Origin of the sequence: Citrobacter pasteurii (assembly GCF_019047765.1) — a bacterium.
GTDB classification, from domain to species: domain Bacteria; phylum Pseudomonadota; class Gammaproteobacteria; order Enterobacterales; family Enterobacteriaceae; genus Citrobacter; species Citrobacter pasteurii.
In genome coordinates this window covers 4,193,655-4,251,325 of the sequence record NZ_CP077262.1, presented here as the reverse complement: position 1 = coordinate 4,251,325, position 57,671 = coordinate 4,193,655, and the positions used below count along the sequence as shown (strand labels likewise).

50 protein-coding genes, 3 tRNA genes, 3 rRNA genes and 1 pseudogene (2 of these 57 cut by a window edge) are annotated in these 57,671 nt (G+C 51.9%); 38 read left to right on the top strand and 19 right to left on the bottom strand.

The annotated features are described in order from the left end of the window. The 4 genes from I6L54_RS20615 to map all read right to left on the bottom strand — a co-directional run. Positions 1–279, bottom strand: partial view of a DUF3461 family protein gene (locus I6L54_RS20615; protein ID WP_005132126.1) — the 5' portion only. 108 nt of this gene lie to the left of the window's left edge; 279 of the gene's 387 nt are visible here — the first part of the coding sequence; the start codon lies at positions 277–279; its stop codon lies off the left edge, out of view. Positions 280–388: 109 nt separating this feature from the next. Continuing rightward, positions 389–1,213, bottom strand: coding sequence for a 2,3,4,5-tetrahydropyridine-2,6-dicarboxylate N-succinyltransferase (dapD, locus tag I6L54_RS20610; protein ID WP_005132123.1), 825 nt, complete (start codon positions 1,211–1,213; stop codon positions 389–391). Positions 1,214–1,244: 31 nt separating this feature from the next. Continuing rightward, on the bottom strand, positions 1,245–3,917 hold the full coding sequence (glnD, locus tag I6L54_RS20605; RefSeq protein WP_005132121.1) for a bifunctional uridylyltransferase/uridylyl-removing protein GlnD: 2,673 nt from the start codon (positions 3,915–3,917) through the stop codon (positions 1,245–1,247). 113 nt (positions 3,918–4,030) lie between these two features. Continuing rightward, on the bottom strand, positions 4,031–4,825 hold the full coding sequence (map, locus tag I6L54_RS20600; RefSeq protein ID WP_005132119.1) for a type I methionyl aminopeptidase: 795 nt from the start codon (positions 4,823–4,825) through the stop codon (positions 4,031–4,033). Between the two features lie 448 nt (positions 4,826–5,273). Between map and rpsB the strand changes: the two genes are divergently transcribed. The 20 genes from rpsB (at position 5,274) to tilS (ending at position 28,730) form a co-directional block, all read left to right on the top strand. Then, positions 5,274–5,999 carry a 30S ribosomal protein S2 gene (rpsB, locus tag I6L54_RS20595; RefSeq protein WP_005132117.1) on the top strand — a complete coding sequence of 242 codons (726 nt, stop codon included), beginning with the start codon at positions 5,274–5,276 and terminating at the stop codon, positions 5,997–5,999. A gap of 132 nt (positions 6,000–6,131) precedes the next feature. Then, complete coding sequence (gene tsf / locus I6L54_RS20590) at positions 6,132–6,983, top strand: translation elongation factor Ts (protein WP_005132116.1); 852 nt, start codon at positions 6,132–6,134, stop codon at positions 6,981–6,983. Positions 6,984–7,128: 145 nt separating this feature from the next. Then, entirely contained in the window at positions 7,129–7,854 is a 726-nt protein-coding gene (pyrH, locus tag I6L54_RS20585; protein ID WP_005132114.1) for a UMP kinase, read from the top strand. A gap of 139 nt (positions 7,855–7,993) precedes the next feature. After that, positions 7,994–8,551, top strand: a complete 558-nt coding sequence (gene frr, locus I6L54_RS20580) for a ribosome recycling factor (RefSeq protein ID WP_005132113.1) — start codon at positions 7,994–7,996, stop codon at positions 8,549–8,551. A 96-nt stretch (positions 8,552–8,647) separates the two neighbouring features. After that, complete coding sequence (gene ispC, locus I6L54_RS20575) at positions 8,648–9,844, top strand: 1-deoxy-D-xylulose-5-phosphate reductoisomerase (protein ID WP_005132112.1); 1,197 nt, start codon at positions 8,648–8,650, stop codon at positions 9,842–9,844. A gap of 188 nt (positions 9,845–10,032) precedes the next feature. After that, positions 10,033–10,791: a (2E,6E)-farnesyl-diphosphate-specific ditrans,polycis-undecaprenyl-diphosphate synthase gene (gene ispU / locus I6L54_RS20570; protein WP_040230029.1), complete on the top strand. Its 759-nt coding sequence runs from the start codon at positions 10,033–10,035 to the stop codon at positions 10,789–10,791. A 12-nt stretch (positions 10,792–10,803) separates the two neighbouring features. Next, positions 10,804–11,661: a phosphatidate cytidylyltransferase gene (gene cdsA / locus I6L54_RS20565; protein ID WP_040230031.1), complete on the top strand. Its 858-nt coding sequence runs from the start codon at positions 10,804–10,806 to the stop codon at positions 11,659–11,661. A gap of 11 nt (positions 11,662–11,672) precedes the next feature. Beyond that, complete coding sequence (gene rseP, locus I6L54_RS20560; protein ID WP_005132106.1) at positions 11,673–13,025, top strand: sigma E protease regulator RseP; 1,353 nt, start codon at positions 11,673–11,675, stop codon at positions 13,023–13,025. Between the two features lie 29 nt (positions 13,026–13,054). After that, a complete protein-coding gene (gene bamA, locus I6L54_RS20555; RefSeq protein WP_005132105.1) occupies positions 13,055–15,475 on the top strand; it encodes an outer membrane protein assembly factor BamA in 2,421 nt (806 codons plus the stop codon). Positions 15,476–15,597: 122 nt separating this feature from the next. After that, positions 15,598–16,083, top strand: coding sequence for a molecular chaperone Skp (gene skp, locus I6L54_RS20550; RefSeq protein WP_005132103.1), 486 nt, complete (start codon positions 15,598–15,600; stop codon positions 16,081–16,083). 3 nt (positions 16,084–16,086) lie between these two features. Then, the gene (lpxD, locus tag I6L54_RS20545) at positions 16,087–17,112 is read left to right on the top strand and encodes a UDP-3-O-(3-hydroxymyristoyl)glucosamine N-acyltransferase (RefSeq protein WP_040230032.1); all 1,026 of its coding nucleotides are present in this window, start codon (positions 16,087–16,089) and stop codon (positions 17,110–17,112) included. 104 nt (positions 17,113–17,216) lie between these two features. Next, positions 17,217–17,672, top strand: a complete 456-nt coding sequence (gene fabZ / locus I6L54_RS20540) for a 3-hydroxyacyl-ACP dehydratase FabZ (RefSeq protein ID WP_003018528.1) — start codon at positions 17,217–17,219, stop codon at positions 17,670–17,672. Positions 17,673–17,675: 3 nt separating this feature from the next. Next, complete coding sequence (gene lpxA / locus I6L54_RS20535; protein WP_005132096.1) at positions 17,676–18,464, top strand: acyl-ACP--UDP-N-acetylglucosamine O-acyltransferase; 789 nt, start codon at positions 17,676–17,678, stop codon at positions 18,462–18,464. Then, the gene (gene lpxB / locus I6L54_RS20530) at positions 18,464–19,612 is read left to right on the top strand and encodes a lipid-A-disaccharide synthase (protein WP_005132094.1); all 1,149 of its coding nucleotides are present in this window, start codon (positions 18,464–18,466) and stop codon (positions 19,610–19,612) included. The genes lpxA and lpxB overlap by 1 nt, the downstream gene beginning before the upstream one ends. Beyond that, on the top strand, positions 19,609–20,205 hold the full coding sequence (gene rnhB / locus I6L54_RS20525; RefSeq protein WP_005132093.1) for a ribonuclease HII: 597 nt from the start codon (positions 19,609–19,611) through the stop codon (positions 20,203–20,205). Before lpxB ends, rnhB begins: the two co-directional genes overlap by 4 nt. A gap of 24 nt (positions 20,206–20,229) precedes the next feature. After that, positions 20,230–23,712 (top strand): DNA polymerase III subunit alpha, encoded by a 3,483-nt coding sequence (dnaE, locus tag I6L54_RS20520; RefSeq protein WP_005132092.1) that lies wholly within the window; start codon positions 20,230–20,232, stop codon positions 23,710–23,712. Between the two features lie 12 nt (positions 23,713–23,724). Further along, positions 23,725–24,684 carry an acetyl-CoA carboxylase carboxyl transferase subunit alpha gene (gene accA, locus I6L54_RS20515; protein WP_003018513.1) on the top strand — a complete coding sequence of 320 codons (960 nt, stop codon included), beginning with the start codon at positions 23,725–23,727 and terminating at the stop codon, positions 24,682–24,684. A 99-nt stretch (positions 24,685–24,783) separates the two neighbouring features. Next, positions 24,784–26,922 carry a lysine decarboxylase LdcC gene (ldcC, locus tag I6L54_RS20510; RefSeq protein ID WP_005132090.1) on the top strand — a complete coding sequence of 713 codons (2,139 nt, stop codon included), beginning with the start codon at positions 24,784–24,786 and terminating at the stop codon, positions 26,920–26,922. A gap of 64 nt (positions 26,923–26,986) precedes the next feature. Beyond that, entirely contained in the window at positions 26,987–27,376 is a 390-nt protein-coding gene (locus I6L54_RS20505; RefSeq protein ID WP_040230033.1) for a VOC family protein, read from the top strand. Between the two features lie 61 nt (positions 27,377–27,437). Continuing rightward, positions 27,438–28,730, top strand: coding sequence for a tRNA lysidine(34) synthetase TilS (tilS, locus tag I6L54_RS20500; protein WP_040230034.1), 1,293 nt, complete (start codon positions 27,438–27,440; stop codon positions 28,728–28,730). 64 nt (positions 28,731–28,794) lie between these two features. On the opposite strand, the gene rof is transcribed toward tilS, so the two are convergent. After that, positions 28,795–29,055, bottom strand: coding sequence for a Rho-binding antiterminator (rof, locus tag I6L54_RS20495; protein ID WP_040230035.1), 261 nt, complete (start codon positions 29,053–29,055; stop codon positions 28,795–28,797). Next, positions 29,042–29,242: a YaeP family protein gene (locus tag I6L54_RS20490; protein WP_005132083.1), complete on the bottom strand. Its 201-nt coding sequence runs from the start codon at positions 29,240–29,242 to the stop codon at positions 29,042–29,044. Before I6L54_RS20490 ends, rof begins: the two co-directional genes overlap by 14 nt. A gap of 199 nt (positions 29,243–29,441) precedes the next feature. Between I6L54_RS20490 and I6L54_RS20485 the strand changes: the two genes are divergently transcribed. The 3 genes from I6L54_RS20485 to nlpE are packed head-to-tail and all read left to right on the top strand — an operon-like array spanning position 29,442 to position 31,135. Next, positions 29,442–29,987, top strand: coding sequence for a YaeQ family protein (locus I6L54_RS20485; RefSeq protein ID WP_040230036.1), 546 nt, complete (start codon positions 29,442–29,444; stop codon positions 29,985–29,987). Continuing rightward, positions 29,984–30,406 carry an alternative ribosome rescue aminoacyl-tRNA hydrolase ArfB gene (arfB, locus tag I6L54_RS20480; RefSeq protein ID WP_040230037.1) on the top strand — a complete coding sequence of 141 codons (423 nt, stop codon included), beginning with the start codon at positions 29,984–29,986 and terminating at the stop codon, positions 30,404–30,406. Before I6L54_RS20485 ends, arfB begins: the two co-directional genes overlap by 4 nt. Before the next feature lie 30 nt (positions 30,407–30,436). Then, complete coding sequence (gene nlpE, locus I6L54_RS20475) at positions 30,437–31,135, top strand: envelope stress response activation lipoprotein NlpE (RefSeq protein ID WP_137378478.1); 699 nt, start codon at positions 30,437–30,439, stop codon at positions 31,133–31,135. 43 nt (positions 31,136–31,178) lie between these two features. Here nlpE and proS read toward each other — a convergent pair whose 3' ends face one another. The 6 genes from proS to metN form a co-directional block, all read right to left on the bottom strand. After that, positions 31,179–32,897 (bottom strand): proline--tRNA ligase, encoded by a 1,719-nt coding sequence (gene proS, locus I6L54_RS20470; RefSeq protein ID WP_040230039.1) that lies wholly within the window; start codon positions 32,895–32,897, stop codon positions 31,179–31,181. A gap of 110 nt (positions 32,898–33,007) precedes the next feature. Beyond that, positions 33,008–33,715, bottom strand: a complete 708-nt coding sequence (gene tsaA / locus I6L54_RS20465; RefSeq protein ID WP_005132077.1) for a tRNA (N6-threonylcarbamoyladenosine(37)-N6)-methyltransferase TrmO — start codon at positions 33,713–33,715, stop codon at positions 33,008–33,010. Next, the gene (gene rcsF / locus I6L54_RS20460) at positions 33,712–34,116 is read right to left on the bottom strand and encodes an envelope stress sensor lipoprotein RcsF (RefSeq protein WP_040230040.1); all 405 of its coding nucleotides are present in this window, start codon (positions 34,114–34,116) and stop codon (positions 33,712–33,714) included. Before rcsF ends, tsaA begins: the two co-directional genes overlap by 4 nt. A gap of 116 nt (positions 34,117–34,232) precedes the next feature. After that, the gene (gene metQ, locus I6L54_RS20455; protein WP_003829145.1) at positions 34,233–35,048 is read right to left on the bottom strand and encodes a methionine ABC transporter substrate-binding lipoprotein MetQ; all 816 of its coding nucleotides are present in this window, start codon (positions 35,046–35,048) and stop codon (positions 34,233–34,235) included. A 44-nt stretch (positions 35,049–35,092) separates the two neighbouring features. Further along, complete coding sequence (locus I6L54_RS20450; RefSeq protein ID WP_005132073.1) at positions 35,093–35,746, bottom strand: methionine ABC transporter permease MetI; 654 nt, start codon at positions 35,744–35,746, stop codon at positions 35,093–35,095. Next, positions 35,739–36,770 (bottom strand): methionine ABC transporter ATP-binding protein MetN, encoded by a 1,032-nt coding sequence (gene metN / locus I6L54_RS20445; RefSeq protein WP_005132072.1) that lies wholly within the window; start codon positions 36,768–36,770, stop codon positions 35,739–35,741. The genes I6L54_RS20450 and metN overlap by 8 nt, the downstream gene beginning before the upstream one ends. Before the next feature lie 189 nt (positions 36,771–36,959). Here metN and gmhB point away from each other — a divergent pair, with 189 nt between their 5' ends. The 7 genes from gmhB (at position 36,960) to dkgB (ending at position 44,124) form a co-directional block, all read left to right on the top strand. Next, the gene (gene gmhB, locus I6L54_RS20440) at positions 36,960–37,526 is read left to right on the top strand and encodes a D-glycero-beta-D-manno-heptose 1,7-bisphosphate 7-phosphatase (RefSeq protein WP_005132069.1); all 567 of its coding nucleotides are present in this window, start codon (positions 36,960–36,962) and stop codon (positions 37,524–37,526) included. Positions 37,527–37,891: 365 nt separating this feature from the next. Then, positions 37,892–39,433: ribosomal RNA gene (locus tag I6L54_RS20435) — 16S ribosomal RNA — on the top strand. A gap of 85 nt (positions 39,434–39,518) precedes the next feature. Then, a tRNA-Glu gene (locus I6L54_RS20430) sits at positions 39,519–39,594 on the top strand. Positions 39,595–39,805: 211 nt separating this feature from the next. Then, positions 39,806–42,712: ribosomal RNA gene (locus I6L54_RS20425) — 23S ribosomal RNA — on the top strand. Positions 42,713–42,908: 196 nt separating this feature from the next. Then, positions 42,909–43,024: ribosomal RNA gene (gene rrf, locus I6L54_RS20420) — 5S ribosomal RNA — on the top strand. The 16S, 23S and 5S rRNA genes sit together here with 2 tRNA genes alongside, the layout of an rRNA operon. Positions 43,025–43,079: 55 nt before the next feature. Then, positions 43,080–43,156, top strand: a tRNA-Asp gene (locus I6L54_RS20415). 164 nt (positions 43,157–43,320) lie between these two features. Further along, entirely contained in the window at positions 43,321–44,124 is an 804-nt protein-coding gene (dkgB, locus tag I6L54_RS20410; protein ID WP_005133621.1) for a 2,5-didehydrogluconate reductase DkgB, read from the top strand. 20 nt (positions 44,125–44,144) lie between these two features. On the opposite strand, the gene yafC is transcribed toward dkgB, so the two are convergent. Further along, complete coding sequence (gene yafC / locus I6L54_RS20405; protein WP_005133620.1) at positions 44,145–45,059, bottom strand: DNA-binding transcriptional regulator YafC; 915 nt, start codon at positions 45,057–45,059, stop codon at positions 44,145–44,147. Between the two features lie 104 nt (positions 45,060–45,163). On the opposite strand from yafC, the gene I6L54_RS20400 reads away from it, so the two are divergent. From I6L54_RS20400 to I6L54_RS20390, 3 genes are all read left to right on the top strand, one after another. Beyond that, on the top strand, positions 45,164–46,339 hold the full coding sequence (locus I6L54_RS20400; protein ID WP_005133619.1) for an MFS transporter: 1,176 nt from the start codon (positions 45,164–45,166) through the stop codon (positions 46,337–46,339). Between the two features lie 131 nt (positions 46,340–46,470). Then, positions 46,471–47,271: an endonuclease/exonuclease/phosphatase family protein gene (locus I6L54_RS20395; protein ID WP_005133618.1), complete on the top strand. Its 801-nt coding sequence runs from the start codon at positions 46,471–46,473 to the stop codon at positions 47,269–47,271. Positions 47,272–47,347: 76 nt separating this feature from the next. After that, positions 47,348–48,118 (top strand): class I SAM-dependent methyltransferase, encoded by a 771-nt coding sequence (locus I6L54_RS20390; protein WP_040232878.1) that lies wholly within the window; start codon positions 47,348–47,350, stop codon positions 48,116–48,118. Between the two features lie 49 nt (positions 48,119–48,167). On the opposite strand, the gene mltD is transcribed toward I6L54_RS20390, so the two are convergent. Both mltD and gloB read right to left on the bottom strand, forming a co-directional pair. After that, positions 48,168–49,526, bottom strand: coding sequence for a murein transglycosylase D (mltD, locus tag I6L54_RS20385; protein WP_040232876.1), 1,359 nt, complete (start codon positions 49,524–49,526; stop codon positions 48,168–48,170). 71 nt (positions 49,527–49,597) lie between these two features. Then, positions 49,598–50,353 carry a hydroxyacylglutathione hydrolase gene (gene gloB, locus I6L54_RS20380; protein ID WP_040232875.1) on the bottom strand — a complete coding sequence of 252 codons (756 nt, stop codon included), beginning with the start codon at positions 50,351–50,353 and terminating at the stop codon, positions 49,598–49,600. A gap of 33 nt (positions 50,354–50,386) precedes the next feature. On the opposite strand from gloB, the gene I6L54_RS20375 reads away from it, so the two are divergent. After that, positions 50,387–51,109, top strand: coding sequence for a class I SAM-dependent methyltransferase (locus tag I6L54_RS20375; RefSeq protein WP_040232874.1), 723 nt, complete (start codon positions 50,387–50,389; stop codon positions 51,107–51,109). Here the strand turns inward: I6L54_RS20375 and rnhA are convergent. Continuing rightward, positions 51,106–51,684: pseudogene (gene rnhA, locus I6L54_RS20370) on the bottom strand (ribonuclease HI). The gene I6L54_RS20375 and the pseudogene rnhA sit on opposite strands and share 4 nt — an antisense overlap. Here rnhA and dnaQ point away from each other — a divergent pair. Both dnaQ and I6L54_RS20360 read left to right on the top strand, forming a co-directional pair. Then, positions 51,629–52,366, top strand: a complete 738-nt coding sequence (gene dnaQ / locus I6L54_RS20365; RefSeq protein WP_040232869.1) for a DNA polymerase III subunit epsilon — start codon at positions 51,629–51,631, stop codon at positions 52,364–52,366. The pseudogene rnhA and the gene dnaQ overlap by 56 nt on opposite strands. A 134-nt stretch (positions 52,367–52,500) precedes the next feature. After that, positions 52,501–52,577 (top strand) — tRNA-Asp (locus I6L54_RS20360). 99 nt (positions 52,578–52,676) lie between these two features. Here the strand turns inward: I6L54_RS20360 and I6L54_RS20355 are convergent. From I6L54_RS20355 to fadE, 3 genes are all read right to left on the bottom strand, one after another. Then, positions 52,677–53,087, bottom strand: a complete 411-nt coding sequence (locus tag I6L54_RS20355) for a Spy/CpxP family protein refolding chaperone (RefSeq protein WP_040232868.1) — start codon at positions 53,085–53,087, stop codon at positions 52,677–52,679. A gap of 180 nt (positions 53,088–53,267) precedes the next feature. After that, a complete protein-coding gene (locus I6L54_RS20350) occupies positions 53,268–54,035 on the bottom strand; it encodes an amidohydrolase (protein WP_040232866.1) in 768 nt (255 codons plus the stop codon). Between the two features lie 110 nt (positions 54,036–54,145). After that, positions 54,146–56,590: an acyl-CoA dehydrogenase FadE gene (fadE, locus tag I6L54_RS20345; protein WP_040232864.1), complete on the bottom strand. Its 2,445-nt coding sequence runs from the start codon at positions 56,588–56,590 to the stop codon at positions 54,146–54,148. Between the two features lie 239 nt (positions 56,591–56,829). On the opposite strand from fadE, the gene lpcA reads away from it, so the two are divergent. Continuing rightward, positions 56,830–57,411, top strand: coding sequence for a D-sedoheptulose 7-phosphate isomerase (gene lpcA, locus I6L54_RS20340; RefSeq protein ID WP_003031390.1), 582 nt, complete (start codon positions 56,830–56,832; stop codon positions 57,409–57,411). A 111-nt stretch (positions 57,412–57,522) separates the two neighbouring features. Next, positions 57,523–57,671: the beginning of a class II glutamine amidotransferase gene (locus tag I6L54_RS20335; protein ID WP_005133605.1), read on the top strand. 619 nt of this gene lie beyond the right edge of the window; the window shows 149 of its 768 coding nt (coding positions 1–149); its start codon is at positions 57,523–57,525; its stop codon lies off the right edge, out of view.

The window sequence follows — 57,671 nt, the reverse complement described above, 5'->3', positions numbered from 1 at the left end:
TTCACTGCGATCGCGCTGGCAGATCTGATCCAGCTCGTCGATCACATAGCGCAGGTTTGGACTGATCTCCTGCACTTCTTTGTAGCCCTGACCGATGCCATCGGCGACTACTGTTTTACGCTGGCGGGGATATTTGAACTTCACGCTCTTGGCAAAAAACTCGCCTTTATCCTTCTGGAAATAGATTTTCAGGATATCGTTGTTGGCTTCTTGCCGCAGACTGTAACGATCGATCTCTTCAGGATTAGTAATGCCCAGACTTTTCAGATTGTCATACATAGCGGTACCCTTAAGCTCACCATAACCATTGAATAATTAACGAAAAGCCTTGTTTATGCCACTCGCAGATGTAAAAAAAGCGGGCTAAGCCCGCTTTTTCAAATTGCTGTTAGTCGATGGTACGTAACAGTTCGTTGATACCCACTTTGCCACGCGTTTTGGCATCGACTTTCTTCACAATCACCGCGCAGTACAGGCTGTATTTGCCATCTTTCGATGGCAGGTTGCCGGAGACAACCACAGAGCCCGCCGGAACGCGGCCATAATGCACTTCGCCGGTTTCGCGATCGTAAATACGGGTGCTCTGACCGATATACACGCCCATCGAGATAACAGAGCCTTCCTCGACAATCACGCCTTCCACAACTTCAGAACGTGCGCCGATGAAGCAGTTATCTTCGATGATGGTCGGGTTTGCCTGTAATGGCTCCAGTACGCCACCGATGCCGACGCCGCCGGACAGGTGAACATTCTTACCGATTTGCGCACAAGAACCTACGGTCGCCCAGGTATCAACCATCGTACCTTCATCGACATACGCACCAATGTTAACGTAAGACGGCATCAGCACGGTGTTACGCGCGATAAATGCGCCCTGACGCACGGCCGCAGGCGGAACCACGCGGAAGCCTTCTTTCTGGAAGCGTGCTTCATCGTAGTCGGCGAATTTCATCGGCACTTTATCGAAGTAGCGGCTTTCCGCACCCTCGATAACCTGATTATCGTTAATACGGAAAGAGAGCAGGACCGCTTTTTTCAGCCACTGATGGGTGATCCACTGGCCGTCAATCTTTTCTGCGACACGCAGTGCACCGGAATCCAGTAAAGAAATAACCTGATTAACCGCTTCACGGGTTACGGTATCCACATTTGCCGGAGTAATGTCGGCACGACGCTCAAAAGCGGACTCAATAACGTTCTGTAACTGCTGCATTGTTAAACTCTTTCCATAATAAATAAAAACATTACCCTTTATCGTTTGGATTGAGGGCCTCTGTCAACCGTTGATGTACTTCCTGCTGCAGCTCATTATTAAGAGCACGCCGGTCGGCGGTGGCGATTATGAATAAATCTTCTACTCGCTCGCCAATAGTTGTAATTCGGGCGCCATGCAGCGAAATTCCCAGATCGGCAAAAATCTGCCCGACCCGCGCCAGCAGTCCAGGCTGGTCGAGGGCGATAAGCTCAAGGAATGATTTTCGGTCGGTATGGGTCGGCAGGAAAGTGACCTCGGTATCGACGGTAAAGTGGCGCAATTTTGCCGGTTGGCGACGTGGTTGCGGCGGCTGCCAGCTCCGCTGCGTGATCGCCTGTTCCAGTCCAAAACGGATCGCTTCGTGTCGGTCTGACGACAGCGGACTGCCGTCCGGCTCCAGAACGATGAACGTATCCATCGCCATGCCATCACGGGTGGTGAAAATCTGTGCATCGTGAACGCTAAGATTACGCCTGTCCAGTTCGGCGCAGACGGCGGCGAACAGGTAAGGACGGTCCGGGCTCCAGATGAAAATCTCCGTTCCGCCGCGCGTGGCCTGCGGGCTGAGTAAAATTAGCGGTTTACTGAGATCGTGTTGCAGCAGATGACGCGCATGCCAGGCCAGTTGATTTGGGCTGTGGCGCACGAAATAGTTGGCGCGGCAGCGTGACCAGATATGGTGCAGCGCTTCTTCGTCAATGTTGTCCATTCGCAGTAGCGCCAGCGCCTGAAGCTGATGATGGCGCACGCGTTCGCGCATATCCGGCGTGTTTTGCATCCCACGACGTAGCTGTTTTTCCGTCGCAAAGTACAGCTCGCGCAGCAGACTTTGCTTCCAGCTATTCCACAGCGTTTCGTTAGTCGCGCAAATATCCGCGACGGTCAGGCACACTAAAAAGCGCAGACGATGTTCCGTTTGCACTTCTTCAGCGAATTGCTTAATCACCTCCGGATCCTGAATATCACGGCGCTGAGCGGTCACCGACATCAGCAGATGCTGGCGCACCAGCCACATGACCAGATTCGTTTCGCGGGAGTTGAGTCCGTGTAATTCGGCGAACTTGAGTACGTCCTGAGCCCCCAGAATAGAGTGATCGCCGCCACGTCCTTTGGCGATATCGTGGAACAGCGCCGCAATCAGAATGAGTTCCGGTTGACGCAAGCGCGGCCACAGATCCACACACAGCGGATGGCGCTGGCGAGTCTCTTCCCTGGCAAAACTTTCCAGTTTCAGCATTACGCGGATAGTGTGCTCATCCACGGTATAAGCATGAAACAGATCAAACTGCATTTGACCGACAATATGTGACCACTGCGGCATATAGGCCCATAACACGCTATGGCGATGCATTGGCAACAGGCCGCGACTCACTGCGCCCGGATGGCGCAACATGCTGAGAAATAGCGAGCGCGCTTCCGGAATGTAGCACAGCGGTTGAGTTAAATGACGGCGGGCATGACGCAAATGACGCAGTGTGGTGGAGTAAATTCCGGTGATCGCGCTATTGCGTACCATGATGTAAAACATCCGCAAAATGGCCTCGGGCTCGCGGATAAACAGGTCGTCATTGCGCAGGTCAATCAATGTGCCACGCAGTTGAAAGTCGTCATCAATTGGGCGCGGTTTTTCATCAGCCGGCATGGCGAGGATCGCCTCGTCAAACAGCTGGAGCAGCATATGGTTCAGTTCACTCACTCGTCGCGTGACCCGGAAATAGTCTTTCATCATCCGCTCGATCGGCTCATTGCCTTCACCGCCATAATTGAGGCGTTGAGCCACGCTGAGCTGCCGATCAAACAGCAGACGATTATCGTAACGGTTCACGATCAGATGCAATGCGAAGCGGATCCGCCACAGAATATGCAAACATTCATTCAATTCGGCGCGTTCTGCCAGCGTCAGGAAGCCGAAGCCGACCATCTCATCCAGCGACGTGGCACCAAAATGACGGCGGGCGACCCATTGCAGAGTATGAATATCGCGCAGGCCGCCGGGACTGCTTTTGATATCCGGCTCCAGGTTGTAGCTGGTGCCGTGATAGCGCTGGTGGCGTTGATTCTGTTCTTCTACTTTGGCAGCATAAAATTTATCGGACGGCCAGAAACCTTCGCTAAAAATATGCTTTTGTAGCTCCAGAAACAGCGCGACATCGCCAATCAGCAGACGTGTTTCTATCAGGTTTGTGGCGACGGTTAAATCTGACAATCCTTCCAGCAGACACTCTTCCAGCGTCCGCACGCTGTGTCCTACCTCCAGCCGCACATCCCACAATAGCGTTAATAACTCGCCGACTTTCTCCGCCTGCGCGTCAGGCAGTTTTTTACGACTCAGGATCAGCAGGTCAATATCGGAAAGGGGATGCAGTTCACCACGCCCGTAGCCGCCAACGGCAACCAGCGCCAGATCGGCAATCTGACCGAAACCGGCTTCAATCCACAGGCGCTGCAGCAACTGGTCAATAAATTCGGTGCGGGCTTCGATTAACTGTTCAGCGGAAATTCCGCTGTCAAAAGCTTCCCCCAGCCAGTGCTGGAAATTATCGATATGGGCTTTAACGCCGGTACAGTTGAGGTCGTGCTGTGGCCATGTCCCTGGGTTTTGCGGTTGGCCAGGCAGGGTGGGGAGGGCAGTATTTGCGTGCTGTTCAGGAAGAGTATTCATTATGCGCCACCCATTAAAAAGCCGGATGGCAGCGCGAGCGCCTTATCCGGCCTACGAAGTAGTGCAATTTGTAGGCCTGATAAGATGCAGGGGCATCGCCATCAGGCAAAACATTATTCGCCGTGTGTGATGATCGCCGGGATGGTGTCATCCTTGCGTAACGTCAGAATTTCACAGCCGTTTTCCGTTACCACAATAGTATGCTCGTACTGAGCAGACAAGCTGCGGTCTTTGGTTTTCACCGTCCAGCCGTCCTTCATGGTGCGGATACGGTAATCGCCGGCGTTCAGCATCGGTTCTACGGTGAAGGTCATGCCCGGCTGCAGTACCACACCGCCGTCGTCCGCATCGTAGTGCAGAACCTGAGGTTCTTCATGGAAGCCGCGACCGATACCGTGGCCGCAGTATTCACGAACCACAGAAAAGCCTTCGCCTTCTGCGTATTTCTGAATTGCAGCTCCCAGGGTACGCAGGCGAATACCCGGTTTTACCATCCGCAGCGCCAGATACAGGCTTTCCTGCGTGACGCGGCACAGACGCTCGCCAAGAATGGTTGGTTTCCCGACGATGAACATTTTCGACGTGTCGCCATGGTACTCGTCTTTAATTACGGTGACGTCGATGTTGACGATGTCGCCGTCTTTCAGGTGCTTAGCGTCATCCGGGATCCCGTGGCACACCACTTCATTAATAGAGATGCACACGGATTTCGGATAACCGTGATAACCCAGGCACGCGGAAATCGCCTGCTGTTCATTCACGATGTAGTCGTTACAGATGCGATCCAGCTCGCCGGTGCTGACGCCCGGTTTAACAAACGGTGCGATCATTTCCAGTACATCGGCGGCCAGACGGCCAGCGACGCGCATTTTTTCGATTTCTTCAGGAGTCTTAATTGAGATAGCCATGAATTCTGTCCATCAGTGCCGATTATTTCGACAATAATTGTGTAAGTGTCGTCAATGGTATCAGTCTGGGGTATACCCTGCCAAATTGAGAATCATTCTGAACTTCGCCTTTCGTGCCACAGGTGCGTTGGCTGTATTTTTTCACTCCAGTCACTTACTACATGTAAGCTCCTGGAGATTCAAAAATTTGCCGCCTTCCTGTAACACGAAATTCATCGTTCATTCAGCACACAGTACCAACAATTATTGGTGTCGACGGCTTATTTGTGGTATAAAGCGCGCCGGACTTCCGTTCTATTCGCAGACTACACACGATGGACGGGAGCGACAAATCTCACTTTGTGTAACAACACACACGTATCGACACATATTCCGGGGTGCCCTTAAGGGTCGGTAATATGGGATGCGTGGAGGCTTAACCCCAACTTTATATATAGAGGTTTTTATCATGGCAACTGTTTCCATGCGCGACATGCTCAAGGCTGGTGTTCACTTCGGTCACCAGACCCGTTACTGGAACCCGAAAATGAAGCCGTTCATCTTCGGTGCGCGTAACAAAGTTCACATCATCAACCTTGAGAAAACTGTACCGATGTTCAACGAAGCTCTGGCTGAACTGAACAAGATCTCTGCTCGTAAAGGTAAAATCCTTTTCGTTGGTACTAAACGCGCTGCAAGCGAAGCGGTGAAAGACGCTGCTAACAGCTGCGATCAGTTCTTCGTGAACCATCGCTGGTTGGGCGGTATGCTGACTAACTGGAAAACCGTTCGTCAGTCCATCAAACGTCTGAAAGATCTGGAAACTCAGTCTCAGGACGGTACTTTCGAAAAGCTGACCAAGAAAGAAGCGCTGATGCGCACCCGTGAGCTTGAGAAACTGGAAAACAGCCTGGGCGGTATCAAAGACATGGGCGGCCTGCCGGACGCTCTGTTCGTAATCGATGCTGACCACGAGCACATTGCTATCAAAGAAGCAAACAACCTGGGTATCCCGGTATTTGCTATCGTTGATACCAACTCTGATCCGGACGGTGTTGACTTCGTTATCCCGGGTAACGACGACGCAATCCGTGCTGTGACCCTGTACCTGGGCGCTGTAGCTACTACCGTTCGTGAAGGCCGTTCTCAGGATCTGGCTTCCCAGGCGGAAGAAAGCTTCGTAGAAGCTGAATAATAAGGCACGCTCGTTAGAGCCCTTATAGACCAGGTAGTATCATGTTTGGTTAGGGGCCCTTCAGGCCCCTTTTTCACTTTTAAATCTGTGCGGTTTCATGCCGGGCAGATCAAATCTTCCGAGGATTTTAGAATGGCTGAAATTACCGCATCCCTGGTAAAAGAGCTGCGTGAGCGTACTGGCGCAGGCATGATGGATTGCAAAAAAGCACTGACTGAAGCTAATGGCGACATCGAGCTGGCAATCGAAAACATGCGTAAGTCCGGTGCTATCAAAGCAGCGAAAAAAGCAGGCAACGTTGCTGCTGACGGCGTAATCAAAACCAAAATCGACGGCAATATCGCTTTCATTCTGGAAGTTAACTGCCAGACTGACTTCGTTGCTAAAGATGCTGGTTTCCAGGCATTTGCTGACAAAGTACTGGACGCTGCCGTTGCTGGCAAAATCACTGATGTTGAAGTTCTGAAAGCACAGTTTGAAGAAGAACGTGTTGCTCTGGTTGCTAAAATCGGTGAGAACATCAACATCCGTCGCGTTGCTTCCCTGGAAGGCGAAGTACTGGGTAGCTACCAGCACGGTGCGCGTATCGGTGTTCTGGTTGCTGCAACTGGCGCTGATGAAGAACTGGTTAAACAGCTGGCAATGCACATTGCTGCAAGCAAACCAGAATTCGTTAAGCCGGAAGACGTTTCTGCTGAAGTAGTAGAAAAAGAATACCAGGTTCAGCTGGACATCGCGATGCAGTCTGGTAAGCCGAAAGAAATCGCAGAGAAAATGGTTGAAGGCCGCATGAAGAAATTCACCGGCGAAGTTTCTCTGACTGGTCAGCCTTTCGTTATGGAACCGAGCAAATCTGTTGCTCAGCTGCTGAAAGAGCACAACGCTGACGTAACTGGTTTCATCCGCTTCGAAGTGGGTGAAGGCATCGAGAAAGTTGAGACTGACTTTGCAGCAGAAGTTGCTGCGATGTCCAAGCAGTCTTAATTTTAAAAGGAGCCGCCTGAGGGCGGCTTCTTTTTGCGCCCGACTTGTAAATTCAGCTAAGCGCTATAGTGGCAGGGCTGAAAAGCGACATACAATGTTGCTGGAATTAACTCATCTCATTCGTTGACAGTCTCAGGAAAGAAACATGGCTACCAATGCAAAACCCGTCTACAAACGTATTCTGCTTAAGTTAAGTGGCGAAGCTCTGCAAGGTTCAGAAGGCTTCGGTATTGATGCAAGCATACTTGACCGTATGGCTCAGGAAATCAAAGAGCTGGTCGAGCTGGGAATCCAGGTTGGCGTAGTGATCGGTGGTGGTAACCTGTTCCGTGGTGCTGGTCTGGCGAAAGCAGGGATGAACCGCGTCGTGGGCGACCACATGGGCATGTTAGCCACCGTAATGAACGGTCTGGCGATGCGCGATGCGCTTCACCGCGCCTATGTGAACGCTCGCCTGATGTCCGCAATTCCTCTGAACGGCGTGTGTGATAACTACAGCTGGGCAGAAGCAATTAGCCTGCTGCGCAACAACCGCGTGGTTATTTTGTCTGCGGGTACCGGCAACCCATTCTTTACCACCGATTCTGCAGCCTGCCTGCGTGGTATTGAAATCGAAGCGGATGTGGTTCTGAAAGCCACTAAAGTTGATGGTGTGTTTACCGCCGATCCGGCTAAAGATCCAACAGCAACCATGTACGAACAGTTGACCTATGCTGAAGTTCTGGATAAAGAGCTGAAAGTGATGGATCTGGCTGCGTTCACGCTGGCTCGTGACCACAAATTACCGATTCGTGTCTTTAACATGAACAAACCGGGTGCGCTGCGCCGCGTTGTGATGGGTGAAAAAGAAGGCACGTTAATCACGGAATAATTCCCGTTGCGGCTAAATGCAGGTAATATTCCGCTTTAATGTCGCGGGATACGTCCCTCAAAATTAATCAAGACTATACTTGTCACATCTTGCGTGGTGGGTATGGTCTGACTGAAACAAGCTTTCAAGGATTCGTAACGTGATCAACGATATCAGAAAAGATGCTGAAGTACGCATGGACAAATGCGTCGAAGCATTCAAAAATCAAATCAGCAAAATTCGCACCGGTCGTGCTTCTCCCAGCCTGCTGGATGGCATTATCGTAGAATATTACGGCACGCCGACTCCGCTGCGCCAGCTGGCAAGCGTAACGGTTGAAGATTCCCGTACCCTGAAAATCAACGTGTTTGACCGTTCTATGGGACCAGCCGTTGAGAAAGCGATTATGGCTTCCGACCTCGGTTTGAACCCAAGCTCAGCGGGTTCTGACATCCGCGTACCACTGCCACCGCTGACCGAAGAGCGTCGTAAAGATCTGACCAAGATCGTACGTGGTGAAGCTGAAGGCGCGCGTGTTGCGGTGCGTAACGTACGCCGTGATGCCAACGACAAAGTGAAAGCGCTGCTGAAAGATAAAGAGATCAGCGAAGATGACGATCGCCGTTCTCAGGACGACGTACAGAAACTGACCGATGCTGCAATCAAGAAAGTTGATGCGGCGCTGGCAGAGAAAGAAGCGGAACTGATGCAGTTCTGATTCGCCTGTACGCTAAAAACGCCGCTTAGAAGGCCTGAGAAGGCTGGATGGCGGCGTTTTGCTTTTTTATCCTGTCTCAATTCTTCTGGATGTCTCATGAAGCAATTAACCATCCTGGGCTCAACCGGCTCTATTGGTTGCAGTACGCTCGATGTAGTACGCCATAACCCGGATAAATTTCGTGTTGCTGCGTTGGTAGCGGGTAAAAATGTCGCCCGTATGGTGGAGCAATGTCTTGAGTTTTCCCCCCGCTACGCGGTGATGGATGACGATAAAAGTGCAGCGCTGGTGAAATCCGCATTGCGGGATCATGGAAGTCGCACCGAGGTTATGTGCGGGCAGCAGGCAGCCTGTGATATGGCCGCGCTGGATGATGTCGATCAGGTCATGGCGGCGATAGTCGGCGCGGCAGGTTTGTTGCCAACGCTTGCGGCAATCCGCGCGGGCAAAAACATTTTGCTGGCGAATAAAGAGTCTCTGGTAACCTGCGGGCGTCTGTTTATGGACGACGTGAAACGGCATAAAGCGCAGCTTTTGCCGGTAGATAGCGAACATAACGCGATTTTTCAGAGTTTACCGCAACCTATCCAACACAATCTGGGATACGCTGACCTTGAGCAAAACGGCGTTGTGTCCGTTCTGCTTACCGGGTCTGGTGGCCCTTTCCGTGAAACGCCATTGCCCGATCTGGCTCTAATGACTCCCGATCAGGCATGCCGTCATCCGAATTGGTCGATGGGACGAAAAATCTCCGTCGATTCCGCCACCATGATGAATAAAGGTCTGGAATACATTGAAGCGCGTTGGTTGTTTAATGCCAGTGCAAGCCAGATGGAAGTGCTGATCCATCCACAGTCGGTTATTCACTCTATGGTCCGTTATCAGGATGGTAGCGTCCTGGCCCAGTTGGGTGAGCCTGATATGCGCACGCCTATCGCCCATACGATGGCATGGCCGGAACGTGTGAGCTCTGGCGTTAAGCCTGTCGATTTTTGCCAACTCAGTGCGTTGACGTTTTCCGCACCTGATTATCAGCGTTATCCGTGCCTGAAACTGGCGATGGACGCGTTTGAGCAAGGACAGGCTGCGACAACTGCGCTGAATGCCGCAAATGAGATTACCGTTGCCGCATTTTTGGCGCAGCAGATTCGATTTACGGATATCGCCGATCTTAATTTGTCCGTACTGGATAGGATGGATTTGCAGGAACCGCAGAGCGTTGACGATGTGCTGAGGGTCGATGCCATCGCCAGAGACGTCGCGACAAAACAAGTGACACGACTCTCAAGCTGATGATAATCCCTCTGTGAGGGATCGTGCTATTTGTTAGCGTTGGGCTTCAGTGATATAGTCTGCGCCACCTGATCGCAGGTATTTGCTTTTTTTCGATCGGGTAAGCCGTGGTTTGACACGGCTTTTTTGTGGATAGGCTTCAGTATTCCTGAGTACCGTATAATCCTTTCAGGGACTAAAAACGCGTTATGTTGTCTGCAACTAAACCATTAAGCGAGAACTTGCCAGCACATGGTTGTCGCCATGTCGCAATTATTATGGATGGCAATGGCCGCTGGGCGAAAAAGCAAGGGAAGATCCGCGCCTTCGGGCATAAGGCCGGAGCAAAATCCGTCCGCCGGGCTGTCTCTTTTGCTGCCAATAACGGTATTGATGCGTTAACGCTGTATGCCTTTAGCAGTGAGAACTGGAACCGACCAGCGCAGGAAGTCAGTGCGTTAATGGAGTTGTTTGTGTGGGCACTTGATAGCGAAGTGAAAAACCTGCACCGCCATAACGTGCGCCTGCGTATTATTGGGGATATCAGTCGATTTAACACACGTTTGCAAGAACGGATTCGCAAGTCGGAAGCGCTTACCGCCCAGAATACTGGGTTAACGCTGAATATTGCCGCGAATTACGGTGGACGGTGGGATATTGTCCAGGGCGTCAGGCAACTGGCACAACAGGTGCAGGAAGGTCTGTTGCGTCCAGAGCAAATTGATGAAGAGATGCTTGGTCAGCAAGTGTGTATGCATGAGCTGGCTCCTGTGGATTTAGTGATAAGGACTGGGGGAGAGCATCGAATTAGTAATTTTTTGTTGTGGCAAATTGCCTATGCCGAACTTTACTTTACGGATGTTCTCTGGCCCGATTTCGATGAACAAGACTTTGAAGGTGCGCTACATGCCTTTGCTAATCGTGAGCGTCGTTTCGGCGGCACCGAGCCCGGTGATGAAAAAGCCTGATGGGGGTCGCTTTTGCTGAAGTATCGCCTGATTTCTGCTTTTGTTTTAATACCCGTTGTCATCGCGGCGTTGTTTTTGTTGCCGCCGGTGGGGTTCGCCATTGTTACGCTGGTCGTTTGTATGCTGGCCGCCTGGGAATGGGGACAGTTAAGTGGTTTTGCCACTCGTACACAGCGAGTTTGGTTGGCGGTTTTGTGCGGGCTATTGCTGGCACTGATGCTATTTTTGCTGCCTGAGTATCATCATAATATTCACCAACCGCTGGTTGAAGTGTCGCTTTGGGCGTCGCTGGGCTGGTGGGCCGTGGCGCTATTACTGGTGCTGTTTTACCCCGGTTCAGCCTCGGTCTGGCGTAATTCCAAAACATTACGCATAATTTTCGGCGTGTTAACCATTGTTCCTTTCTTTTGGGGAATGCTGGCGCTGCGTGCCTGGCACTATGATGAGAATCATTATAGTGGCGCGCTATGGCTGCTGTATGTCATGATCCTCGTCTGGGGAGCGGATTCCGGTGCATATATGTTTGGTAAGTTGTTTGGCAAACATAAGCTGGCGCCGAAGGTTTCTCCGGGTAAAACCTGGCAGGGTTTTATTGGCGGACTCGCCACTGCGGCTGTGATCTCATGGGGTTACGGCATGTGGGCGAATCTTGAAGTTGCGCCTGTCACCTTGCTCATTTGCTCCATCGTTGCAGCCCTGGCCTCCGTGCTGGGTGACCTGACCGAGAGTATGTTTAAGCGTGAAGCAGGTATTAAGGACAGTGGTCACTTAATCCCAGGACACGGTGGCATTCTGGATCGTATTGACAGCCTGACGGCTGCGGTGCCGGTCTTTGCTTGCCTGTTGTTACTGGTATTCAGGACGCTCTAACGGATGGTCTTATGCTGAGTATTCTCTGGAATCTGGCTGCATTCATCGTTGCACTTGGTGTACTTATCACCGTGCATGAATTTGGTCATTTCTGGGTTGCACGGCGCTGCGGAGTCCGCGTCGAGCGCTTTTCCATTGGCTTTGGAAAAGCGCTTTGGCGCCGTACCGATAAACAGGGTACGGAATACGTTATCGCCTTAATTCCCCTCGGCGGTTATGTCAAAATGCTGGATGAGCGCGCTGAACCCGTTGTACCAGAGCTGCGCCATTACGCTTTCAACAATAAAACAGTTGGGCAGCGCGCGGCCATTATCGCTGCAGGCCCGATTGCAAATTTCCTCTTCGCTATTTTTGCCTACTGGTTGGTCTTTATCATCGGTGTCCCTGGCGTTCGTCCGGTTGTTGGTGAAATAACACCCAACTCGATTGCTGCCCAAGCGCAAATTCAGCCAGGCACGGAACTAAAAGCGGTTGATGGTATCGAAACCCCTGATTGGGATACCGTTCGATTGCAGTTGGTAGCCAAAATTGGTGATGAGCAGACTATCCTCAGCGTGGCGCCGTTTGGTAGTAACCAGCGACAAGATAAAACGCTGGATTTGCGCCAATGGGCATTTGAGCCAGATAAAGAGGATCCCGTTACGAGTTTGGGAATTCGTCCACGTGGCCCGCAGATTGAACCTGTGCTGTCAGAAGTGCAGGTTAACTCCGCGGCAAGTAAGGCGGGTTTGCAAGCTGGCGACAGGATCGTTAAAGTCAATGGTCAGCCGTTAACGCAATGGATGACGTTTGTGACGTTGGTGCGCGATAATCCGGATAAGCCGTTAGCACTAGATATTGAAAGACAAGGAAGTTCCTTGTCTTTAACGTTAACCCCAGATTCAAAAGAGGTTAACGGGAAGGCAGAAGGTTTTGCGGGCGTGGTGCCTAAAGTTATTCCTCTGCCTGATGAGTATAAGACTGTACGCCAGTATGGGCCATTCAGCGCCATCCTCGAAGCCTCGGATAAAACGTGGCAGTTGATGAAGCTAACGGTCAGTATGCTGGGAAAATTGATTACCGGTGATGTAAAACTGAACAACCTCAGTGGGCCGATTTCTATTGCCCAGGGGGCTGGGATGTCAGCGGAGTTCGGGGTGATTTATTACCTGATGTTCCTTGCGCTTATCAGCGTGAACTTAGGGATAATCAACCTGTTTCCGTTGCCCGTTCTTGACGGGGGGCATCTGCTGTTCCTGGCGATTGAAAAGCTGAAGGGCGGTCCGGTATCCGAGCGGGTTCAAGACTTTAGTTATCGCATTGGCTCTATCTTGCTGGTGTTGTTAATGGGGCTTGCACTTTTCAATGATTTCTCTCGGTTGTAAGAGAGTGTTAGGAAGAACGCATAATAACGATGGCGATGAAAAAGTTGCTCATAGCGTCGCTGCTGTTTAGCAGCGCCACCGTATACGGTGCTGAAGGGTTCGTCGTGAAGGACATTCATTTCGAAGGCCTACAGCGAGTCGCCGTTGGTGCGGCTCTCCTCAGTATGCCGGTGCGTACAGGCGACACGGTTAATGATGAAGATATCAGTAATACCATTCGTGCTCTGTTCGCCACCGGTAACTTTGAGGATGTCCGCGTCCTGCGCGATGGTGATACCCTTCTGGTTCAGGTAAAAGAACGTCCGACGATTGCCAGCATTACTTTCTCCGGTAACAAATCGGTGAAAGATGACATGCTGAAGCAAAACCTCGAGGCGTCTGGCGTACGTGTTGGCGAGTCTCTGGATCGCACAACGCTTGCCGATATCGAAAAAGGCCTGGAAGATTTCTACTATAGCGTCGGTAAATACAGCGCCAGTGTGAAAGCGGTGGTAACGCCGTTGCCGCGTAACCGCGTTGACCTCAAACTGGTCTTCCAGGAAGGCGTTTCGGCGAAGATCCAACAGATCAATATCGTCGGCAACCATGCCTTCACAACCGACGAGCTTATCTCTCACTTCCAACTGCGCGATGAAGTACCGTGGTGGAACGTGGTGGGCGATCGTAAATACCAGAAACAGAAACTGGCAGGCGACCTTGAAACCCTGCGCAGTTACTATCTGGATCGCGGTTATGCTCGCTTCAATATCGATTCCACGCAGGTTAGCCTGACGCCGGATAAAAAAGGTATCTACATCACCGTTAACATCACAGAAGGCGATCAGTACAAGCTTTCTGGGGTTCAGGTGAGTGGTAACCTGGCTGGACACTCTGCCGAAATTGAGACCCTGACGAAAATCGAACCGGGTGAACTCTATAACGGCACTAAAGTGACCAAAATGGAAGATGATATCAAGAAGCTACTGGGACGCTATGGTTATGCCTACCCGCGTGTACAGTCGCAGCCTGAAATCAACGATGCTGACAAAACCGTTAAATTGCGTGTAAACGTGGATGCGGGTAACCGTTTCTATGTGCGTAAGATCCGTTTTGAAGGTAACGACACCTCGAAAGATTCCGTGCTGCGTCGCGAAATGCGTCAGATGGAAGGCGCCTGGTTGGGCAGCGATCTGGTTGACCAGGGTAAAGAGCGTCTGAACCGCCTGGGTTACTTTGAAACTGTCGATACCGATACTCAACGTGTTCCGGGCAGTCCTGATCAGGTTGATGTGGTTTATAAGGTGAAAGAGCGCAACACCGGTAGCTTTAACTTCGGTGTGGGTTACGGCACTGAAAGTGGCGTGAGCTTCCAGGCGGGCGTTCAGCAGGATAACTGGTTAGGTACCGGTTATTCCGTCGGGATTAGCGGCACCAAAAACGACTATCAGACCTATACTGAGCTGTCTGTCACCAACCCGTACTTCACCGTCGATGGTGTGAGTCTCGGTGGTCGTGTCTTCTATAACGACTTCCAGGCAGATGATGCAGATCTGTCCGACTATACCAACAAAAGCTATGGTACGGACGTAACGCTGGGCTTCCCGGTCAACGAATACAACACGTTGCGTGCAGGCCTGGGTTATGTACATAACAAACTGTCCAACATGCAGCCGCAGATTGCGATGGATCGTTATCTTGAATCCATGGGTGAAGACAATACCAACAGCTTTGCCGCGGATGATTTCACCTTCAACTACGGTTGGACCTACAACAAGCTGGACCGTGGGTATTTCCCTACGGAAGGTACGCGTGTCAACCTGAATGGTAAAGTGACCATCCCGGGTTCTGATAACGAATACTATAAAGCGACGTTGGATACGGCGACCTATGTGCCGATCGATGACGATCACAAATGGGTGGTTCTGGGACGCACCAAGCTGGGTTATGGTGATGGCATTGGCAGCAAAGAGATGCCGTTCTATGAGAACTTCTACGCGGGTGGTTCCAGCACTGTACGTGGCTTCCAGTCAAACACCATTGGTCCAAAAGCAGTCTATTTGCCAGGTGCTAAATCGGATTCCAATTCGAGTAACTATGAAGAGTGCTCGAGAACTGACAATAAACCTTGTCAATCAGACGATGCAGTCGGCGGTAACGCCATGGCTGTAGCGAGCCTGGAATTCATCACACCTACGCCGTTTATCAGCGATAAATATGCTAACTCGGTCCGTACTTCCTTCTTCTGGGATATGGGTACCGTGTGGGATACGAACTGGCAGAATACCGCTGACACCCGTGCAGTTGGCGTGCCAGACTACAGCGATCCGAATAATATCCGTATGTCTGCGGGTATCGCGTTACAATGGATGTCCCCATTGGGGCCGTTGGTTTTCTCCTACGCCCAACCGTTCAAGAAGTACGATGGAGACAAAGCGGAACAGTTCCAGTTTAACATTGGTAAAACCTGGTAATTGTTCTTCGCAAAGGAATGTAGTGGTAGTGTAGCGCTGACTTTAGGCGATCTTGCATGGGATCGCCTGGCCACGCAAAGAACTGCACCTTCGTGTGCAAATGGGATGGTAAGGAGTTAATTGTGAAAAAGTGGTTATTAGCTGCAGGTCTCGGTTTAGCGATGGCAACGTCCGCACAGGCTGCTGACAAAATTGCAATCGTCAACATGGGTAGCCTGTTCCAACAGGTTGCACAGAAGACGGGCGTTTCTACTACGCTGGAAAATGAGTTCAAAGGCCGCGCCAGCGAACTGCAGCGTATGGAATCCGACCTGCAATCTAAAATGCAGCGTCTGCAATCAATGAAAGCAGGCAGCGACCGTACCAAGCTGGAAAAAGACGTAATGGCGCAGCGCCAGACTTTCTCTCAGAAAGCGCAGGCTTTCGAGCAGGATCGTCAACGTCGTTCTAACGAAGAACGCGGCAAGCTGGTTAATCGTATCCAGACAGCTGTGAAATCTGTTGCAAGCAGCCAGAGCATCGATCTGGTTGTTGACGCGAACACCGTTGCATACAACAGCAGCGATGTAAAAGACATCACCGCTGACGTACTGAAACAGGTTAAATAAGTAATGCCTTCAATTCGACTGGCTGATTTAGCAGAGCAGTTGGATGCAGAATTACACGGTGATGGCGATATCGTCATCACCGGCGTAGCGTCCATGCAATCTGCGCAAACTGGCAATATCACGTTCATGGTGAATCCAAAGTACCGTGAGCATCTGAGTGCATGCCAGGCTTCTGCCGTTGTGATGACGCAGGACTCCCTTCCGTTTGCTAAGAGTGCTGTGCTGGTAGTGAAGAATCCCTACCTGACCTATGCACGAATGGCGCAAATTTTAGATACCACGCCTCAGCCTGCGCAAAACATTGCACCCAGTGCAGTGATCGATGCGACGGCGAAGTTGGGTAACAATGTTTCTGTGGGCGCGAATGCGGTCATTGAGTCTGGCGTAGAACTGGGCGATAACGTGGTTATCGGCGCAGGCTGCTTCGTTGGAAAAAACACAAAAATCGGCGCAGGTTCACGCTTGTGGGCGAATGTGACGATTTACCACGACATTCAGATCGGTGAAAATTGCCTGATCCAGTCCAGCACTGTTGTCGGATCCGATGGATTTGGTTACGCGAACGATCGCGGGAACTGGGTGAAGATCCCTCAATTGGGTCGCGTGATTATTGGCGATCGTGTTGAGATTGGCGCATGTACCACCATTGACCGTGGTGCGCTGGACGATACGGTGATCGGTAATGGTGTTATCATTGATAACCAGTGCCAGATTGCGCATAACGTTGTGATTGGCGACAATACGGCTGTAGCCGGTGGCGTCATTATGGCGGGTAGCCTGAAGATTGGCCGTTACTGCATGATTGGCGGCGCCAGCGTGATTAATGGGCATATGGAAATATGCGACAAAGTCACGGTAACTGGCATGGGTATGGTGATGCGTCCTATCACTGAACCGGGCGTCTACTCCTCAGGCATTCCGCTACAACCCAACAAGGTATGGCGTAAAACAGCTGCACTGGTGATGAATATTGATGATATGAGCAAGCGTCTCAAAGCGATTGAGCGCAAGGTTAATCAACAAGACTAAAACATCGTTTTACGCATGTCTGACTTTACGGCCTGTCACATTCCTGGGATTGCGGCAGGCCGTGTTATTATTGCCTTTTAGTATATTTAGACAGGAAGAGTATTTTGACTACTAACACTCATACTCTGCATATTGAAGAGATTTTAGAACTTCTGCCGCACCGTTTTCCGTTTTTACTGGTAGACCGCGTGCTGGATTTTGAAGAAGGTCGTTTTCTGCGCGCAGTGAAAAATGTATCCGTTAACGAGCCTTTCTTTCAGGGCCACTTCCCGGGTAAACCGATTTTTCCTGGCGTGTTGATTCTGGAAGCGATGGCGCAGGCCACGGGTATTCTGGCGTTTAAAAGCGTAGGAAAACTGGAACCGGGCGAACTGTATTATTTCGCCGGTATTGATGAAGCACGCTTTAAGCGTCCCGTCGTGCCTGGCGATCAGATGATCATGGAAGTGACTTTCGAGAAAACGCGCCGCGGCCTGACCCGTTTCAAAGGGGTTGCGCTGGTCGACGGTAAAGTTGTGTGCGAAGCAACGATGATGTGTGCCCGTAGCCGGGAGGCCTGATACGTGATTGATAAATCCGCCTTTATTCACCCAACAGCCATTGTCGAAGACGGCGCCAGCATTGGCGCGAATGCTCACATTGGCCCATTTTGTATTGTTGGACCCCATGTTGAAATTGGTGAGGGTACCGTACTGAAGTCTCACGTTGTCGTGAATGGCCATACAAAAATTGGTCGCGATAACGAGATTTATCAGTTTGCCTCCATTGGCGAAGTAAACCAGGATTTGAAGTATGCTGGTGAACCGACCCGTGTGGAAATTGGCGATCGCAACCGCATTCGCGAAAGCGTCACCATTCATCGTGGCACAGTGCAAGGCGGTGGGTTGACGAAGGTGGGCAGCGATAACTTACTGATGATTAACGCACACGTTGCGCATGATTGTACGGTAGGTAACCGCTGCATTCTGGCGAATAACGCGACACTTGCCGGACATGTTTCACTTGATGATTTTGTTATCATCGGCGGCATGACCGCAGTGCATCAGTTCTGCATTATTGGTGCACACGTGATGGTGGGTGGCTGCTCTGGCGTAGCCCAGGACGTCCCGCCATACGTTATCGCCCAGGGCAACCACGCGACGCCATTTGGCGTTAACATCGAAGGTCTGAAACGCCGCGGATTCACCCGTGAAGCCATTACTGCGATCCGCAACGCCTATAAAGCGCTGTACCGCAGCGGTAAAACGCTTGAGGAAGTGAAACCGGAAATCGCCGAACTGGCGAAGCAGTACCCCGATGTTCAGGCTTTTAGTGACTTCTTTGAACGCTCAACGCGTGGTCTGATTCGTTAATGACTGAGCAGCGTCCTTTAACGATTGCCCTTGTCGCCGGAGAAACCTCCGGCGATATTCTTGGTGCCGGTTTAATTCGTGCACTCAAGGCTCGTGTTCCCAATGCGCGGTTTGTTGGCGTTGCGGGTCCATTGATGCAGGCGGAAGGCTGTGAAGCCTGGTACGAAATGGAAGAACTGGCAGTAATGGGCATTGTAGAAGTGCTCGGGCGCCTGCGCCGTTTACTGCATATCCGTGCCGATCTCACTCGCCGATTCACCGACCTTAAGCCGGATGTTTTCGTCGGAATTGATGCACCTGATTTCAATATTACCCTGGAAGGTAACCTGAAATCGCAGGGTATTAAAACCATTCATTATGTCAGCCCCTCTGTATGGGCGTGGCGACAGAAACGCGTTTTCAAAATAGGCAGATCCACCAATATGGTGCTGGCCTTTCTGCCTTTCGAAAAAGCGTTTTATGACAAATTTAACGTCCCGTGTCGCTTTATCGGTCACACCATGGCGGACGCCATGCCGCTGGATCCGGATAAAAACGCGGCGCGTGATGTGTTAGGCATTCCTCATGATGCTCACTGTCTGGCGCTTTTGCCTGGGAGTCGTGGTGCAGAAGTGGAGATGCTCAGCGCCGATTTTCTGAAAACGGCGCAGCTATTACGTCAGCATTATCCGGATCTTGAAGTCGTCGTGCCGTTGGTCAATGCCAAACGTCGCGAGCAGTTTGAGCGTATCAAAGCTGAAGTTGCACCCGATCTTTCCGTACATCTGCTCAACGGAATGGGACGTGAAGCAATGGTCGCCAGTGATGCTGCGCTGTTGGCCTCTGGCACGGCTGCGCTGGAATGTATGCTGGCGAAATGCCCAATGGTTGTCGGCTATCGTATGAAACCTTTCACTTTCTGGTTGGCAAAACGTCTGGTGAAGACCGATTACGTATCGCTGCCTAACCTGCTGGCAGGAAGAGAACTCGTCAAAGAGCTGTTGCAGGATGAATGTGAGCCGCAGGCGCTGGCGCAGGCGTTGCTGCCTCTGTTGGCGAACGGTAAAACCAGTCATGCGATGCACGACACGTTCCGGGAATTGCACCAGCAGATCCGTTGCAATGCGGATGAGCAGGCGGCAGATGCAGTTCTGGAGTTAGCACAATGATTGAATTTGTTTATCCACATACGCATTTGGTGGCGGGTGTGGATGAAGTAGGACGTGGTCCATTGGTTGGCGCGGTAGTGACTGCCGCCGTTATTCTTGACCCGGCACGTCCGATAGTGGGTCTTAATGACTCCAAAAAATTGTCGGAAAAGCGTCGACTGGCGCTTTTTGATGAAATCAAAGATAAAGCGTTAAGCTGGAGCCTGGGGCGTGCGGAACCGCATGAAATCGATGAACTGAACATTCTGCACGCCACGATGCTGGCAATGCAGCGTGCGGTTGCAGGTTTGCATATTGCGCCGGAATACGTCCTGATCGATGGAAACCGCTGCCCGACATTGCCGGTACCGTCGATGGCGGTGGTAAAAGGTGACAGCCGCGTTGCGGAAATCAGCGCAGCGTCCATCTTGGCGAAAGTGACGCGCGATGCTGAAATGGCCGAGCTGGATAAGGTTTTTCCGCAGTATGGGTTTGCCCAGCACAAAGGTTATCCAACCGCTTTTCATCTGGCTGCGCTCGCTGAGCATGGTGCAATTGAGCACCATCGTCGCAGTTTTGCTCCTGTCAAACGCGCACTGGGACTCACGTCCTGATTCTTGTGTTAAAGGAATCTGAAGATGTCTGAACCTCGTTTCGTCCACCTGCGGGTGCACAGCGACTACTCCATGATCGATGGGCTGGCGAAAACCGGGCCGCTGGTGAAAAAGGCGGCCGCGTTGGGTATGCCTGCGCTGGCGATCACCGATTTTACCAACCTGTGTGGTCTGGTGAAGTTTTACGGAGCGGGTCATGGCGCAGGTATTAAGCCGATTGTTGGCGCAGATTTTCATGTCCGTAACGAACTGTTGGGCGATGAACTCACGCAGCTCACCGTGCTGGCCGCAAACAATACCGGCTATCAGAATCTGACGTTGTTGATATCGAAAGCCTATCAGCGTGGCTATGGCGCAGAAGGGCCGGTGATCGACAGAGACTGGCTGGTTGAGCTAAAAGAAGGGTTAATCTTGCTTTCCGGCGGCCGGATGGGTGACGTCGGACGCAGTCTGTTGCGTGGGAACAGCGCACTGGTCGACGAGTGCGTGGCGTTTTATGAAGAGCATTTCCCTGATTGCTACTTCCTTGAGCTGATCCGTACCGGTCGACAGGATGAAGAAAATTACCTGCATGCTGCAGTAGCGCTGGCCGAAACACGCGGCCTGCCGGTGGTCGCGACCAACGATGTTCGCTTCCTTGAAACCGGTGATTTTGACGCGCATGAAATCCGCGTAGCAATCCACGACGGATTCACCCTTGATGATCCAAAACGCCCGCGTAACTATTCGCCGCAGCAGTATATGCGCAGCGAAGAGGAGATGTGCGAGCTGTTCTCCGATATCCCGGAGGCGCTGGAAAACACCGTCGAGATTGCCAAACGTTGCAACGTGACGGTGCGCCTGGGCGAATACTTCCTGCCGCAGTTCCCGACCGGCGACATGACCACCGAGGATTTCCTCGTCGCGAAATCGCGTGAAGGCCTGGAAGAACGCCTGGAATTTTTGTTCCCCGATCCTGAAGTCCGTGCGCAGAAGCGCCCGCCTTATGATGAGCGTCTGGAAGTTGAACTTAAAGTTATCAACCAGATGGGCTTCCCGGGCTACTTCCTGATCGTAATGGAATTTATCCAGTGGTCGAAAGATAACGGTGTACCGGTAGGCCCAGGCCGTGGCTCCGGTGCGGGATCGCTGGTGGCCTACGCGTTAAAAATTACCGACCTTGACCCGCTGGAATTTGACCTGCTGTTCGAACGTTTCCTGAACCCGGAACGCGTCTCAATGCCCGATTTCGACGTTGACTTCTGTATGGAGAAACGCGACCAGGTCATTGAACACGTCGCGGAAATGTATGGGCGCGATGCGGTTTCGCAGATTATTACCTTCGGTACCATGGCGGCGAAAGCGGTTATCCGCGATGTGGGTCGAGTACTGGGTCACCCGTATGGTTTCGTGGATCGTATTTCGAAACTGGTGCCGCCCGATCCGGGCATGACGCTGGCCAAAGCCTTTGAAGCCGAACCTCAACTGCCGGAAATCTATGAGGCAGATGAAGAGGTTAGAGCGCTTATTGATATGGCGCGCAAGCTGGAAGGCGTCACGCGTAACGCGGGTAAACACGCCGGTGGTGTGGTTATCGCTCCGACCAAAATTACTGATTTTGCACCGCTGTACTGTGATGAGCAGGGACTGCACCCGGTTACCCAGTTTGATAAGAACGACGTGGAATACGCCGGCCTGGTGAAGTTCGACTTCCTCGGTCTGCGCACGCTCACCATCATCAACTGGGCGCTGGAGATGATCAACGCGCGGCGTGAGAAGAACGGCGAACCGCCGCTGGATATCGCCGCGATTCCGCTGGACGATAAGAAAAGTTTTGACATGCTGCAACGCTCGGAGACAACAGCCGTCTTCCAGCTTGAATCCCGCGGTATGAAAGATCTTATCAAGCGACTGCAGCCCGACTGCTTCGAAGATATGATAGCCCTGGTGGCACTGTTCCGCCCCGGTCCGCTACAGTCGGGGATGGTAGATAACTTTATCGATCGTAAGCATGGTCGCGAAGAGATTTCCTATCCGGATGTACAATGGCAGCATGAGTGTCTGAAACCGGTACTGGAGCCGACCTACGGCATTATCCTGTATCAGGAACAGGTCATGCAGATTGCCCAGGAGCTGTCTGGGTATACCCTTGGCGGCGCGGATATGCTGCGTCGTGCGATGGGTAAGAAAAAACCGGAAGAGATGGCCAAGCAGCGCGGCACCTTTGAAGAAGGGGCGAAGAAGCGTGGTGTAGACGGCGAGCTGGCGATGAAAATCTTTGACCTGGTGGAAAAATTCGCCGGTTATGGATTTAACAAATCGCACTCCGCCGCCTATGCGCTGGTCTCTTACCAGACGCTGTGGCTGAAGGCGCATTACCCTGCTGAGTTTATGGCGGCGGTGATGACGGCCGATATGGATAACACCGAGAAAGTGGTGGGATTGGTGGATGAATGCTGGCGTATGGGGCTGAAAATCCTGCCGCCAGATATCAACTCCGGATTGTACCATTTTCACGTTAATGATGATGGCGAGATTGTCTACGGTATCGGCGCGATAAAAGGCGTGGGTGAGGGGCCAATTGAAGCTATCATTGAGGCGCGTAATAAAGGCGGTTACTTCCGCGAACTGTTTGATCTCTGTGCCCGCACGGATATCAAAAAACTCAACCGCCGGGTGCTGGAAAAGCTGATTATGTCCGGGGCGTTTGACCGCCTGGGGCCGCATCGCGCAGCACTGATGAACTCACTGAACGATGCGCTTAAAGCCGCCGATCAACATGCGAAAGCGGAAGCTATCGGTCAGGCTGATATGTTTGGCGTACTGGCGGAAGAGCCGGAACAAATTGAGCAATCCTATGCCAGCTGCCAGCCGTGGCCGGAGCAGGTGGTACTGGACGGCGAGCGTGAAACGTTAGGGCTTTACCTGACGGGACACCCTATCAACCAGTATTTAAAAGAAATTGAGCGCTATGTCGGAGGCTACAGGCTGAAAGACATGCATCCGACAGAACGTGGTAAAGTTACCACGGCTGCGGGGCTCGTCATTGCTGCGCGGGTAATGGTCACCAAGCGCGGCAATCGTATCGGCATCTGTACACTGGATGACCGTTCCGGGCGTCTGGAAGTGATGTTATTTACCGATGCCCTGGATAAATACCAGCAATTGCTGGAAAAAGACCGCATACTTATCGTCAGCGGACAGGTCAGCTTTGATGACTTCAGCGGTGGGCTTAAAATGATGGCCCGTGAAGTCATGGATATTGACGAAGCCCGGGAAAAATATGCTCGCGGGCTTGCTATCTCGCTGACGGACAGGCAAATTGATGACCAGCTTTTAAACCGACTCCGTCAGTCTCTGGAACCCCACCGCTCGGGGACAATTCCAGTACATCTCTACTATCAGAGGGCGGATGCACGAGCACGATTGCGTTTTGGCGCAACGTGGCGTGTCTCTCCGAGCGATCGTTTGTTAAACGATCTCCGTGGCCTTATTGGTTCGGAGCAGGTGGAACTGGAGTTTGACTAATACAGGAATACTATGAGTCTGAATTTCCTTGATTTTGAACAGCCGATTGCAGAGCTGGAAGCAAAAATCGATTCTCTGACTGCGGTTAGCCGTCAGGATGAGAAACTGGATATTAACATCGATGAAGAAGTGCATCGTCTGCGTGAAAAAAGCGTAGAACTGACGCGTAAAATCTTCGCCGATCTTGGCGCATGGCAGGTAGCCCAGCTGGCTCGCCATCCACAGCGTCCATACACCCTGGATTATGTCCGCCTGGCGTTTGATGAATTTGATGAGCTGGCGGGCGATCGTGCCTATGCGGATGACAAGGCTATTGTCGGCGGCATCGCGCGTCTGGATGGCCGTCCGGTGATGATCATCGGTCATCAGAAAGGCCGTGAGACCAAAGAGAAAATTCGTCGTAACTTCGGCATGCCAGCGCCGGAAGGCTATCGCAAAGCGCTGCGTCTGATGGAAATGGCTGAACGTTTCAATATGCCGATCATTACCTTCATCGACACTCCTGGAGCATATCCGGGCGTGGGCGCGGAAGAGCGTGGACAGTCTGAAGCGATTGCGCGCAACCTGCGTGAAATGTCACGTCTGAGCGTGCCGGTTATCTGTACCGTTATCGGTGAAGGTGGCTCCGGTGGCGCACTGGCGATCGGTGTGGGGGATAAAGTGAATATGCTGCAATACAGCACTTATTCCGTTATCTCCCCGGAAGGTTGTGCTTCTATTCTGTGGAAAAGTGCAGACAAAGCCCCGCTGGCTGCAGAAGCGATGGGGATTATCGCACCGCGTCTGAAAGAACTGAAACTTATCGACTCTATCATCCCGGAGCCGCTGGGGGGGGCACACCGCAACCCGGAAGTGATGGCTGCATCACTGAAAGCACAGCTGTTGGCCGATCTTGCCGATCTTGACGTGTTAAGCAAAGATGATTTGAAAAACCGTCGTTATCAGCGTCTGATGAGCTACGGTTACGCGTAAACTGCATTTATTCTGAAAAGGGCCACAACGTTGTGGCCCTTTTTTTTACCTGTGGTTTGACCAGGCTATGCTTAACTAAGGTTTTTCCAGGAGGAACGCATGAATATCATTGCCATCATGGGACCGCATGGCGTCTTTTACAAAGATGAGCCCATCAAGGAACTTGAACGTGCGCTGCAGCAGCAGGGATTTCAGATTATCTGGCCGCAGAATAGCGTCGACCTGCTGAAGTTTATCGAGCATAACCCGCGAATTTGCGGCGTCATTTTTGACTGGGATGAATACAGTCTGGATTTGTGTAGCGACATCAATCAGCTTAACGAATACCTCCCACTTTATGCCTTTATTAATACCCATTCGACGATGGATGTCAGCGCACACGATCTGCGCATGGCGCTGTGGTTCTTTGAGTACGCATTGGGTCAGTCTGACGATATTGCTACGCGTATTCGCCAGTACACCAATGAATATCTCGACAACATTACGCCACCCTTTACCAAAGCGCTGTTTACCTATGTAAAGGAAGGAAAGTATACCTTCTGCACGCCCGGACACATGGCGGGAACGGCGTATCAGAAAAGTCCGGTCGGCTGCCTGTTCTATGATTTCTTTGGCGGCAATACGCTTAAGGCTGATGTCTCCATTTCGGTGACTGAGCTGGGATCGCTGCTCGACCATACCGGTCCGCATCTGGAAGCGGAGGAGTACATTGCGCGCACGTTTGGCGCCGAGCAGAGCTATATGGTGACCAACGGCACCTCGACGTCGAACAAGATTGTCGGCATGTATGCCGCACCTTCGGGAAGTACGCTACTGATTGACCGCAACTGCCATAAGTCGCTGGCGCATTTGCTGATGATGAGCGATGTCGTGCCCGTATGGCTAAAGCCGACGCGCAATGCGCTGGGGATCCTCGGCGGTATACCCCGTCGGGAATTCACTCGCGAAAGCATCGAACGCAAGGTAGAAGAGATCCCTCAGGCGCAATGGCCGATGCATGCGGTAATTACTAACTCAACTTACGACGGCTTGCTCTACAACACTAACTGGATCAAGCAAACTCTGGATGTGCCCTCTATCCATTTTGATTCGGCCTGGGTGCCGTATACCCATTTTCATCCGATCTATCAGGGGAAAAGCGGGATGAGCGGCGAGCGGGTGCCGGGGAAAGTGATTTTTGAAACCCAGTCCACCCACAAGATGCTGGCGGCGTTGTCACAAGCTTCGCTGATCCACATTAAGGGCGACTACGATGAAGAGACGTTCAACGAAGCCTTTATGATGCACACCTCCACGTCGCCGAGCTACCCGATAGTGGCGTCGATAGAAACGGCGGCGGCAATGCTACGCGGGAATTCAGGCAAGCGCCTGATCAATCGTTCGGTTGAGAGGGCGCTGCATTTCCGTAAAGAAGTCCAGCGGCTGCGTGAAGAATCTGACGGCTGGTTCTTTGATATTTGGCAACCGGAAAAGGTAGATGAAGCAGAGTGCTGGCCGGTAGCACCTGGTGAAGACTGGCATGGCTTTGTCGATGCTGACGCCGACCACATGTTCCTCGACCCGGTGAAAGTGACCATTCTGACGCCAGGGATGGATGAGCAGGGAAATATGAGCGAAGAGGGGATCCCCGCTGCGCTGGTGGCGAAATTCCTTGATGAACGCGGTGTCGTCGTGGAGAAAACAGGCCCGTATAATCTGTTGTTCCTGTTCAGTATTGGTATTGATAAAACCCGGGCGATGGGGCTGCTGCGCGGCCTGACGGAATTTAAACGTTCATACGACCTGAATTTACGCGTGAAAAATATGCTGCCGGATCTGTATGCTGAGGATCCCGATTTTTATCGCACTATGCGCATTCAGGATCTGGCTCAGGGAATCCATCAATTGATCCGCCAGCACGATCTCTCCGGGCTGATGCTGCGGGCATTCGACACGTTGCCGGAAATGAAAATGACGCCTCATCAGGCCTGGCAGCGGCAAATTAAAGGTGACGTCGAGACAGTCACTCTTGATCAACTGGTGGGGCGCGTTTCCGCCAATATGATCCTGCCTTATCCTCCAGGTGTCCCGCTGCTGATGCCCGGAGAAATGATCACAGAAAAAAGCCGGTCAGTACTCGATTTCCTGCTGATGCTGTGCTCGGTGGGGCAGCGCTACCCTGGATTTGAAACTGACATTCATGGGGCTAAGTTGGGTGAGGACGGCGTGTATCGTGTGAGAGTCCTAAAAATGGCATAACGACTTGCCGGAACCCGTTGCGCACGAGTAACGTGCTGAGAGTAAAATTAAAGAGGCGAAGAACATGCTGGGGTTAAAACAGGTTCACCATATTGCCATTATTGCGACGGACTACAGGGCCAGTAAGGCATTTTACTGCGATGTATTAGGCTTCACGTTAATGAGTGAAGCCTACCGGGAAGAACGCGACTCCTGGAAAGGCGATCTGGCGCTGAACGGCCAGTACGTGATTGAGCTGTTTTCTTTTCCTTTCCCGCCGTGCCGCCCGAGCCGACCGGAAGCCTGTGGTTTACGCCATCTGGCGTTCAGCGTCGAGGATGTGGAGAAGTCGATTGCTTATCTGGAGGCCCATCATGTGAAATGCGAGCCGGTACGCATCGATCCGTTTACCAGCAAACGTTTTACGTTTTTTAACGATCCAGACGGATTACCGCTTGAACTGTACGAGCTGTAAGGCTTGTCATTGTGGCGTTAGCCCGGTAACGTGCCGGGCAATGCCATTGTAAGCAACCATCATGACGACACTCACGCTGAACACTTCACTTCTGAACACTAACGCGATCCTCGTTGCCTTTAGCGGCGGCCTCGACTCTACCGTACTACTGCATCAGTTGGTGCTGTGGCGAGCGCAGCATCCTGATGTCACCCTACGCGCAATCCATATTCATCACGGATTAAGCCCGCACGCAGACAGTTGGGTACAGCACTGTGAGTCGGTATGTGCGCAGTGGCAGGTGCCGCTGGTGGTTGAACGGGTCCATCTTGAGGATGATGGCCTGGGCATCGAAGCGCAGGCGCGACGCGCGCGCTATCAGGCATTTGCGCAGATCTTACTCCCGGGCGAGGTGCTGATGACCGCCCAGCATCTCGATGACCAGTGTGAAACATTCCTGCTGGCGCTTAAGCGCGGCAGTGGTCCCGCCGGACTATCCGCCATGGGAGAAAGCTCACCGTTTGCCGGAACTCAATTGATTCGACCGTTGCTGGCGCAAACGCGAGAAGCGCTTGAAGCATGGGCGCGACAGCATGAATTATGCTGGATAGAAGATGAAAGCAATCAGGATGATACCTACGATCGCAATTTTCTCAGATTGCGCGTTACCCCATTACTCCAACAGCGCTGGCCGCACTTCGCACAAGCCACTGCTCGCAGCGCCGCGCTGTGCGCTGAGCAGGAGAGCTTACTGGATGAATTGCTGGCCAGCGATTTAGCCAGGTGCGTCACATCCCATGACACACTGTTGCTGGCGCCGTTAATGGTGATGAGCAACGTGCGGCGTGCCGCTCTGCTTCGCCGTTGGCTGGCGGGATTAAATGCGCCGATGCCTTCCCGTGATGCGTTAGAACGTATCTGGCAGGAAGTCGCGTTGGCACGTGAAGACGCATCGCCCTGTTTTCGCCTCGGTGAGTATGACGTCCGTCGTTATCAGTCACAGCTGTGGTGGGTGAAGTCGGTTGGCGGTCAAAGTGAAACCGTCATTCCGTGGCAATTCTGGAAAACGCCGTTGGCGCTGCCAGTTGGGTTAGGCTCGGTGCAGCTCATCCCTGCTGGTGAATTGCGTATGCCACAAGCGGATGAAGCCGTCAGCATTCGTTTTAAAGCGCCTGGGTTATTGCATATTGTCGGGCGCAACGGTGGGCGTAAGCTTAAAAAAATCTGGCAGGAGCAGGGGATTCCTCCCTGGCGGCGAGATACGACGCCATTACTGTTTTACGGTGACACGCTGATTGCGGCAGCAGGGGTTTTCGTGACACATGAAGGGCTGGCAAAAGGTGAAGAAGGGGTGAGTCTGGTGTGGCGTGCCTGATGGCGCGGCGCTTATCAGGCCTACGTATCGTATGGAAAGTAGGCCGGATAAGGTGCAAGAAAGGTTAAGATTCGCTGACCACCACGGTACCGATTTGTGGGTGACTGAAACTGGCAATTTTGTCGAGGCGAAGCTCACGGGTTTCACCCGAGACATCGGCGACCAGATATTCCACATTTTTGCGGGAAACCAGGTCATTTGCTTTTGCCTGTAGAACTTCGCCATCTTTGAGCGTCAGCGTCAGTAACAAATGGTGCTGGCAGGCGAGTTCAAGATTGTCGTAATCATCACAGTTGATGGGTTGATACGTTTCATTCATTGACATAATCGCTCACCAGTAAGTTCGCGGCAGCATAGGCCGCCTTTTCCCTGACCGACTCTGAAAGGGCGCTGTCTGCCGCCACTTCATTAAGTACCTTCAATACGCAACCCAGCGCATCCGGGACATACCCTAAGTCTCCGCTGGCGATTTCCGCGTACCGCTTGCGTATTAACTCACAATATTTTTCCACATGCCCTCCTGTCAGCACTCTGACTTAACCGTGGATGCAAGTCTAAGCCTACGAAGATAAACTCTGTTTAGCAAGGTGACTATACCATACTCATTCAAGCAATATCAGCGCCTTGATAGACGGTACACACGTTAGTCGTTAGCAGCCTTTTGCCGCCGTTTTCGCTACAATGTGCGCCTGATTCGAAAGGAGTTCTCTCATGGCGCTTAAAGCGACAATTTATAAAGCCGTTGTCAACGTCGCGGATCTTGACCGCAACCAGTTTCTTGACGCGGCCTTGACGCTGGCGCGTCACCCTTCAGAAACCCAGGAACGCATGATGCTGCGTCTGCTGGCCTGGATTAAATATGCCGATGAACGGCTGCAGTTCACGCGTGGTTTAAGCGCTGAAGACGAACCCGAAGCATGGTTGCGCAACGACCATCTGGGTATCGATCTTTGGATTGAACTGGGCCTACCGGATGAGCGCCGTATTAAGAAAGCCTGCACCCAGTCCGGTGAGGTAGCCCTGTTTGCTTACAACAGTCGAGCTGCCCAGATCTGGTGGCAGCAAAACCAGAGCAAGTGTGCGCAGTTTAAAAATCTTACCGTGTGGTATCTGGATGATGAACAACTGGCACAACTGAGTGACTTTGCCGGTCGTACAATGGCACTACAGGCGACTATTCAGGATGGCGCTATCTGGCTGTCCGATTCTCAGAATAATCTGGAAATTCACCTGACCGCGTGGCAGCCGCGTTCATGATCGTTATCTCCCGAAATGTCTCTATCCCAGATAACGAGCTAGAAATCACGGCGATTCGGGCACAGGGCGCGGGCGGTCAGCACGTTAATAAGACCTCGACGGCTATCCATTTGCGCTTTGACATTCGGGCCTCTGGGCTGCCAGAGTATTATAAGGAACGCCTGTTGGCTGCCAGTCATCATCTGATTACCGGCGATGGCGTGATTATCATTAAGGCGCAGGAATACCGTAGCCAGGAGCTAAATCGGGAAGCGGCAATCTCCCGGCTGGTAGCGGTGATAAAAGAATTAACCGCGGTGCAAAAAAGCCGGCAGGCAACTCGCCCTACGCGCGCCTCGAAAGAGCGCAGGTTGTCATCGAAGGCGCAAAAATCCACAGTGAAGGCACTGCGCGGGAAAGTTCGTCGAACGCAAGACTGACGAGCGGGAATAAAAATTTATAAGGAATTCATAGTGAAAACAGCAATATTGTCCGTAGTCGCTGCATGCACGCTCTTTTCCTTGATCGGCTGTAACAATCGCACTGAGGTCGACGCATTACAGCCAACGCGGGCGGCAGAATTAAAACCGATGCAGCAAAGTTGGCGTGGCATTTTGCCTTGCGCGGACTGCGAAGGGATTGAAACGTCGCTGTTCCTGGAAAAAGACGGCACATGGGTGATGAACGAACGCTACCAGGGCGTACGGGATGAGCCATCCTCCTTTGCGTCTTATGGGAAATGGGCGCGTACTGCCGACAAGCTGGTGCTGACGGATAGTAAAGGTGAAAAATCGTACTACCGGGCAAAAGGCGAGGCGCTGGAAATGCTCGATCGTGAAGGCAATCCGATTGAGTCGCAGTTCAACTACACCCTTCAGCCGGTTTCCGCCAGCTTACCGGTAACGCCAATGCCGATGCGGGGGATGTACTTCTATATGGCTGACGCGGCAATCTTTACCGACTGCGCAACCGGTCAACGGATGCCGGTAGCGAATAACGCTCAGCTTGAACGTGACTATTTAGCCGCGCGCACGGAAAACGGGCAATCTGTATTGCTGACGCTGGAAGCGCATTTCACAATGGAGGCGAACCCGGACACCGGCGAGAAAGTGAAAACGCTGATGGCGGATAAAGAGGCGAAATTTATCCCCGGTAAAGGATGTAATTAATTGATGTAAAAAAGGCCCTGATCGTCAGGGCCTTTTACCGGAATTAGCCTTTAATGGCTTTGACCAGATAGTCGACAATGTCGCCGGTTTTAATCAGCTGTTTCTCGCCGTTACGACGGTATTTGTATTCAATATCATCGTTATCGAGGTTACGGTCGCCGAGCACGATAGTGTGCGGAACACCGATCAGCTCCATATCGGCAAACATCACGCCTGGACGCTCTTTACGATCGTCCATCAGCACTTCGATACCCTGTGCACGCAGTTCTGCGTACAGCTTCTCAGCCAGTTCCTGCACACGGTAGGATTTGTGCATGTTCATTGGCAGAATAGCGACCTGGAACGGTGCGATGGCGTCTGGCCATACAATGCCGCGATCGTCAAAGTTCTGCTCAATAGCGGCAGCAACCACGCGAGTCACCCCGATGCCGTAGCAGCCCATGGTCAGAATCTGATTACGGCCATCTTCACCCTGAACAGCAGCTTTCATCGCTTCAGAATACTTGGTACCCAGTTGGAAGATGTGGCCCACTTCGATACCACGTTTAATCAGCAGTGTGCCTTTGCCATCCGGGCTTGGGTCGCCTGCGACCACGTTACGGATATCTGCCACTTCCGGAGTTGCAACATCACGATCCCAGTTAATACCGAAATAGTGTTTACCATCGATGTTGGCACCAGCAGCGAAATCGCTCATTACTGCAACGGTACGATCGATAACCACGGGAATCGGCATGTTCACCGGACCAAGAGAACCCGGACCTGCTTTCACGACGGCACGGATTTCTTCTTCAGTAGCAAAAGTCAGCGGGCTGGCAACCTGCGGCAGTTTTTCTGCTTTGACTTCGTTCAGTTCGTGATCGCCGCGAACCAGCAGAGCAACCAGCGGGTAGCTGCTGCCTTCAACCGCTTTCACCAGCAGGGTTTTAACGGTTTTTTCGATCGGCAGATTAAACTGTTCAACCAGTTCCGCGATAGTTTTCGCATTCGGTGTGTCAACCAGCGTCATTTCCTGAGTGGCGGCTGCGCGGGGTTCTTTCGGCGCAACGGCTTCAGCAAATTCGATGTTGGCAGCAAAATCGGAACTGTCGGAGAATACAACGTCATCTTCGCCGCTCTGTGCCAGTACCTGGAATTCATGAGAAGCGCTACCGCCGATAGAGCCGGTATCAGCCTGTACTGCACGGAAATCCAGACCCATACGGCTGAAGATTTTGCTGTATGCGGCATACATGGCGTCGTAGGTTTCCTGCAGAGATTCCTGAGAGGTGTGGAAAGAATAGGCATCTTTCATCAGGAATTCGCGGGAACGCATCACGCCGAATCGTGGGCGAACTTCGTCACGGAATTTCGTCTGGATCTGATAGAAGTTCAGCGGCAGCTGTTTGTAAGAGCTTAACTCATTACGGATCAGGTCGGTGATGACTTCTTCATGCGTTGGGCCGAGTACGAATGAACGATCGCCACGGTCTGCGATACGCAGCAGTTCCGGGCCGTACTGTTCCCAACGACCGCTCTCTTCCCACAGTTCAGAAGGCTGAACGACCGGCATCAACACCTCGATCGCACCGGCGTTGTTCATTTCTTCACGCACGATGTTTTCGACTTTTTTCAGGACGCGCACGCCGGTCGGCAGCCAGGTGTATAACCCGGAGGCCAGCTTGCGGATCATCCCGGCGCGCAGCATCAGCTGGTGGCTGATGACTTCGGCGTCGGCAGGTGTCTCCTTCAGAGTGGAGAGCAGATATTGGCTAGTACGCATGTTGTTACGGTTCCAGTTGAACGATCGAACAGGCTGGATGCCAGCCTGACACAAAAAAAGTGGTTTAGTTTACCAGCGAGAAAGGGATGTCAAAAGAGAAGGGCACGAAATTAGCGGGGTTCAAGCGCAAAGACTTCAAAACCTTCTTCTGTTACGCGCCAGCGCACGTTGAAATCGTGTAGCCAGACGGCATACGTTTTGCCTGTCTCTTCACCCTTACGATACGCAGGACGTGGGTCCTGCGCCAGTACTTCGCCGATAAATGTTTTCAGCAATGGATAACGTTTTTCCAGCGTCAGAAGCTGTTGTTCAACCTCTGTAGTGAAACTTACCGCCATTTCAGCAACCGGCGCATGCTGCGCGTAGCTGGCAGTGGCGTCAGGCAGTGCTTCTGCAAATGGCAGATAAGGTTTGATGTCGACCACTGGCGTTCCGTCGACCAGGTCCAGGCTACCCAGTTTCAGAATGACGCTCTCTTTGTGGCAGACAATTTCTTTTAACGCAACCAGCGACATGCCGATAGGATTAGGACGGAAGGTCGAGCGCGTGGCAAAGACGCCCATTCTGGCGTTACCGCCAAGACGGGGAGGGCGCACGGTTGGACGCCATCCACCTTCCATTGTCTGGTGAAAAACAAAAATCACCCACAAATGGCTGAATGCTTCCAGGCCGCGAACGGCATCGGCCTGGTTATAGGGCGCGAGCAAATGCAGTTCGCCGTTGGCGCTTTTCACCAGACCCGGCTGGCGTGGCACAGCGAACTTTTCTTTATAAGGAGAGCGGATAACGCCTATTTGCTCGAACTGAAAATGACTCATTTAGACGAAATGTTCAGGGCAGAACCGATGCAAACTGCCTGACGATAGCAGCCCGGCGTCCCGCTGGTAACTTCGCAGCTGTGCAGCAATACCGCATTGGCTTTCATTTTGGATGCGTTTATCTGCATGCGTTTGCGTGCGGTTGGGATACTCGGAGGTGAATCCTGGTTTGATGCCTGGCAGGACTCTCCGCTCACTTCGCCAAGATCGCGGAATGGTTTACCGACCAGATCTTCTGCATTGGTGATAATTCTGACCGGCGTCGCGCGCGGTGCTTTTGGTTTTTCCGGCTCCGCTTTTGGCGGGGTAGCGGTGCTTTGAACGGGTTCAACAGGGGATCTGCTTAACATAGAACAGCCGCTCAGCATGAGTGCTACTAAACAGATCGGTAAAGCACGCATAATATTTCCTCAATGAATGATCTAAACGTCAGATATTGAATCAGGTGCTTGCATAAATGACAAGACGGGCAAGCGCCCGTCCTGATGATATTACAGATTGTGAAAACAGCCTAAAATTACCAGCCTTTAACAGCACCGCCGTTGAAGACTTTGTTTGCCGCTTCGTAAACTTCGTCTGACTGGTATGCTTCAACGAATTTCTTCACGTTCTCAGCGTCTTTATTGTCTTCACGCGTCACGATCAGGTTTACGTATGGGGAATCTTTATCTTCAACAAAGATACCGTCTTTTGCCGGAGTCAGGCCGATCTGGCTGGCATAGGTGGTGTTGATGACTGCCAGCGCGATTTGCGCGTCATCCAGTGAGCGTGGCAACTGCGGCGCTTCCAGTTCAACCAGCTTCAGGTTTTTCGGGTTTTCAATCACGTCCAGCGCGGTCGGCAGCAGGCCAACGCCATCTTTCAGTTTAATCAAACCGACTTTCTGCAGCAGCAGCAGGGAACGGCCGAGGTTAGTCGGGTCGTTTGGAATCGCGACCTGTGAACCGTCCTGCAGTTCATCCAGTGATTTGATTTTTTTGGAATAGCCCGCAATCGGGTAAACAAAGGTATTACCTACGGCAACCAGTTTGTAACCACGATCTTTGATCTGCTGATCCAGGTACGGTTTGTGCTGGAAGGCGTTAGCATCGATATCTCCTTTGCTCAGCGCTTCATTGGGCAGGACATAATCGTTGAACGTTACCAATTCAACATCCAGACCGTATTTTTCTTTAGCCACTTTCTGGGCGACCTCAGCAACCTGCTGCTCTGCGCCAACAATAACGCCCACTTTGATGTGGTTAGGATCTTTTTCATCCTGGCCACAACCCACAAGTGCCAGAGAACCGATCAGGGCTCCAACTGCCGCAAAGGTTTTGAATTTGAACGCCATGCTTATTTCCTTTTCTTAATGAGTTTTTAGTGTTGTGTGTAACGTTATTTGTGCGTGACTGCCCGGACGATGCGATCGCCGGATAACTGAATTAAATAAACCAGAACGACGAGCAATACCAGCACTGTATTCATTACGGTAGCGTTATACCCAATGTAACCATACTGATAGCCAATCTGGCCAAGACCACCGGCACCGACAGCACCGCCCATCGCCGAGTAACCAACCAGCGTGATGAGGGTGATGGTGGCCGCATTGACCAGTCCTGGCAGCGCTTCTGGCAGTAATACCTTACGAACAATCTGCAGCGGCGTAGCGCCCATTGCACGCGAGGCTTCAATCAGCCCGGTCGGGATTTCCAGCAGGGCGTTTTCCACCATACGAGCAATAAATGGCGCGGCGCCGACGGTCAGCGGGACGATAGCGGCCTGCAGCCCGATAGAGGTGCCAACAATCATGCGGGTGAATGGAATCATCCACACCAGCAAAATAATGAACGGGATGGAACGGAAAATGTTAACCAGCGCAGAAAGCGTGCGGTACAACTTTGCGTTCTCAATGATTTGTCCTGGACGCGTCACATACAGCAGTACGCCAACGGGCAGGCCAATCACAAAGCCAAAAAAGCCGGACACAAAGGTCATTGCCAGCGTTTCCCATACGCCGCGAACCAGCAGCCAAATCATCGGCTCAGACATAACCCAGTACCTCTACTTTTACGTGGTGTTCCTGCAACCAGCTAATGGCTGCTTGTGTATCTTCTTGTGTACCGTGCATTTCAGTCAGCATGATGCCGAACTTCACGCCGCCGGCGTAATCCATCTGTGCGCTGATAATGTTGTTATTCACGTTAAAGCGACGGGCCGTCTCAGAGAGTAGCGGTGCATCGACCGAATGACCGGTGAATTCCATACGCAACATCGGCACGCTGTCGGCTTGCGGCTCTGCTTTTAAACGTTCCTGATAATCTTCCGGAATATCCAGGTGCAGCGTGGACTGGATAAACTTCTGCGCCAGTGGGGTTTTGGGGTGTGAGAACACTTCGCTGACGGTGTCCTGCTCAATCAGTTCACCATTACTGATGACCGCCACGCAGTCACAAATGCGTTTTACAACGTCCATCTCATGGGTAATCAGCAGAATGGTGAGTCCCAGGCGACGGTTAATGTCTTTCAACAATTCCAGAATCGAGCGGGTTGTTGCTGGGTCAAGGGCGCTGGTGGCTTCATCGCACAGCAGTACTTTGGGATTGCTTGCCAGAGCACGGGCGATCGCCACACGCTGTTTTTGTCCACCGGAAAGGTTGGCCGGGTAGCTGTCGTGCTTGTCGCCAAGACCGACTAAATCCAGCAGCTCTGTTACACGGCGTTTAATCTCTTCTTTTGGTGTGTTATCCAGTTCCAGCGGCAGCGCAACGTTGCCAAACACGGTGCGGGAAGAGAGCAGGTTAAAGTGTTGGAAAATCATGCCGATTTGACGGCGAGCTTTGGTCAGCTCTGACTCGGAAAGCGTCGTGAGTTCCTGACCGCCGACCTGGACGCTGCCTTCGGTTGGGCGTTCAAGTAAGTTTACGCAGCGGATGAGCGTACTTTTACCTGCACCGGAGGCGCCAATGACGCCATAAATCTGCCCGGCAGGAACGTGCAGGCTGACATTATTAAGCGCCTGAATGGTGCGAGTCCCCTGCTGGAACACTTTGGTGATATTCGAAAGTTTAATCATTGGTTATTTATTATCGTAATTAAGTTAGCCGTGGCATTTTCGTCTGTCTGGGACGGTCGAAGTCGTCAACAAGATGGATGTTAAGGCATCCAGACGTCTAAATCAATCTAGCTTTGCACGATGAGCACTTTCTTGCCCGCCGAAACATGCGATACTAGAGCCACATGCCTTATTCAGGAGCTATAAAAGGTGGCAAAGACTGTACCCGCAATTTTTCTCGACCGTGACGGCACTATTAATGTGGACCACGGTTACGTCCATGAGATCGACGAGTTCGAATTTATCGACGGCGTCATTGATGCTATGCGTGAACTTAAAAAGATGGGTTATGCGCTGATTGTCGTGACGAACCAGTCTGGTATTGCCCGTGGCAAATTTACCGAGGCACAATTCGAAACGTTGACTGAATGGATGGATTGGTCATTGGCCGATCGCGATGTTGATCTGGATGGTATCTATTATTGTCCTCATCATCCGCAGGGCACAGTCGAAGAGTACCGCCAGGTCTGCGACTGCCGTAAACCGCATCCGGGCATGTTGATCTCCGCCCGAGACTTTCTGCACATCGATATGGCTGCTTCTTATATGGTGGGCGACAAAATAGAAGATATGCAGGCGGCGACAGCTGCAAATGTAGGAACGAAGGTATTAGTGCGCACAGGCAAGCCAGTCACTCCGGAAGCAGAAAATGCGGCAGATTTAGTGCTAAATAGTCTGGCGGACCTGCCAATGGCGATAAAAAAGAAGCAAAAGTAAGCGTTATGGATAAAAGGTGAGCGGTTGAAACAAAAATGCATTTTTCCGCTTGTCTTCCTGAGTCGACTCCCTATAATGCGCCTCCATCGACACGGCGGATGTGAATCACTTCACACAAACAGCCGGTCCGGTTGAAGAGAAAAATCCTGAAATTCAGGGTTGACTCTGAAAGAGGAAAGCGTAATATACGCCACCTCGCGACAGAGCGCTAAAGCGCGTCGCAACTGCTCTTTAACAATTTATCAGACAATCTGTGTGGGCACTCGAAGATACGGATTCTTAACGTCGCAAGACGAAAAATGAATACCAAGTCTCTGAGTGAACACGTAATTCATTACGAAGTTTAATTCACGAGCATCAAACTTAAATTGAAGAGTTTGATCATGGCTCAGATTGAACGCTGGCGGCAGGCCTAACACATGCAAGTCGAACGGTAGCACAGAGGAGCTTGCTCCTTGGGTGACGAGTGGCGGACGGGTGAGTAATGTCTGGGAAACTGCCCGATGGAGGGGGATAACTACTGGAAACGGTAGCTAATACCGCATAACGTCGCAAGACCAAAGAGGGGGACCTTCGGGCCTCTTGCCATCGGATGTGCCCAGATGGGATTAGCTAGTAGGTGGGGTAACGGCTCACCTAGGCGACGATCCCTAGCTGGTCTGAGAGGATGACCAGCCACACTGGAACTGAGACACGGTCCAGACTCCTACGGGAGGCAGCAGTGGGGAATATTGCACAATGGGCGCAAGCCTGATGCAGCCATGCCGCGTGTATGAAGAAGGCCTTCGGGTTGTAAAGTACTTTCAGCGAGGAGGAAGGTGTTGAGGTTAATAACCTCAGCAATTGACGTTACTCGCAGAAGAAGCACCGGCTAACTCCGTGCCAGCAGCCGCGGTAATACGGAGGGTGCAAGCGTTAATCGGAATTACTGGGCGTAAAGCGCACGCAGGCGGTCTGTCAAGTCGGATGTGAAATCCCCGGGCTCAACCTGGGAACTGCATCCGAAACTGGCAGGCTAGAGTCTTGTAGAGGGGGGTAGAATTCCAGGTGTAGCGGTGAAATGCGTAGAGATCTGGAGGAATACCGGTGGCGAAGGCGGCCCCCTGGACAAAGACTGACGCTCAGGTGCGAAAGCGTGGGGAGCAAACAGGATTAGATACCCTGGTAGTCCACGCCGTAAACGATGTCGACTTGGAGGTTGTGCCCTTGAGGCGTGGCTTCCGGAGCTAACGCGTTAAGTCGACCGCCTGGGGAGTACGGCCGCAAGGTTAAAACTCAAATGAATTGACGGGGGCCCGCACAAGCGGTGGAGCATGTGGTTTAATTCGATGCAACGCGAAGAACCTTACCTACTCTTGACATCCACGGAATTTAGCAGAGATGCTTTAGTGCCTTCGGGAACCGTGAGACAGGTGCTGCATGGCTGTCGTCAGCTCGTGTTGTGAAATGTTGGGTTAAGTCCCGCAACGAGCGCAACCCTTATCCTTTGTTGCCAGCGGTCCGGCCGGGAACTCAAAGGAGACTGCCAGTGATAAACTGGAGGAAGGTGGGGATGACGTCAAGTCATCATGGCCCTTACGAGTAGGGCTACACACGTGCTACAATGGCATATACAAAGAGAAGCGACCTCGCGAGAGCAAGCGGACCTCATAAAGTATGTCGTAGTCCGGATTGGAGTCTGCAACTCGACTCCATGAAGTCGGAATCGCTAGTAATCGTGGATCAGAATGCCACGGTGAATACGTTCCCGGGCCTTGTACACACCGCCCGTCACACCATGGGAGTGGGTTGCAAAAGAAGTAGGTAGCTTAACCTTCGGGAGGGCGCTTACCACTTTGTGATTCATGACTGGGGTGAAGTCGTAACAAGGTAACCGTAGGGGAACCTGCGGTTGGATCACCTCCTTACCTTAAAGAAGCGTTCTTTGTAGTGCTCACACAGATTGTCTGATGAAAAGTAAATAGCAAGGCGTCTTGCGATTGAGACTGACACGTCCCCTTCGTCTAGAGGCCCAGGACACCGCCCTTTCACGGCGGTAACAGGGGTTCGAATCCCCTAGGGGACGCCACTTGCTGGTTTGTGTGAGTGAAAGTCGCCGACCCCAATATCTCAAAACTTACCTTCGGGTGACGTTTGAGATATTTGCTCTTTAAAAATCTGGATCAAGCTGAAAATTGAAACGACACACTGTTTCATTTCTCCGTAATAAGAAATGAAAAGCGGTGTGTTCGAGTCTCTCAAATTTTCACAATCAGAAGTGAAACATCTTCGGGTTGTGAGGTTAAGCGACTAAGCGTACACGGTGGATGCCCTGGCAGTCAGAGGCGATGAAGGACGTGCTAATCTGCGATAAGCGTCGGTAAGGTGATATGAACCGTTATAACCGGCGATTTCCGAATGGGGAAACCCAGTGTGTTTCGACACACTATCATTACGTGAATACATAGCGTAATGAAGCGAACCGGGGGAACTGAAACATCTAAGTACCCCGAGGAAAAGAAATCAACCGAGATTCCCCCAGTAGCGGCGAGCGAACGGGGAGCAGCCCAGAGTCTGAATCAGCTTGTGTGTTAGTGGAACGGTCTGGAAAGTCCGACGGTACAGGGTGATAGTCCCGTACACCAAAATGCACAGGTTGTGAACTCGAAGAGTAGGGCGGGACACGTGGTATCCTGTCTGAATATGGGGGGACCATCCTCCAAGGCTAAATACTCCTGACTGACCGATAGTGAACCAGTACCGTGAGGGAAAGGCGAAAAGAACCCCGGCGAGGGGAGTGAAAAAGAACCTGAAACCGTGTACGTACAAGCAGTGGGAGCCTCTTAATGGGGTGACTGCGTACCTTTTGTATAATGGGTCAGCGACTTATATTCTGTAGCAAGGTTAACCGCATAGGGGAGCCGAAGGGAAACCGAGTCTTAACTGGGCGTTAAGTTGCAGGGTATAGACCCGAAACCCGGTGATCTAGCCATGGGCAGGTTGAAGGTTGGGTAACACTAACTGGAGGACCGAACCGACTAATGTTGAAAAATTAGCGGATGACTTGTGGCTGGGGGTGAAAGGCCAATCAAACCGGGAGATAGCTGGTTCTCCCCGAAAGCTATTTAGGTAGCGCCTCGTGAATTCATCTTCGGGGGTAGAGCACTGTTTCGGCTAGGGGGTCATCCCGACTTACCAACCCGATGCAAACTGCGAATACCGAAGAATGTTATCACGGGAGACACACGGCGGGTGCTAACGTCCGTCGTGAAGAGGGAAACAACCCAGACCGCCAGCTAAGGTCCCAAAGTCACAGTTAAGTGGGAAACGATGTGGGAAGGCACAGACAGCCAGGATGTTGGCTTAGAAGCAGCCATCATTTAAAGAAAGCGTAATAGCTCACTGGTCGAGTCGGCCTGCGCGGAAGATGTAACGGGGCTAAACTGTGCACCGAAGCTGCGGCAGCGACACTATGTGTTGTTGGGTAGGGGAGCGTTCTGTAAGCCGTTGAAGGTGTGTCGTGAGGCATGCTGGAGGTATCAGAAGTGCGAATGCTGACATAAGTAACGATAATGCGGGTGAAAAACCCGCACGCCGGAAGACCAAGGGTTCCTGTCCAACGTTAATCGGGGCAGGGTGAGTCGACCCCTAAGGCGAGGCCGAAAGGCGTAGTCGATGGGAAACAGGTTAATATTCCTGTACTTGGTGTTACTGCGAAGGGGGGACGGAGAAGGCTATGTTAGCCGGGCGACGGTTGTCCCGGTTTAAGCATGTAGGCGGAGGTTCCAGGTAAATCCGGTACCTTTTTAACGCTGAGGTGTGATGACGAGGCACTACGGTGCTGAAGTAACAAATGCCCTGCTTCCAGGAAAAGCCTCTAAGCATCAGGTAACACGAAATCGTACCCCAAACCGACACAGGTGGTCAGGTAGAGAATACCAAGGCGCTTGAGAGAACTCGGGTGAAGGAACTAGGCAAAATGGTGCCGTAACTTCGGGAGAAGGCACGCTGATATGTAGGTGAAGCGGTTTACCCGTGGAGCTGAAATCAGTCGAAGATACCAGCTGGCTGCAACTGTTTATTAAAAACACAGCACTGTGCAAACACGAAAGTGGACGTATACGGTGTGACGCCTGCCCGGTGCCGGAAGGTTAATTGATGGGGTTATCCGTAAGGAGAAGCTCTTGATCGAAGCCCCGGTAAACGGCGGCCGTAACTATAACGGTCCTAAGGTAGCGAAATTCCTTGTCGGGTAAGTTCCGACCTGCACGAATGGCGTAATGATGGCCAGGCTGTCTCCACCCGAGACTCAGTGAAATTGAACTCGCTGTGAAGATGCAGTGTACCCGCGGCAAGACGGAAAGACCCCGTGAACCTTTACTATAGCTTGACACTGAACACTGGTCCTTGATGTGTAGGATAGGTGGGAGGCTTTGAAGTGTGGACGCCAGTCTGCATGGAGCCAACCTTGAAATACCACCCTTTAATGGCTGGTGTTCTAACGTGGGCCCGTAATCCGGGTTGCGGACAGTGTCTGGTGGGTAGTTTGACTGGGGCGGTCTCCTCCTAAAGAGTAACGGAGGAGCACGAAGGTTAGCTAATCCTGGTCGGACATCAGGAGGTTAGTGCAAAGGCATAAGCTAGCTTGACTGCGAGAGTGACGGCTCGAGCAGGTGCGAAAGCAGGTCTTAGTGATCCGGTGGTTCTGAATGGAAGGGCCATCGCTCAACGGATAAAAGGTACTCCGGGGATAACAGGCTGATACCGCCCAAGAGTTCATATCGACGGCGGTGTTTGGCACCTCGATGTCGGCTCATCACATCCTGGGGCTGAAGTAGGTCCCAAGGGTATGGCTGTTCGCCATTTAAAGTGGTACGCGAGCTGGGTTTAGAACGTCGTGAGACAGTTCGGTCCCTATCTGCCGTGGGCGCTGGAGAATTGAGGGGGGCTGCTCCTAGTACGAGAGGACCGGAGTGGACGCATCACTGGTGTTCGGGTTGTCATGCCAATGGCATTGCCCGGTAGCTAAATGCGGAAGAGATAAGTGCTGAAAGCATCTAAGCACGAAACTTGCCCCGAGATGAGTTCTCCCTGAGACTATAAGTCTCCTGAAGGAACGTTAAAGACGATGACGTTGATAGGTCGGGTGTGTAAGTGTAGCGATACATTGAGCTAACCGATACTAATGAACCGTGAGGCTTAACCTTACAACGCCGAAGATGTTTTGGCGGAATTGAGACGATTTTCAGCCTGATACAGATTGTAGTACGCAATAGTTTGCGCAGCAGCAAGGCGGCAAGTGAAGCGACGGAAGGAGCATACAGAAGTATGTGACTGAGGTTCGCGAAAGCAGCCAACGCGGCGGGTGCGATAAAGTATTGCGTACAGAGCACAAAGAATTTGCCTGGCGGCTGTAGCGCGGTGGTCCCACCTGACCCCATGCCGAACTCAGAAGTGAAACGCCGTAGCGCCGATGGTAGTGTGGGGTCTCCCCATGCGAGAGTAGGGAACTGCCAGGCATCAAATTGCAGTAAACCGGGATGAAGAATCCGGGTAGTGACAAAGAAATTCGGTGGAGCGGTAGTTCAGTTGGTTAGAATACCTGCCTGTCACGCAGGGGGTCGCGGGTTCGAGTCCCGTCCGTTCCGCCACTTATTAAGAGCCCTGAGCATTTGCTCAGGGCTTTTTCTTTGCCTGTAACTCTATTATTGCTAAATTCGCAAAAATCCTCTGCATTTTTCGCTCTTTTTCTATAAAGAACAGAAGGTCATAATCCCCTCAATTAACAAACATAGTGATTAAAAAGAGGAATTCTATGGCTATCCCTGCATTCGGTTTGGGCACTTTCCGCCTGAAAGACGACGTGGTTATCGCTTCTGTTAAAACAGCTCTTGAGCTGGGTTACCGCGCAGTTGACACTGCTCAAATCTATGATAATGAAGCGGCTGTTGGCCTGGCGATTGCCGAAAGCGGCGTACCGCGTAATGAGTTGTACATCACCACCAAGATCTGGATTGAAAATCTTGGCAAAGATAAGCTGATCCCAAGCCTGAAAGATAGCCTGAAAAAACTGCGCACAGATTATGTTGATCTGACGCTGATCCACTGGCCATCACCAAATGATGCCGTCTCTGTTGAAGAGTTTATGCATGCATTGCTCGAAGCTAAAGAGCAAGGGCTGACTCGTGAAATTGGTATCTCTAATTTCACTATCCCATTGATGGAAAAAGCTATTGCTGCTGTGGGGGCAGAGAATATTGCGACTAACCAGATTGAGTTATCTCCGTATCTGCAAAGCCGTAAGGTTGTTGACTGGGCGAAAGAGCACGATATCCACATCACCTCATACATGACGCTGGCTTACGGTAAGGCGCTGAAAGATGAAGTGATTGCTCGCATTGCGACTAAACATAACGCGACGCCGGCCCAGGTGATTCTGGCATGGGCGATGGGGGAAGGTTACTCTGTGATCCCTTCTTCTACCAAACGTGAAAACCTGGCAAGCAACCTGCTGGCACTGGAACTGCACCTTGATGCGGAAGATAAAGCGGCAATCGCTGCTCTGGATTGCAACGACCGCCTGGTTAGCCCGGAAGGTCTGGCGCCTGAGTGGGATTAATCACCTGACCCTCTGTGCCTTTAACCCTCTTTTACAGCTCCTTCGGGAGCTGTTCTTATATATTCGCTTAAAAAATCGATGAATGCCCGAATACGGGTACTGACGGCACGATCGCTATAATACACCGCGCTGAAAGGCATCTCGACTGGCAGCCGTTTATCCGCCATCAATTCGACCAGCTTACCCTGAGCGATCTCCTTATCAATCATATAATCTGAAAGACAAGCAATACCGTTGCCGTTCAGGCAAAGCTGCTTCAGCGTTTCGCCACTGTTCGAAGACAGGCCGCACTCAACCTCATGTAATTGTCCGTCACTACAGGCAATGGGCCATGTATTGAGCGAAATGGGTTCAGAAAACCCCAGACACAGGTGCCGCTTTAACTCTTCAACAATCTCTGGCTTACCGAAGCGGGCAATATAGTCCGGTGAAGCAATAATCTTGCGGTAGCTGGTAAAGAGTGGACGTGCGCGCAGACTTGAGTCAGTCAAAGCACCGGCACGTATCGCAACATCCACTTTTCGTTCAATAAGATTGATAAATGTCTCTGAGGAAACCAGCGACAACGTCATCTCGGGATAGCGTTCACGGAAAGGTTTGATCAATGGCATCAGGAAATGCAACATCACCGGTGTTGCGGCATCGATACGCAGCAAACCGCGCGGCGTATTACGTGACTCCATGATTTCTGTTTCCGCTGCAGCCATATCCTGCAGTATCTGTTGTACACGCCTGAAGTAGCGTTCACCTTCTTCTGTCAGACTGAGCTGCCGGGTCGTGCGATTAAGCAGACTCACGCCCAGTTTCATCTCCAGCTTTTTTACTGCCCGACTGACTGCGGAATTGGCCTGTCCAAGCTGCTCTGCGGCCCGGCTAAAGCTACCGCTTTCCACGACCGCGACAAAAATTGCCAGTTCTTCGGAGGTTGCTTTCATTTTTGCACCTGAAGCAAAATTATATTGAGATTTTGAATATTTTTGTTATTAAAACATCCCGGCATACTGCCTGTCATCCGATTACTGATGATATGGAGCTATTTATGCCTCTCGCTTTATTTGCACTAACAATAAGTGCCTTCGCTATTGGCACGACTGAATTTGTGATTGTCGGCCTGGTGCCGACCATTGCTGAACAGCTGGCGATCTCTTTACCTTCTGCCGGGATGCTGGTTTCAATCTATGCGTTGGGTGTGGCGATTGGCGCACCGGTACTGACCGCTCTGACCGGACGCCTGCCACGTAAGCAACTATTGGTTGCGCTGATGGTGCTGTTTACGGCCGGTAACTTGCTGGCATGGCAGGCACCTGGTTATACGACATTAATTGTCGCCCGCCTGCTGACAGGCCTGGCACACGGTGTCTTCTTCTCAATTGGTTCTACGATTGCGACGAGCCTGGTGCCAAAAGAGAAAGCCGCTTCTGCCATCGCCATCATGTTTGGTGGTTTAACGGTTGCACTGGTAACAGGGGTGCCTCTGGGGACGTTTATCGGTCAGCACTTTGGCTGGCGCGAGACTTTCCTTGCTGTATCTCTGTTGGGTGTGATTGCGCTGATTAGTAGCCAACTGCTGATCCCGGCCAACATTCCCGGTCGAGCGGCCGCCAGCATTCGCGACCAGGTGAAAGTGCTGACTCATCCTCGTCTGTTGCTGATTTACGCGGTTACGGCATTGGGTTACGGCGGCGTGTTCACGGCATTTACCTTCCTGGCGCCGATGATGCAGGATCTGGCTGGCTTCTCGCCGGCAGCGGTAAGCTGGATCTTACTGGGCTATGGCGTATCGGTCGCTATCGGCAATATCTGGGGAGGTAAGCTGGCGGATAAATATGGTGCTGTCCCGGCGCTGAAATTTATCTTCGCGGCGCTGTTTGTCCTGCTGATGGTCTTTCAACTGACGGCCTCCACGCAATACGCTGCGTTAGTGACGATTCTGGTGATGGGGATCTTCGCCTTCGGCAACGTACCGGGGTTGCAGGTCTACGTGGTACAGAAAGCGGAACAATTTACCCCCAATGCGGTGGATGTGGCATCAGGTCTGAATATTGCTGCGTTTAATATTGGCATTGCGCTTGGTTCTGTAATTGGCGGACAAACGGTAGAGCATTATGGTTTAGCACAGACTCCGTGGATTGGCGCGCTGATTGTTCTGGTCGCTTTTTTACTGATGGGTATCAGCGGCCGCCTGGATAAGCCGGCGCAGGTAGTATTGGGATAAATCATTGATGTAAGTACCCACTTACAAAACAAACTGCAATTGTTCGTTGAAAGTGAGTGCTAAAGTCCCTATAACAGAAGAACCAGTCCGGCTGCGGGCTGGTTGACGTTATAGAGGTTTGAAAGTCTAAAGTGCGAAAAAACACCTATGCCATGCGCTATGTTGCCGGACAGCCCGTTGAGCGGATTTTACCGCCTGGGTCATTTGCGCATATCGGCCAGGCATTACCTGCAGGCGTGCCGTTAAGCAGTGAAGATCGCATTCGCGTGCTGGTATGGAATATTTTTAAACAGCAGCGAGCAGAATGGCAGTCGGTGCTGAAGAATTTTGGCAAAGACGCGCATCTGGTGTTATTGCAGGAAGCACAAACCACGCCTGAACTGGTGCAGTTTGCGACCGCTAACTATCTTGCCGCCGATCAGGTTCCCGCTTTTGTGCTGCCTCAGCATCCCTCTGGCGTCATGACGCTTTCTGCTGCGCATCCGGTCTACTGCTGTCCATTGCGCGAGCGTGAGCCGATTTTACGCCTGGCGAAATCGGCGCTGGTGACGGTGTACCCGTTGCCTGACACTCGGCTATTAATGGTGGTGAATATCCACGCGGTTAACTTTAGCCTTGGCGTTGATGTCTATAGTAAGCAGTTACTTCCTATCGGGGATCAAATCGCCCATCACAGCGGCCCGGTGATTATGGCTGGTGATTTCAATGCCTGGAGTCGTCGACGGATGAATGCGCTGTACCGCTTTGCGCGTGAAATGTCGCTGCGCCAGGTGCGCTTTACCGACGATCAACGCCGCCGCGCGTTTGGTCGTCCTCTCGATTTTGTGTTCTATCGTGGTCTGAACGTGAGTGAGGCCTCTGTGCTGGTCACTCGCGCCTCCGATCACAATCCACTACTCGTTGAATTCAGTCCCGGCAAGCCTGAGCAATAACGGTGTGTCAGGTCTGCCGTAGGGCAGGCCTGTGATGGTTGCCCTTCATATTTCACAACAACCGAAGGACAACACAATGACAACACGCTCCCACCATGACAACGTCGAAAAGCAGTTTGGCTCTCAGGCTAATGCCTATTTAACCAGCACCGTACATGCTACGGGTCGTGATTTACAACGACTGGCGGAAAGGCTGTCTGCTTTTCCACAGGCACGGGTATTGGATATGGGATGTGGAGCGGGGCACGCCAGCTTTGTGGCTGCGCAACACGTCAAGCAGGTGGTGGCCTATGATTTATCGTCACAGATGCTTGAAGTGGTCTCTAAAGCGGCAAAAGACAGAGGTCTGGAAAATATCGCCACACGGCAGGGTTATGCTGAGAGCCTGCCATTTGAAGATGACGTCTTTGATGTGGTGATTAGCCGCTATTCTGCGCATCACTGGCATGATGTCGGCCGTGCGCTGCGGGAAGTGAACCGCGTTCTGAAGCCCGGCGGCGTGCTGATTGTGATGGATGTGATGTCGCCAGGGCATCCGGTCCGTGATATCTGGTTGCAAACTGTCGAGGCATTACGTGATACCTCGCACGTTCGCAACTATTCCAGCGGAGAGTGGTTGTCGTTAATCAATGATGCCAATCTGATTGTCGATGCTTTATTAACCGATCGCCTGCCGCTGGAGTTCAGTTCGTGGGTGGCGAGGATACGCACACCTGCAGTGTTGAGCGACGCGATTCGTGTTTACCAACAAAGTGCTTCTGTTGAAGTGAAAACCTACTTTGCGTTGCAGGAAGATGGCTCGTTTACCAGCGACACGATCATGGTTGAGGCGCATAAAGCGGGATAAATAAAAAAGGCACTGGGGGGAAACCAGTGCCTTCATTTCTACAATGCTATCAGGAGTCCGGCATGCCGTTGTTTTTCACAAACAACGTTAGCTGATCGCCTGGCTGCAGATTGTCCGTATCGTTGTTCCAGCGCATCACATCCTTGATGTTAACCCCGTGACGCTTGGCAATGCTCGACAGAGAGTCACCTTTACGCACACGATAGGTGATGCTATCGCTGTTGTTAGCCAGTCGCTGTGCACTGGTGCCAGCACCCACCGTCAGGCTTTGGCCCACTTTCAGGGATGATCCACGCAGATTATTCCACTGCTGCAGATCCTTCGTGCTCACGCCAAGACGTGCAGCGACGCCAGAAAGCGTATCGCCAGAGCGAACTTTGTAGCTACGGCTGTTCAGCGGCGTATTATCCGCAACCAGCGTTGACTGTACGGCTGCAATTTCGCCTGAAGCCAGAGACTCACGCAGCTTCTCTGCATGCTTCTTTGGCACCATCACATATTGCGGGCCGCTGGCACCCAACGTGGAGCCTTTCACGCCTGCATTGAAGGTCTTCAGCTTGCTGACGGAAATACCCGCCATATCGGCAACCTGAGCCATTTCAACGGGACTGCTCAAGCGAACACGTGCCAACGCACGGCTTTCGTCTGTGGTTGGCAGACGCACGCCATAGCGTTTGCTGTTTTTGAGTATATCGCTCAATGCCAGCATTTTAGGCACATATAGCTTTGTTTCCTGAGGCAATGGTAACGACCAGAAGTCAGTGGGTTTACCACGGGCTTTGTTCGTTTTAATCGCCTTCATGACACGACCTTCACCGCTATTATAAGCAGCTACGGTCAGCAGCCAGTCGCCATCAAACATCTTGTTCAGACGCTGCATCATGTCCAGTGCGGCGGTGGTGGAAGCCACAACGTCGCGACGTGCATCATAATTGCGGGTCTGTTTTAAACCATAATTGCGCCCCGTGCTCGGAATGATCTGCCAAATACCTGCGGCATTGGCGCCAGACGTTGCGTGAGGATCAAAAGCGCTCTCCACTATGGGTAGTAGTACCAGTTCCATTGGCATGTTACGTTTCTTAACCTGCCCGGCTATCCAGTACATATACGGCTCTGCCCGTAAAGTTACATCGTGGAGATAGCTCTTATTACGTAAATACTTCTGTTTCTGTTCGCGAATCCGGTTGTTTTCCGGAATTCCCATCTTTAGCTCGTCACCAATGAAAGCCCACAAATCCTGATCGGCAGCGATAGATGTCCCATCGTCCATCCACCGCGCCTGGCTTGTAAACTTTCCTGCTTCCCCTTGACCAGCTGCAGAAAGGCTCTGTGCGTGTTGTTGGACGTTACCAGTATTCTGGCACCCAACAAGCAGGACAGAGGCGAGTAATATCGCTTTTGCCTTCATGTGTGTGTCAATAGTTGCTTAAAAGACGACCGATCATAACGGCGAAGTTTTCAAAAGGCAACCCGGAATTGTCAGAACGTATCTTTCTTTGACCTTAACCAGGCAAAACGCTCTTCAGGTTGTTGCAATATTGTTTCTTTGTTTATTTCATTAATTAAATCAATATCTTCCGTTCTTAAAAAAAGATTATTTCGTCGTTCATTTTTCAGAATTACGGGTAGTGTTATTTGTTTTTTTGCCCGTAACTCATTAACTTTACGATAATATTCATTAATAAACGAATCGTGCGGCAGAATGCTTAAGGCAAACTTCATGTTTGCTAATGTGTACTCATGGGCGCAGCAGATCAATGTATCATCAGGAAGCGCACTTAATTTATTAAGTGATTGATACATCTGTGAAGCTGTACCTTCAAATAGTCTGCCACAGCCGCCTGAAAAGAGCGTATCTCCACAAAATAGATAAGGTTGGCTAAAGTAACAGAGATGTCCTAAAGTGTGACCCGGCGTAGCAATTACCTTAAATTCATGCCCTAAAACGAGTGCAATATCGCCATCTTTGACTATATGGGTCGTTCCCTTATCTTGCGTTTCAGCCGGTCCGTAAACCACTAATTGTGGGAAATGTTGCAAAAGTTCTTTCACACCGCCTACGTGATCCTGATGGTGATGAGTCAGGAGAATGGCCTCCGGCACCCAGTGATGTTCTGCAATGGCTTTCAAAACGGGAGCGGCTTCGCCCGGGTCCACAATCAGACAATGTTTGTCATTATTCGACAGGACCCAGATGTAATTGTCCTGAAATGCGGGAATACTGTTAAGATTCATAAATTACCTCTCAATGCGTAGCGGAAGGTTGTGATGAAACCGGCAAGGCTCCCTCAAACTGTCATAGCACCCGTTAGCTGGGATGATTTACCCTGGGGCGAATACTATCGTGAGGCGCTGGAACATCAGCTTAATCCGTGGTTCGCAAAAATGTACGGTTTTCATCTGCTTAAGATTGGTAATTTAAGCGCAGAAATCGATTCCGAAGCGTGCGCGGTTTCTCATCAGGTAAATGTTTCATTGCAAGGCTCTCCTATGCAGGTGGCGGCCGATCCTTTGCATCTTCCCTTTGCCGATAAGTCCGTGGATGTCTGTTTATTGGCCCATACGCTACCGTGGTGTTCCGATCCCCATCGCTTACTGCGTGAGGCCGATCGCGTGCTTATTGATGACGGCTGGTTGATTCTGAGCGGTTTTAACCCAGTAAGCCTGATGGGGCTGCGTAAACTGGTGCCCGTGTTGCGTAAAGCCTCGCCCTACAACAGCCGGATGTTTACGCTCATGCGGCAATTGGACTGGCTTTCATTGCTGAATTTTGAAGTGCTGCATTACAGTCGTTTTCACGTCCTGCCCTGGAATAAGAAGGGCGGAAAAATGTTAAGCGCCCATATCCCTGCGCTGGGATGTTTGCAGCTGGTGGTTGCGCGTAAGCGAACCATTCCGCTTACGCTCAACCCGATGAAACAAAATAAAAGTAAGGCACGCATCCGCCAGGCTGTTGGGGCCACCCGACAATACCGCAAGCCAGACGCTTAAGACTCTGCCTGATACCCAACATCATCCTGGGTGGGACTCATTGCCGCAGCACGAGCAAGCTCATCGCAGCGTTCGTTTTCCGGATGGCCCGCATGCCCTTTCACCCATTCCCATTTGATTTGGTGCGGTCCCAGCGCGGCATCCAGACGTTTCCACAGATCGACGTTCTTCACCGGCTTTTTATCTGCGGTTTTCCAGCCGCGTTTTTTCCAGTTGTGGATCCACTGCGTAATGCCCTGACGCACATACTGGCTGTCGGTGCTGAGTATCACTTCACACTGTTCTTTCAGGGCTTCCAGCGCAACGATTGCCGCCATCAGCTCCATACGGTTATTGGTGGTGAGGTTGTACCCTTCGGCAAAGGTTTTTTCGCGCCCGCGATAGCGTAAAATAGCCCCATAACCGCCAGGACCTGGGTTTCCCAGGCAAGAACCATCGGTGAAAATTTCTACCTGTTTAAGCATCTCTGGTAGACTTCCTGTTTTAGCAAATCGAAATCAAACGATAAGTCTGACATAAATGACCGCTACGAGCACTGGAATTACACGACAGATAGTCCTTGATACCGAAACCACCGGTATGAACCAGATTGGTGCCCACTACGAAGGCCATAAGATTATTGAGATCGGTGCGGTTGAAGTGGTAAACCGCCGTTTGACCGGAAATAACTTCCACGTCTACCTGAAGCCGGATCGGCTGGTGGACCCGGAAGCATTTGGCGTACACGGAATTGCCGATGAATTCCTGCTGGATAAACCCACGTTCGCCGATGTCGCCGATGAGTTTCTCGACTATATCCGTGGTGCGGAGCTGGTCATCCATAACGCATCGTTTGATATCGGCTTTATGGACTACGAGTTCGCGAAACTCAATCGTGATATCCCGAAGACGAACACCTTCTGTAAAGTGACCGACAGCCTGGCGTTGGCGAGGAAAATGTTTCCTGGCAAGCGTAACAGCCTTGATGCGTTATGCTCGCGCTATGAGATAGACAACAGCAAGCGTACCCTGCACGGCGCATTGCTCGATGCCCAGATTCTGGCCGACGTTTATCTGATGATGACCGGTGGGCAGACCACCATGGCGTTCTCTATGGAAGGTGACAGCCAGCAGCAGAATGATACGGGGATCCAGCGCATTGTGCGTCAGTCCAGTAAATTACGCGTTGTTTTCGCCACTGATGAAGAGCTGGCAGCCCATGAGTCGCGCCTTGACCTGGTACAGAAGAAGGGCGGAAGTTGCCTCTGGCGGGCCTAGTTCTGGTATTTACAGTACAGAAATGGTCATTCGGGTGATTTTTGCAGCAAACGATTAAAAAACGTGAGAAAAAGCGTTGACGAGGCGCGAGGCAATCCGTAATATTCGCTTCGTTCCCAAGCGGAACACAACGCGGAGTGGTAGTTCAGTTGGTTAGAATACCTGCCTGTCACGCAGGGGGTCGCGGGTTCGAGTCCCGTCCATTCCGCCACTATTCAGAAAGCCTGAATCAGAAATGATTCAGGCTTTCGTCGTTTTTACTGCCCAAAAAATAAAAGCCTGCAACCATATGTTATTGCAGGCCTTGCTGTTACTCGCTCAGCGTCTGTGCGATATCTTTTTGCACCTGCTGGCGTTGTTCTGGGGTCAGCACTTTGTTCAGGTCAAAATAGTATTTCACGCGGTAATAACGCGCCTGCTGTTCGATGTTGCTGAACGCCGAAAGCTGTTTTTTGACGGCTGATTCATCCCATTTCCCGGACTTAATGACGTCAATCAACGCGCCGTCTTTAACATCCTTCACCGAAATCTGCCCGACATTGGTTTCAAGCTGCTGGTGTAGTTTTTTAATCTGCGCAACCTGGTCAGTGCTCAGCTTAAGATGTTGTACTATCGGATCCTGGGCAGGAGCCGGAACATTAGATGTGGTTGCTGCAAGCGTGCTAAAAGAAGCGCCAGCCACGGTAACTGCCAGCAAAGTCATGCGTACGAAGTTTTTCATTATTGAAATCCTGATAAGGGAATTATCGACATTGTCTGCCACTCGCGGGTTACGAGTGATTATCCCTTGCAGGATACGTTGCCCGATGCATGTCGCCACGCGAATTTGTTTTGCGGTTGGTTACGGAGTGAAACAATCCCGCCGTGGATACATGGTCCGTAGCGGGAGGGTAGGTGATAGTTATAGCGTGAACGGGTCGGCATCCTGCCAGGCAGGAAATTTCTCGCGATACTCGCGCAGCGCCGAGAGTGACAGTTCTGCGTCAATGCGTGTGGCCTGATGCGGCTCGGCGGTGGCAATAATCTCACCCTGCGGATTAATCACCCGGCTGTCACCGCGATAATGATGTCCGTTACCATCGGTTCCCACACGGTTACATCCTGCTACATACGCCTGATTTTCAATTGCCCGTGCGGTGAGCAGAATCTGCCAGTGCAGCGAGCGCGGCGCTGGCCAGTTGGCAACATACAAGGCGAGGTCGTAGTCGTTACGGTTACGTGACCACACCGGAAAACGCAGGTCATAACAGACCAATGGCAGAATGCGCCAGCCGCGCCATTCAAATATCACCCGCGCGTCACCGGCCTGATAATGCTGATGCTCATCCGCCATACGGAACAGATGGCGTTTGTCATAGAGATGCACGGTACCTTCGGGTTCAACCAGCAAAAAACGATTCACCGGCCCCCGTTCAGACTGTATCGCCGCGCTACCTGCTATCAGGGCATTCGTCTGCCGCGCTTTGCTACGCATCCAGCTTACAATCTCCTCTTGCGGCAACGATTTGTTTGCCGCTTCCATCGCAAATCCGCTGGTAAACATCTCGGGCAACACAATGACATCACGCCCGTTGACGGTTTCCAGTTGGCGGTCAAAATGGCGCAGGTTAGCCGGGCCATCCATCCAGCTCAGCGGTTGTTGCAGCAGCGTAATTTTCAAACCAGGCACGATCGAGGCTCCTCGTTGAACAACATTTTGACACTGTAGCATGAGCTTTAACGAAAATGTGGCAATAAAAAGCCCCGCATTAAGCGGGGCTAAACGTTGTGCGTGTGTCGTTATGCGGCTTCGACTTTACGCACCTTCTCTGGCAGCTTTACCGGCTGAGTCGCCAGCTCCTCGGGTTCAAAGTCATCCACGTTGATGCTGCGCAGACGACTCGCCTCGGCTTTCACCAGAATTGCGGCTTCGTCTTTATCAATCAGCCCTTTAGCCAACGCATTGTGCGCCAGTTCATCCAGACGGGTAAACGGTAGATTTTTACCTAACTCTTTGCAGATCCGCTGGTGGATAGGGTCGGCTGCAATCACATCCAGCAGAGCCTCTTCCAGCAAACCAACCGGGTTATGCTCGCTCGGCGTCAGGTATTGACCGCGACCAAGGCGAGAACGGGTGGCGCTCGGAACCTGCAAAATCTTCGCAACCTTATGATCCAGCTTGTCAGACGGTGCATGGTAGTGGCGACCGGTAGGGAAGATAACCACACTCAGCAAGCCCGCGACCAGACGGTTTGGGAAGTTTTTCAGCAGGTCGTCCATCGCCTGTTCTGCTTTGTACAACGCATCCTGAACGCCCCAGTGAACCAACGGCAGGTCTGCTTCATTACGGCCTTCATCGTCATAACGCTTCAGCACCGCAGAGGCCAGATACAGCTGACTTAACACATCGCCCAGACGCGCGGAGATACGTTCACGGCGCTTCAGGCTACCGCCCAGCACGGCCATGGACACATCTGAAAGCAGGGCCAGGTTGGCGCTCAGACGGTTCAGGTGCTGGTAGTAACGTTTGGTCGCATCGCCGGTTGGTGTGCTGCTGGTTAAGCCACGCGTCAGGCCAAGCCAGAAGCTGCGCACCTTGTTACTGCCGACGTGACCGATGTGTTTGAACAGCAGCTTGTCGAACGCATTCACATCGTTACTCTGTGCCGCAGCCATCTCTTCCAGAACATACGGATGGCAGCGAATCGCACCCTGACCGAAGATCATCATGCTACGGGTCAGAATGTTGGCACCTTCAACGGTAATAGCGATTGGCGCACCTTGATAAGCACGGGCAAGGAAGTTGCTTTCGCCAAGCATAATGCCTTTACCGCCAGTGATATCCATTGCATCGATGATTGACTGTTGCCCACGGTGGGTACAGTGGTACTTCACGATGGCCGACAACACTGCTGGTTTTTCACCCAGCATAATACCGTAGGTAATCAGCGACGCCGCAGCGTCCATCACGTAGGCGTTACCCGCAATACGTGCCAGCGGCTCTTCAATACCTTCCATCTTACCGATAGAGATTTTGAACTGGCGACGAATGTGCGCATACGCGCCGGTAGCCATCGCGACCGATTTCACACCGCCCGTCGAGTTAGACGGCAGGGTAATACCGCGTCCCACGGACAGACATTCCACCAGCATACGCCAGCCCTGACCGGCCATTTTGGGGCCACCGATGATGTAATCAATCGGTACGAAGACATCTTTACCCAGCGTTGGACCGTTCTGGAACGGTACGTTCAGCGGGAAGTGACGACGTCCAATTTGTACGCCCGGCGTTGAGGTTGGGATCAGCGCACAGGTAATGCCAAGATCTTCTTCGCCACCCAGCAGTTTTTCCGGGTCGGAGAGTTTAAATGCCAGACCCAGTACAGTAGCGATAGGAGCCAGCGTGATATAGCGTTTGTTCCAGGTCAGGCGCATACCCAGCACCTGCTGCCCCTGCCAGTCGCCCATACAAACCACGCCGGTATCAGGGATCGCGCCCGCGTCGGAACCCGCTTCCGGGCTGGTCAGGGCAAAGCATGGGATCTCCTGACCACGTGCCAGACGTGGCAGGTAATGATTCTTCTGCTCTTCGGTGCCGTAATGCTGCAACAGTTCGCCAGGACCTAATGAGTTAGGTACGCCAACGGTGATCGCCAGGATCCCGGAAACGCCGGAGAGTTTCTGCAGAACGCGAGCCTGAGCATAGGCGGAGAATTCCAGCCCGCCGTACTCTTTCTTAATGATCATCGCGAAGAAGCGGTGTTCTTTCAGATATTCCCACAGCTCCGGCGGGAGATCCGCGAGTTCGTGGGTTATCTGGAAGTCGTTCGCCATGCGGCAGGCTTCTTCCACCGGGCCATCAATAAAGGCTTGTTCTTCAGCAGTCAGATGCGGCTGAGGATAGTTATGCAGTTTTTTCCAGTCTGGCTTGCCCTGGAACAGGTCGCCTTCCCACCAGGTTGTACCGGCATCAATCGCTTCTTTCTCGGTGCGCGACATCGGCGGCATGACCTTACGGAAACCGCGGAATACCGGCGCAGAGATCATGGATTTGCGCATCGGCGTAAAGTTAAACGGTACGAGGATAATGGCCAGAGGAACCAGCAGCCAGACTGACCATAGGCCAGCCACGCCAAGCGCAGCCGTCCAGGCGAGCAAAATTAAGCTGCTGAGGAATAAGCTCACGCGGTGATAAAACAGAACGCTGAGCAGAACAACCGTAGCGATAATACTCAAAATCATCATAACGAAAAGCTCCCTTGCTTGTAGGAGGTCTGACCACTTGTGATGATATGGTTGTAGTGGATGTGAATTCTTTTAGCAATATGTTTACAAAATAATTACAACAAAGTTCACATTGTTGCCGTTTTAACCGGCACAAAAAATCAAAAGCGACAGCCATTCCTGTGGCTTGTACTTCTCGCTGGTAGCGCTATCCGGTACACTGCATCTTGTCATTTACATTCATGCTGAAGGATATCCTCATGTACCAGGATCTTATTCGTAACGAACTGAGCGAAGCGGCGGAAACGCTGGCTAATTTTCTTAAAGATGACGCCAATATTCACGCCATTCAGCGCGCGGCGGTCCTGTTGGCAGACAGCTTTAAAGCCGGCGGTAAGGTACTTTCTTGCGGTAACGGCGGTTCTCATTGCGACGCGATGCACTTCGCCGAAGAGTTGACTGGACGCTATCGCGAAAACCGCCCTGGCTACCCGGCGATCGCTATCTCTGACGTCAGCCATATCTCCTGCGTCAGCAACGATTTCGGTTACGATTATGTGTTCTCCCGTTATGTGGAAGCTGTGGGTCGCGAGGGCGATGTCCTGTTAGGCATCTCCACTTCGGGTAACTCCGGTAACGTGATTAAAGCGATTGCTGCGGCGCGTGAGAAGGGAATGAAAGTCATCACCCTGACCGGCAAAGATGGCGGTAAAATGGCAGGCAGCGCGGATATCGAAATTCGCGTGCCGCACTTTGGCTACGCTGACCGTATTCAGGAAATTCATATCAAAGTTATCCATATCCTGATCCAGTTGATCGAAAAAGAGATGGTTAAACCATAAGAAGACGATTGCCGGATGGTGGCTGAAGCCTTATCCGGCCTACATGAGCGCCACGTAGGCCTGATAAGCGCAGCGCCATCAGGCAGTTCACGGTTTTAAGGTAGGTGATGTATGTGCGAACTGCTCGGGATGAGCGCCAATGTGCCAACCGATATCTGCTTTAGCTTCACCGGGCTGGTTCAGCGCGGCGGAGGCACCGGGCCGCACAAAGACGGCTGGGGGATTACGTTTTATGAAGGTAAGGGCTGCCGTACGTTTAA

Bases quoted from the DNA above. Each gene is read 5' to 3' on its own strand.
- dapD (WP_005132123.1), bottom strand. From the start codon at position 1,213: ATGCAGCAGTTACAGAACGTTATTGAGTCCGCTTTTGAGCGTCGTGCC.
- glnD (WP_005132121.1), bottom strand. From the start codon at position 3,917: ATGAATACTCTTCCTGAACAGCACGCAAATACTGCCCTCCCCACCCTG.
- map (WP_005132119.1), bottom strand. From the start codon at position 4,825: ATGGCTATCTCAATTAAGACTCCTGAAGAAATCGAAAAAATGCGCGTC.
- rpsB (WP_005132117.1), top strand. From the start codon at position 5,274: ATGGCAACTGTTTCCATGCGCGACATGCTCAAGGCTGGTGTTCACTTC.
- tsf (WP_005132116.1), top strand. From the start codon at position 6,132: ATGGCTGAAATTACCGCATCCCTGGTAAAAGAGCTGCGTGAGCGTACT.
- pyrH (WP_005132114.1), top strand. From the start codon at position 7,129: ATGGCTACCAATGCAAAACCCGTCTACAAACGTATTCTGCTTAAGTTA.
- ispC (WP_005132112.1), top strand. From the start codon at position 8,648: ATGAAGCAATTAACCATCCTGGGCTCAACCGGCTCTATTGGTTGCAGT.
- ispU (WP_040230029.1), top strand. From the start codon at position 10,033: ATGTTGTCTGCAACTAAACCATTAAGCGAGAACTTGCCAGCACATGGT.
- rseP (WP_005132106.1), top strand. From the start codon at position 11,673: ATGCTGAGTATTCTCTGGAATCTGGCTGCATTCATCGTTGCACTTGGT.
- bamA (WP_005132105.1), top strand. From the start codon at position 13,055: ATGGCGATGAAAAAGTTGCTCATAGCGTCGCTGCTGTTTAGCAGCGCC.
- lpxD (WP_040230032.1), top strand. From the start codon at position 16,087: ATGCCTTCAATTCGACTGGCTGATTTAGCAGAGCAGTTGGATGCAGAA.
- lpxB (WP_005132094.1), top strand. From the start codon at position 18,464: ATGACTGAGCAGCGTCCTTTAACGATTGCCCTTGTCGCCGGAGAAACC.
- rnhB (WP_005132093.1), top strand. From the start codon at position 19,609: ATGATTGAATTTGTTTATCCACATACGCATTTGGTGGCGGGTGTGGAT.
- dnaE (WP_005132092.1), top strand. From the start codon at position 20,230: ATGTCTGAACCTCGTTTCGTCCACCTGCGGGTGCACAGCGACTACTCC.
- accA (WP_003018513.1), top strand. From the start codon at position 23,725: ATGAGTCTGAATTTCCTTGATTTTGAACAGCCGATTGCAGAGCTGGAA.
- ldcC (WP_005132090.1), top strand. From the start codon at position 24,784: ATGAATATCATTGCCATCATGGGACCGCATGGCGTCTTTTACAAAGAT.
- I6L54_RS20505 (WP_040230033.1), top strand. From the start codon at position 26,987: ATGCTGGGGTTAAAACAGGTTCACCATATTGCCATTATTGCGACGGAC.
- tilS (WP_040230034.1), top strand. From the start codon at position 27,438: ATGACGACACTCACGCTGAACACTTCACTTCTGAACACTAACGCGATC.
- rof (WP_040230035.1), bottom strand. From the start codon at position 29,055: ATGTCAATGAATGAAACGTATCAACCCATCAACTGTGATGATTACGAC.
- I6L54_RS20485 (WP_040230036.1), top strand. From the start codon at position 29,442: ATGGCGCTTAAAGCGACAATTTATAAAGCCGTTGTCAACGTCGCGGAT.
- arfB (WP_040230037.1), top strand. From the start codon at position 29,984: ATGATCGTTATCTCCCGAAATGTCTCTATCCCAGATAACGAGCTAGAA.
- proS (WP_040230039.1), bottom strand. From the start codon at position 32,897: ATGCGTACTAGCCAATATCTGCTCTCCACTCTGAAGGAGACACCTGCC.
- tsaA (WP_005132077.1), bottom strand. From the start codon at position 33,715: ATGAGTCATTTTCAGTTCGAGCAAATAGGCGTTATCCGCTCTCCTTAT.
- rcsF (WP_040230040.1), bottom strand. From the start codon at position 34,116: ATGCGTGCTTTACCGATCTGTTTAGTAGCACTCATGCTGAGCGGCTGT.
- metQ (WP_003829145.1), bottom strand. From the start codon at position 35,048: ATGGCGTTCAAATTCAAAACCTTTGCGGCAGTTGGAGCCCTGATCGGT.
- I6L54_RS20450 (WP_005132073.1), bottom strand. From the start codon at position 35,746: ATGTCTGAGCCGATGATTTGGCTGCTGGTTCGCGGCGTATGGGAAACG.
- metN (WP_005132072.1), bottom strand. From the start codon at position 36,770: ATGATTAAACTTTCGAATATCACCAAAGTGTTCCAGCAGGGGACTCGC.
- dkgB (WP_005133621.1), top strand. From the start codon at position 43,321: ATGGCTATCCCTGCATTCGGTTTGGGCACTTTCCGCCTGAAAGACGAC.
- yafC (WP_005133620.1), bottom strand. From the start codon at position 45,059: ATGAAAGCAACCTCCGAAGAACTGGCAATTTTTGTCGCGGTCGTGGAA.
- I6L54_RS20400 (WP_005133619.1), top strand. From the start codon at position 45,164: ATGCCTCTCGCTTTATTTGCACTAACAATAAGTGCCTTCGCTATTGGC.
- I6L54_RS20390 (WP_040232878.1), top strand. From the start codon at position 47,348: ATGACAACACGCTCCCACCATGACAACGTCGAAAAGCAGTTTGGCTCT.
- mltD (WP_040232876.1), bottom strand. From the start codon at position 49,526: ATGAAGGCAAAAGCGATATTACTCGCCTCTGTCCTGCTTGTTGGGTGC.
- gloB (WP_040232875.1), bottom strand. From the start codon at position 50,353: ATGAATCTTAACAGTATTCCCGCATTTCAGGACAATTACATCTGGGTC.
- I6L54_RS20375 (WP_040232874.1), top strand. From the start codon at position 50,387: ATGAAACCGGCAAGGCTCCCTCAAACTGTCATAGCACCCGTTAGCTGG.
- dnaQ (WP_040232869.1), top strand. From the start codon at position 51,629: ATGACCGCTACGAGCACTGGAATTACACGACAGATAGTCCTTGATACC.
- I6L54_RS20355 (WP_040232868.1), bottom strand. From the start codon at position 53,087: ATGAAAAACTTCGTACGCATGACTTTGCTGGCAGTTACCGTGGCTGGC.
- fadE (WP_040232864.1), bottom strand. From the start codon at position 56,590: ATGATGATTTTGAGTATTATCGCTACGGTTGTTCTGCTCAGCGTTCTG.
- lpcA (WP_003031390.1), top strand. From the start codon at position 56,830: ATGTACCAGGATCTTATTCGTAACGAACTGAGCGAAGCGGCGGAAACG.